Source organism: Streptomyces sp. NPDC047886 (assembly GCF_043204435.1).
GTDB lineage: Bacteria > Actinomycetota > Actinomycetes > Streptomycetales > Streptomycetaceae > Streptomyces.
The window spans coordinates 287860-345530 of sequence record NZ_JBIDCF010000002.1 but is presented as its reverse complement, the minus strand read 5'-3'; the positions used below and the strand labels follow the sequence as shown (position 1 = coordinate 345530).

The 57671-nt window shown below is 72.7% G+C and carries 42 protein-coding genes and 1 pseudogene (1 of these 43 running past the window's edge); 26 read left to right on the top strand and 17 right to left on the bottom strand.

Features of this window, described 5'->3' with window-relative positions; all coding sequences use genetic code 11:
- The 3 genes from ACGF5U_RS07245 to ACGF5U_RS07235 all read left to right on the top strand — a co-directional run.
- On the top strand, positions 1 to 1026 hold the 3' portion of the coding sequence (locus tag ACGF5U_RS07245; RefSeq protein WP_392711028.1) for a cation:dicarboxylate symporter family transporter. 336 nt of this gene lie to the left of the window's left edge; only the last 1026 of its 1362 coding nucleotides appear in the window; its start codon lies off the left edge, out of view; its stop codon occupies positions 1024 to 1026.
- A 174-nt stretch (positions 1027 to 1200) separates the two neighbouring features.
- A complete protein-coding gene (locus ACGF5U_RS07240) occupies positions 1201 to 2430 on the top strand; it encodes a YncE family protein (RefSeq protein ID WP_392711026.1) in 1230 nt (409 codons plus the stop codon).
- 210 nt (positions 2431 to 2640) lie between these two features.
- Positions 2641 to 4887 (top strand): HelD family protein, encoded by a 2247-nt coding sequence (locus tag ACGF5U_RS07235; RefSeq protein ID WP_392711024.1) that lies wholly within the window; start codon positions 2641 to 2643, stop codon positions 4885 to 4887.
- 14 nt (positions 4888 to 4901) lie between these two features.
- Here ACGF5U_RS07235 and glgB read toward each other — a convergent pair whose 3' ends face one another.
- The 5 genes from glgB to ACGF5U_RS07210 form a co-directional block, all read right to left on the bottom strand.
- Positions 4902 to 7181 carry a 1,4-alpha-glucan branching enzyme gene (gene glgB, locus ACGF5U_RS07230; protein WP_392711022.1) on the bottom strand — a complete coding sequence of 760 codons (2280 nt, stop codon included), beginning with the start codon at positions 7179 to 7181 and terminating at the stop codon, positions 4902 to 4904.
- Positions 7182 to 7218: 37 nt separating this feature from the next.
- Positions 7219 to 8607 carry a maltokinase gene (locus ACGF5U_RS07225; RefSeq protein ID WP_392711020.1) on the bottom strand — a complete coding sequence of 463 codons (1389 nt, stop codon included), beginning with the start codon at positions 8605 to 8607 and terminating at the stop codon, positions 7219 to 7221.
- 228 nt (positions 8608 to 8835) lie between these two features.
- Positions 8836 to 10650, bottom strand: a complete 1815-nt coding sequence (gene treS / locus ACGF5U_RS07220) for a maltose alpha-D-glucosyltransferase (RefSeq protein ID WP_392711019.1) — start codon at positions 10648 to 10650, stop codon at positions 8836 to 8838.
- Positions 10647 to 12644, bottom strand: a complete 1998-nt coding sequence (locus tag ACGF5U_RS07215; protein ID WP_392711300.1) for an alpha-1,4-glucan--maltose-1-phosphate maltosyltransferase — start codon at positions 12642 to 12644, stop codon at positions 10647 to 10649. Before ACGF5U_RS07215 ends, treS begins: the two co-directional genes overlap by 4 nt.
- A 262-nt stretch (positions 12645 to 12906) precedes the next feature.
- Entirely contained in the window at positions 12907 to 13848 is a 942-nt protein-coding gene (locus ACGF5U_RS07210; RefSeq protein ID WP_392711017.1) for an SDR family oxidoreductase, read from the bottom strand.
- A 116-nt stretch (positions 13849 to 13964) separates the two neighbouring features.
- On the opposite strand from ACGF5U_RS07210, the gene ACGF5U_RS07205 reads away from it, so the two are divergent.
- The 6 genes from ACGF5U_RS07205 to glgP all read left to right on the top strand — a co-directional run bounded on the left by ACGF5U_RS07205 (position 13965) and on the right by glgP (position 23853).
- Entirely contained in the window at positions 13965 to 14918 is a 954-nt protein-coding gene (locus ACGF5U_RS07205; RefSeq protein ID WP_392711015.1) for an AraC family transcriptional regulator, read from the top strand.
- 147 nt (positions 14919 to 15065) lie between these two features.
- The gene (locus ACGF5U_RS07200; RefSeq protein ID WP_392711013.1) at positions 15066 to 16538 is read left to right on the top strand and encodes a 4-hydroxyphenylacetate 3-hydroxylase family protein; all 1473 of its coding nucleotides are present in this window, start codon (positions 15066 to 15068) and stop codon (positions 16536 to 16538) included.
- Between the two features lie 130 nt (positions 16539 to 16668).
- Entirely contained in the window at positions 16669 to 18228 is a 1560-nt protein-coding gene (locus ACGF5U_RS07195) for an MFS transporter (RefSeq protein WP_392711011.1), read from the top strand.
- Between the two features lie 163 nt (positions 18229 to 18391).
- Positions 18392 to 19513, top strand: coding sequence for a monodechloroaminopyrrolnitrin synthase PrnB family protein (locus ACGF5U_RS07190; protein ID WP_392711009.1), 1122 nt, complete (start codon positions 18392 to 18394; stop codon positions 19511 to 19513).
- A gap of 14 nt (positions 19514 to 19527) precedes the next feature.
- Positions 19528 to 20820, top strand: a complete 1293-nt coding sequence (locus ACGF5U_RS07185) for a flavin-dependent oxidoreductase (RefSeq protein WP_392711007.1) — start codon at positions 19528 to 19530, stop codon at positions 20818 to 20820.
- Positions 20821 to 21207: 387 nt separating this feature from the next.
- On the top strand, positions 21208 to 23853 hold the full coding sequence (gene glgP / locus ACGF5U_RS07180; protein WP_392711005.1) for an alpha-glucan family phosphorylase: 2646 nt from the start codon (positions 21208 to 21210) through the stop codon (positions 23851 to 23853).
- Positions 23854 to 24244: 391 nt separating this feature from the next.
- On the opposite strand, the gene ACGF5U_RS07175 is transcribed toward glgP, so the two are convergent.
- Positions 24245 to 26281, bottom strand: a complete 2037-nt coding sequence (locus ACGF5U_RS07175; protein ID WP_392711003.1) for a M4 family metallopeptidase — start codon at positions 26279 to 26281, stop codon at positions 24245 to 24247.
- 300 nt (positions 26282 to 26581) lie between these two features.
- Here ACGF5U_RS07175 and bla point away from each other — a divergent pair, with 300 nt between their 5' ends.
- The 3 genes and pseudogenes from bla to ACGF5U_RS07160 all read left to right on the top strand — a co-directional run.
- A complete protein-coding gene (bla, locus tag ACGF5U_RS07170; RefSeq protein WP_392818342.1) occupies positions 26582 to 27589 on the top strand; it encodes a class A beta-lactamase in 1008 nt (335 codons plus the stop codon).
- A gap of 81 nt (positions 27590 to 27670) precedes the next feature.
- Positions 27671 to 28045 (top strand): hypothetical protein, encoded by a 375-nt coding sequence (locus ACGF5U_RS07165; protein ID WP_392711001.1) that lies wholly within the window; start codon positions 27671 to 27673, stop codon positions 28043 to 28045.
- 124 nt (positions 28046 to 28169) lie between these two features.
- A pseudogene (locus ACGF5U_RS07160) lies at positions 28170 to 28362 on the top strand (transposase); the annotation flags it as partial.
- A 49-nt stretch (positions 28363 to 28411) separates the two neighbouring features.
- Here ACGF5U_RS07160 and ACGF5U_RS07155 read toward each other — a convergent pair.
- The 3 genes from ACGF5U_RS07155 to ACGF5U_RS07145 form a co-directional block, all read right to left on the bottom strand.
- Positions 28412 to 28861, bottom strand: coding sequence for a hypothetical protein (locus ACGF5U_RS07155; protein WP_392711000.1), 450 nt, complete (start codon positions 28859 to 28861; stop codon positions 28412 to 28414).
- Positions 28862 to 29223: 362 nt separating this feature from the next.
- The gene (locus ACGF5U_RS07150; RefSeq protein ID WP_392711296.1) at positions 29224 to 29355 is read right to left on the bottom strand and encodes a DUF397 domain-containing protein; all 132 of its coding nucleotides are present in this window, start codon (positions 29353 to 29355) and stop codon (positions 29224 to 29226) included.
- Positions 29318 to 30238 (bottom strand): Scr1 family TA system antitoxin-like transcriptional regulator, encoded by a 921-nt coding sequence (locus ACGF5U_RS07145; protein WP_392710998.1) that lies wholly within the window; start codon positions 30236 to 30238, stop codon positions 29318 to 29320. The genes ACGF5U_RS07150 and ACGF5U_RS07145 overlap by 38 nt, the downstream gene beginning before the upstream one ends.
- A 137-nt stretch (positions 30239 to 30375) precedes the next feature.
- On the opposite strand from ACGF5U_RS07145, the gene ACGF5U_RS07140 reads away from it, so the two are divergent.
- Entirely contained in the window at positions 30376 to 30738 is a 363-nt protein-coding gene (locus ACGF5U_RS07140; RefSeq protein ID WP_392710997.1) for a hypothetical protein, read from the top strand.
- 12 nt (positions 30739 to 30750) lie between these two features.
- Here ACGF5U_RS07140 and ACGF5U_RS07135 read toward each other — a convergent pair whose 3' ends face one another.
- A complete protein-coding gene (locus tag ACGF5U_RS07135) occupies positions 30751 to 35145 on the bottom strand; it encodes a trypsin-like peptidase domain-containing protein (protein WP_392710995.1) in 4395 nt (1464 codons plus the stop codon).
- A gap of 255 nt (positions 35146 to 35400) precedes the next feature.
- Positions 35401 to 36819: an NAD(P)-binding domain-containing protein gene (locus tag ACGF5U_RS07130; RefSeq protein ID WP_392710994.1), complete on the bottom strand. Its 1419-nt coding sequence runs from the start codon at positions 36817 to 36819 to the stop codon at positions 35401 to 35403.
- A gap of 310 nt (positions 36820 to 37129) precedes the next feature.
- Between ACGF5U_RS07130 and ACGF5U_RS07125 the strand changes: the two genes are divergently transcribed.
- Positions 37130 to 37501, top strand: a complete 372-nt coding sequence (locus ACGF5U_RS07125; protein ID WP_392710992.1) for an ArsR/SmtB family transcription factor — start codon at positions 37130 to 37132, stop codon at positions 37499 to 37501.
- A gap of 136 nt (positions 37502 to 37637) precedes the next feature.
- Here the strand turns inward: ACGF5U_RS07125 and ACGF5U_RS07120 are convergent, their stop codons facing one another.
- The 4 genes from ACGF5U_RS07120 to ACGF5U_RS07105 all read right to left on the bottom strand — a co-directional run bounded on the left by ACGF5U_RS07120 (position 37638) and on the right by ACGF5U_RS07105 (position 42534).
- Positions 37638 to 38369 (bottom strand): cation transporter, encoded by a 732-nt coding sequence (locus ACGF5U_RS07120; protein WP_392710991.1) that lies wholly within the window; start codon positions 38367 to 38369, stop codon positions 37638 to 37640.
- Entirely contained in the window at positions 38366 to 38716 is a 351-nt protein-coding gene (locus ACGF5U_RS07115) for an ArsR/SmtB family transcription factor (RefSeq protein ID WP_392710989.1), read from the bottom strand. Before ACGF5U_RS07115 ends, ACGF5U_RS07120 begins: the two co-directional genes overlap by 4 nt.
- Before the next feature lie 69 nt (positions 38717 to 38785).
- Positions 38786 to 40636, bottom strand: coding sequence for an ABC transporter ATP-binding protein (locus ACGF5U_RS07110; protein WP_392711294.1), 1851 nt, complete (start codon positions 40634 to 40636; stop codon positions 38786 to 38788).
- Positions 40588 to 42534, bottom strand: a complete 1947-nt coding sequence (locus ACGF5U_RS07105; protein WP_392711292.1) for an ABC transporter ATP-binding protein — start codon at positions 42532 to 42534, stop codon at positions 40588 to 40590. The genes ACGF5U_RS07110 and ACGF5U_RS07105 overlap by 49 nt, the downstream gene beginning before the upstream one ends.
- A 162-nt stretch (positions 42535 to 42696) precedes the next feature.
- On the opposite strand from ACGF5U_RS07105, the gene ACGF5U_RS07100 reads away from it, so the two are divergent.
- The 4 genes from ACGF5U_RS07100 to ACGF5U_RS07085 all read left to right on the top strand — a co-directional run bounded on the left by ACGF5U_RS07100 (position 42697) and on the right by ACGF5U_RS07085 (position 46465).
- A complete protein-coding gene (locus tag ACGF5U_RS07100) occupies positions 42697 to 43692 on the top strand; it encodes an ABC transporter ATP-binding protein (RefSeq protein WP_392710987.1) in 996 nt (331 codons plus the stop codon).
- A complete protein-coding gene (locus ACGF5U_RS07095; RefSeq protein ID WP_392710986.1) occupies positions 43689 to 44438 on the top strand; it encodes an ABC transporter permease in 750 nt (249 codons plus the stop codon). The genes ACGF5U_RS07100 and ACGF5U_RS07095 overlap by 4 nt, the downstream gene beginning before the upstream one ends.
- 91 nt (positions 44439 to 44529) lie before the next feature.
- Complete coding sequence (locus ACGF5U_RS07090) at positions 44530 to 45780, top strand: sensor histidine kinase (protein WP_392710985.1); 1251 nt, start codon at positions 44530 to 44532, stop codon at positions 45778 to 45780.
- Positions 45781 to 45805: 25 nt separating this feature from the next.
- A complete protein-coding gene (locus tag ACGF5U_RS07085; RefSeq protein WP_392711290.1) occupies positions 45806 to 46465 on the top strand; it encodes a response regulator in 660 nt (219 codons plus the stop codon).
- Positions 46466 to 46486: 21 nt separating this feature from the next.
- Here the strand turns inward: ACGF5U_RS07085 and glgX are convergent, their stop codons facing one another.
- Positions 46487 to 48706, bottom strand: coding sequence for a glycogen debranching protein GlgX (glgX, locus tag ACGF5U_RS07080; RefSeq protein ID WP_392711288.1), 2220 nt, complete (start codon positions 48704 to 48706; stop codon positions 46487 to 46489).
- A 249-nt stretch (positions 48707 to 48955) separates the two neighbouring features.
- Between glgX and ACGF5U_RS07075 the strand changes: the two genes are divergently transcribed.
- From ACGF5U_RS07075 to ACGF5U_RS07050, 6 genes are all read left to right on the top strand, one after another.
- Positions 48956 to 50215: an Ig-like domain-containing protein gene (locus tag ACGF5U_RS07075; RefSeq protein WP_392710983.1), complete on the top strand. Its 1260-nt coding sequence runs from the start codon at positions 48956 to 48958 to the stop codon at positions 50213 to 50215.
- Positions 50216 to 50644: 429 nt separating this feature from the next.
- Positions 50645 to 51895 carry an Ig-like domain-containing protein gene (locus ACGF5U_RS07070; protein ID WP_392710981.1) on the top strand — a complete coding sequence of 417 codons (1251 nt, stop codon included), beginning with the start codon at positions 50645 to 50647 and terminating at the stop codon, positions 51893 to 51895.
- 95 nt (positions 51896 to 51990) lie between these two features.
- Positions 51991 to 52758, top strand: a complete 768-nt coding sequence (locus ACGF5U_RS07065) for an enoyl-CoA hydratase/isomerase family protein (protein ID WP_392710979.1) — start codon at positions 51991 to 51993, stop codon at positions 52756 to 52758.
- 289 nt (positions 52759 to 53047) lie between these two features.
- Positions 53048 to 53554, top strand: a complete 507-nt coding sequence (locus ACGF5U_RS07060) for an ATP-binding protein (RefSeq protein ID WP_392710978.1) — start codon at positions 53048 to 53050, stop codon at positions 53552 to 53554.
- A gap of 412 nt (positions 53555 to 53966) precedes the next feature.
- A complete protein-coding gene (locus ACGF5U_RS07055) occupies positions 53967 to 54743 on the top strand; it encodes a polysaccharide deacetylase family protein (protein ID WP_392710977.1) in 777 nt (258 codons plus the stop codon).
- Positions 54743 to 55924 (top strand): hypothetical protein, encoded by a 1182-nt coding sequence (locus ACGF5U_RS07050; protein ID WP_392710976.1) that lies wholly within the window; start codon positions 54743 to 54745, stop codon positions 55922 to 55924. The genes ACGF5U_RS07055 and ACGF5U_RS07050 overlap by 1 nt, the downstream gene beginning before the upstream one ends.
- A gap of 145 nt (positions 55925 to 56069) precedes the next feature.
- On the opposite strand, the gene ACGF5U_RS07045 is transcribed toward ACGF5U_RS07050, so the two are convergent.
- A complete protein-coding gene (locus ACGF5U_RS07045) occupies positions 56070 to 56708 on the bottom strand; it encodes a GNAT family N-acetyltransferase (RefSeq protein WP_392710974.1) in 639 nt (212 codons plus the stop codon).
- Between the two features lie 95 nt (positions 56709 to 56803).
- Here ACGF5U_RS07045 and ACGF5U_RS07040 point away from each other — a divergent pair, with 95 nt between their 5' ends.
- Together ACGF5U_RS07040 and ACGF5U_RS07035 are read left to right on the top strand one after the other, a co-directional pair.
- Positions 56804 to 57019, top strand: a complete 216-nt coding sequence (locus tag ACGF5U_RS07040) for an EF-hand domain-containing protein (protein ID WP_392710973.1) — start codon at positions 56804 to 56806, stop codon at positions 57017 to 57019.
- 213 nt (positions 57020 to 57232) lie between these two features.
- Positions 57233 to 57487, top strand: coding sequence for a DUF6332 family protein (locus tag ACGF5U_RS07035; protein WP_392710971.1), 255 nt, complete (start codon positions 57233 to 57235; stop codon positions 57485 to 57487).
- The last annotated feature ends 184 nt before the right edge of the window (positions 57488 to 57671 follow it).

Here is a 57671-nt window from a genome sequence, read left to right as displayed (position 1 = left end):
GCCCGGGAGGCCGGCGGCAAGCAGGCCGAGGGCGCCAGCGAGGGCACCGTCGACTTCCTGCTCGGCGTCATCCCCAAGACCCTGGTGTCCGCCTTCACCGAGGGCGAGGTCCTCCAGACGCTGCTGGTCGCGCTGCTCGCGGGCTTCGCGCTGCAGGCGATGGGCGCGGCGGGGGAGCCGGTGCTGCGCGGGATCGGGCACATCCAGCGGCTGGTCTTCCGCATCCTCGCGATGATCATGTGGGTGGCCCCGGTGGGCGCGTTCGGCGCGATCGCCGCCGTGGTGGGCTCGACCGGCATGGACGCGCTGAAGTCCCTCGCGGTCATCATGATCGGCTTCTACGCCACCTGCGTGGTCTTCGTCTTCGTCGTCCTCGGCGCGCTGCTGCGGCTGGTGGCCGGCATCAACATCCTGTCGCTGCTGCGGTACCTGGGCCGGGAGTTCCTGCTGATCCTCTCCACCTCCTCCTCGGAGTCCGCTCTGCCGCGGCTCATCGCGAAGATGGAGCACCTGGGTGTCAGCAAGCCGGTCGTCGGCATCACCGTGCCGACCGGCTACTCCTTCAACCTGGACGGCACCGCCATCTATCTGACGATGGCCTCGCTGTTCGTCGCCGAGGCGATGGGCGACCCGCTGTCGCTGAGCCAGCAGATCTCGCTGCTCGTCTTCATGATCATCGCGTCGAAGGGCGCGGCGGGCGTCACCGGAGCCGGTCTGGCCACGCTGGCGGGCGGTCTGCAGTCGCACCGGCCCGAGCTGGTGGACGGTGTCGGCCTGATCGTCGGCATCGACCGGTTCATGAGCGAGGCGCGCGCCCTGACGAACTTCGCGGGCAACGCGGTGGCGACCGTCCTCGTCGGCACCTGGACCAAGGAGATCGACAAGGAGCGGGCGGCGGAGGTCCTCGCCGGCCGGGTGCCGTTCGACGAGAAGAACCTGGTGGACGACCACGCTCCGGCCGCCGCGCCGGAGTCCGGCACCGCCGTCGAGGCGGCCGGGCAGGCGCCCCAGCCGGCCAGGGTCTGACGGCTGGACGGTGCGGGCCGCGTGGGAGCGTCAACTCCCGCGCGGCCCGCGCTTCTTGGCCGTACCGCCGGTAACATGAGCCGACATGGCATGTGCATGCCTCCCATGCCCCGTGCTCTCCCCGGTCCTCGTGGCACGGTCCCCGTGTCACGGCGCTTTCGAAGGGACGGTCCCATGTCACGTCGTCCGGCGGTCCTCGCCCTCGCCCTCGCCCTCGGATTCACCCTCGGCCCGGCACCCGGCTCCACCGCCCGGGAGGCCGCGCCCGCCGGGAGCGCCGCGCCCGCCGCGGCCACCGCGCTCCGCGACGTCGTGCTCGTCGGCAACAGCGCCGACGGCACGGTGAGCTTCCTCGACTCCCGTACGTACCAGAACCTCGGCACCCTGGACGTCGCCGCTGACCGGGCCGCGCTGATCGCCGCCATGGACCCCGTCCGCCGTGCCGCGTACGAGGTGGTCAGGCAGCAGGCGGGCGGGGACAAGTTCGTGGACGACGCCCATGTCTCACCGGACGGGCGCACCCTGTACGTCTCGCGCGGCAACCTCGGCGACGCCGCCGCGTACGACATCGCCAGCGGCCGGCAGCTCTGGCGTACGCACCTCGACGGACTCAAGGCCGACCACGCCGTGCTCTCCGCCGACGGGCGCACCTTCGTGGTGTCGGCGATCACGGCCGCCAAGGCGCAGACGCTCGACACGGCGACCGGGCGGATCACCGGGGAGTTCGCGACCGGCACGTACCCGCACGAGAACATGTATTCGGCGGACGGCTCCCGGATCTACAACATGTCCATCGGTGTCACCTCCCTGCCCAGGGCCCTTGACTTCCTCAAAGGCACCAAACAGGTGACGGTGGCCGACGCCGCGACCCTGAAGGTGATCCGGAAGTACACCTTCGGCAAGGGCGTCCGCCCGGCCGTGATCACCCCGGACGGAAAGACGATGTACGCCCAGCTCTCCTATCTCAACGGCTTCATCGAGTACGACCTGGAGGCCGGACGCACCGTCCGCACGGTGGAGATGCCGTTCAGCGCGGCGGCCGCGGCCATGAAGCCCGACGACTATCCGCAGAACTCGGCCCACCACGGCATGGCCATGAACGGGACCGAGGACAAGCTCTGCGTGGCGGGCACCATCGACGACTACACGGCCGTCGTCTCGCGCCCCGGCCTCACCACGGACGGCTTCGTCCACTACCCGCAGGGCTCCCTGCCGTACTGGTCGGTGACCGGGCCAGGCGGCACGCACTGCTTCGTCACGCTCTCCGAGCGCGACGAGGTGTCGGTGGTCGACTACCGCACCGCGAAGGAGGTCGCCCGGGTGAAGGTCGGCGACTACCCGCAGCGCGAACGCGCGGGCCGGGTGGCCGCGGAAGCCCTGGCGGGGCTGACGCCCCAGCGCTGACGGGACCGTTCCGGGCGCGGGCACCGTCCCGCGCCCGGAACCGCCACCCCGGCGGGACCCCGCGAGCGCTGCGGGATCCCGAGCGCACAAAAATCCCCGGCTTGTCGAATTGACGGCCGGGGTACTCTCACGCGTATATTTGATGTTTCCGTGTGCGCGCAGCACTGAAAGCACACGGGAGTTGAATAACTGCACCGTACCGCGTCGGGAGTGGAATTGTCAACCGGGGAATCCCAGGGATCCGAAGAATTCCGGAACGAACAGCAATTCATCAGCGACCTCTACGCCCGACTCGACGTTCTGCGCGCGCGGGCCGAGGCCGCCGTGCGGGACGCGCTGAAGGACACCGGCACCGGTTTTCAGGCGCGGCTGGAGCGGGACGTCCTCGTCGCCGAACAGTCCGGGCTGCTCGCCGCGTTCGACTCCGGCGAGAACGGGCTCTGCTTCGGCCGGCTGAGGTTCCGTGACGGGCGCGACCACCACATCGGCCGCATCGGCATCCGCGAGGACGACGCCGACCGCACCCCGCTCGTGGTCGACTGGCGGGCCGACGTCGCCCGCCCGTTCTACCTCGCCACCGGACACGCCCCCATGGGCCTGAGCCGCCGCCGCCACATCAGCACCCGGGGGCGCGAGGTCACCGCCCTGCACGACGAGATCCTGGACCTCGACGACACCACCCGCACCGGACACGAGAACCGGGACGCCGACGAGGTCCTGCTCGCCGCCCTCGACGCGGCCCGCACCGGGCGCATGACCGACATCGTGCAGACCATCCAGGCCGAGCAGGACCGCGTCATCCGGGCCCCGCACCAGGGCGTCCTCGTGGTCGAGGGCGGACCGGGCACCGGCAAGACCGCCGTCGCGCTGCACCGCGCCGCGTACCTGCTGTACGCGCACCGCGAGCAACTCGCCCGCCGCGCCGTCCTCATCGTCGGCCCGAACCCGGCGTTCCTCGGCTACATCGGCCAGGTCCTGCCCGCGCTCGGCGAGACCGGCGTCCTGCTCGCCACCCTCGCGGAGCTCTTCCCCGGCGTGCGCGCCACCGGCACCGACACTCCCGAGGCCGCCGAGATCAAGGGCCGCGCCGCCATGGCCGACGTCCTCGCCCGCGTCCTGCGCGACCGGCAGACGGTGCCGCCCGCCGACGCGCCGATCGAGATCGACCACGACGACTACGGCACCCTCCTCCTCGACCGGAACATGGCCGAGGACGCCCGCTGGGACGCCCGCTCCACCGGGCTGCCGCACAACCTCGCCAGGGCACGCTTCACCACCCGGATCGTCGACGCGCTCACCGAGCAGCTCACCGAACGCCTCGGCGCCGACCCGTTCGGCGGGCCGAACCTGCTCGACGCGTCCGACATCGCGCAGCTCGGCAAGGAGATCGCCACCAGCCCCGCCGTGCACGCCGCCGTCGGGGAGCTGTGGCCCGCGCTGACGCCGCAGCGGCTCGTGGCCGACTTCCTCGCCGAACCCGACGGGTACCTGCCCGACGGCGAGGCCGAGTTCGTGCGGCGCGCCACCGGCCCGTGGACCGAGTCCGACGTACCGCTCCTGGACGAGGCGGCCGAACTCCTCGGTGACGACGACTCCGCCGCCCGCGCCGCCGCCGCCCGCGAGCGGGCCGAGCGGATCGCCTACGCGCAGGGCGTGCTGGACGTGTCGTACGCCTCGCGGACGTACGAGTTCGAGGACGAGGAGTCGGAGGTGCTCGGCGCCCACGACGTCATCGACGCCGAACGGTTCGCCGAACGCCACGAGGAGGCCGACCACCGCGGCGCCGCCGAGCGTGCCGCCGCCGACCGCACCTGGGCGTTCGGCCATGTCATCGTGGACGAGGCGCAGGAGCTGTCCGCGATGGCGTGGCGGCTGCTCATGCGCCGGATCCCCAGCCGCTCGATGACCCTGGTCGGCGACCCGGCGCAGACCGGCGACGCGGCGGGCTGCGGCTCGTGGCAGGACATCCTCGACCCGTACGTCGGCGATCGCTTCGCCCACGTACGGCTCGGCGTCAACTACCGCACCCCCGCCGAGATCATGGACGTGGCCGCCCGGGTCCGGCGCGCCGACGACCCGTCCTTCACCCCGCCCCGCTCGGTCAGGTCAACCGGTGTGCCGCCCTGGGAGAGCGTCACCGACGACCTGCCGCGCGGGGTCGCCGACGCCGTCGCGAGCGCACTGCCCACCGAGGGGCGGCTCGCGGTCATCGCCCCCGCCGCGCACCTGCCGGCCCTCGTCGCCGCGCTCCCTGACGCCGCGCACGGCCCGGCCCCCGACCTCACCCGCCGGGTGGTCCTGCTGGAGCCCCGGCAGGCGAAGGGCCTGGAGTTCGACACGGTGATCGTCGCCGATCCCGAGGGGATCCGCACGGCCGGGCCGCACGGTGTCAACGACCTCTACGTGGCGCTGACCCGTGCGACCCAGCGGCTCGGCCTGATACACGCCGCCCGATAGGCCGGCGGGGCCGTCTAGACGGGCTTCAGCCAGACCGTCGCCAGCGGCGGCAGCGTCATCCGGACGCCGTCCGACTCCCGCTTCACGGGGTCGCTGTTCCGGACGCCGCTGCCGCCGTACTCGGGGGCGTCCGTGTTGAGGACCTCCGCCCAGGCGGAGACCCCGTCCGGCGCCCACAGCCGGTAGTCCTCGCGCACCACCGGCGAGAAGTTGGTCACCGCCAGCAGCGGCGTGCCGTGCGCGTCGAACCGCAGGAACGCGAAGACGTTGTCGTCCGCCGCGTCGCCCAGCACCCACTGGAAGCCCTCCGGGACGGTGTCCCGCTGCCACAGCTCGGGCGAGGCGGCGTACACGCCGTTCAGATCGCGGACCAGCTCCCTTACGCCCCGGTGGTCGCCCGCCGAGTGGTAGTCGTCCGCCAGCAGCCACCACTCCGGGCCCTCGACGTGCGACCACTCCGCGCCCTGGGCGAACTCCTGGCCCATGAACAGCAGTTGCTTGCCCGGGTGGGCCCACATGAAGCCCAGGTACGCCCGGTGGTTGGCGCGCCGCTGCCACCAGTCGCCCGGCATCTTCGACACGAGCGCCTGCTTGCCGTGCACCACCTCGTCGTGCGAGATCGGCAGGACGTAGTTCTCGCTGTACGCGTACACCATCGAGAACGTCATCTCGTTGTGATGGTACTTGCGGTGCACCGGCTCCTTGGAGACGTACACCAGCGAGTCGTGCATCCAGCCCATGTTCCACTTCAGGCCGAACCCGAGACCGCCCTGGTCGGTGGGGCGGGTGACGCCCTCCCAGGCCGTCGACTCCTCGGCGATCGTGACGACACCGGGGCAGCGGCGGTAGACGGTGGCGTTCATCTCCTGCAGGAAGGCGACGGCGTCGAAGTTCTCCCGGCCGCCGTGCTCGTTGGGCGCCCAGTCCCCGTACTCGCGGGAGTAGTCCAGGTACAGCATCGAGGCGACCGCGTCGACCCGCAGGCCGTCGATGTGGAACTCCTCGCACCAGTAGACGGCGTTGGCGACGAGGAAGTTGCGCACCTCCGTACGGCCGTAGTCGAACTCCAGCGTCCCCCAGTCGGGGTGCTCGGCCCGCCGGGGGTCGGGGTGCTCGTACAGCGGCGTCCCGTCGAACCGGGCCAGCGCCCAGTCGTCCTTGGGGAAGTGCGCGGGCACCCAGTCGACGATCACGCCGATACCCGCCCGGTGCAGCGCGTCGACCAGCGCCTTGAACTCGTCCGGGGTGCCGAGCCGGGCCGTGGGCGCGTAGTAGGAGGTGACCTGGTAGCCCCAGGAGGGGCTGTAGGGATGCTCGGCCACCGGCATCAGCTCGACATGCGTGAACCCGAGGCCCTTGACGTAGGCGGGCAGCTCGTCGGCCAGCTCGCGGTAGGTCAGACCGGGCCGCCACGACTGCAGGTGCACCTCGTAGACGGAGAACGGCGCCTCGTGGACGGGGCGGTCCCCCCGGTGCGCCATCCACTCCTGGTCGCCCCACTCGTGGTGGGACGCGGTCACCACCGACGCGGTCTCCGGCGGGCACTGGGTGCGCCGCGCCATCGGGTCGGCGCGCAGCGAGTGGCCGCCGTCGGGTCCGGTGATCTCGAACTTGTAGAGGGTGCCCTCGTCGATGCCGGGGACGAACAGCTCCCACACGCCGCTGCGGCCCAGCGACCGCATCGGCAGGCCCGTGCCGTCCCAGAACGTCCAGTCACCGGCGAGCCGCACCCCGCGCGCGTTCGGCGCCCACACGGTGAACCGTGTCCCGGTGACGCCCTGATGGGTCATCACCTGCGCGCCGAGCGCCGTCCACAGCTGCTCGTGGCGGCCTTCGCCGATCAGATGCAGGTCGAGTTCGCCGAGGGCGGGCAGGAACCGGTACGGGTCCAGGACCTCGATCTCCGTCTCGTCGTACGACACCAGCAGGCGGTAGTCGGACGGCGCGGCCGGCAGGGGGAGCACCCCGGAGAAGAGGCCGTCACCGTCGTCGTGCAGCGCGGTCCGCGCCCCGTCCACCAGGACGGAGACCGCGCGCGCGTTCGGGCGCAGCGCCCGGAACGCCACCCCGCCGGGGACCGGGTGCACGCCCAGCAGCCCGTGCGGGTCGTGGTGCTCACCGGCGAGCAGCCGCGCCCGGTCGTCTCCGTCCAGGGGGTGCGCCGGGGCACCGTCGCCCCCGGCGCGCGGCCGGGGCGGCTTGCCGGGCGGGGCCTCCAGTGCGGTGGTCGGGGGCGCGGCCTGCACGCTTCTCGTGGCGGTGGCCGGCTTGCGGGCCGGACGACGGGGGGTCACGGGGAATGGCCTCCTCAGGTTTCGGGGGTCGGGAGGGTCAGGGAGTGGCGGGGTGCCGTGCGGCGAGGCGCCGGATCGCCGCCATCGGGACGTGCAGCCAGTCGGGCCGGTGCCGGGCCTCGTAGACGACCTCGTACACGGCCTTGTCGGTCTCGTACGCGCTGAGCAGCGCCGCGTCCGCGCGAGGGTCGCTGCCGGAGGTCTCCGCGTACCCGGCGCAGTACGCGTCCCGGCAGCGCTCGGCCCACGCCGGATTCCAGGGCCGGCAGGAGTGGGCCGCGTAGTCGAAGGAGCGGAGTATCCCGGCGACGTCCCGCACGGGAGGCTGCGGCCGGCGCCGCTCGGCGAGCGGTTTCGCGGGCTCGCCCTCGAAGTCGATCACCGCCCATTCGCCGTCCGGTGTGCGCAGGGTCTGCCCCAGGTGGAGGTCCCCGTGGACGCGCTGGGCGCGCGGGACGCCGCCGCGGCCGACCCGTCCGGCGACCGCGTCGAACGCGGCGCGCAGCCCGGGGACGTACGGCATGAGCGCGGGCACCGCCTGGGTGGCGGCGTCCAGGCGGCGGCTCATCGCGATGGCGAGGTTCTCGGTCTGCGCCCGGCCGAGCCGGACCGTGGGCAGGGCTCCGGCGAGCGCGGTGTGCACCTCGGCGGTGGCCCGGCCCAGCGCCCGCGCCTCCGCGGTGAAGTCCCGTCCGGTGGCGAGCGCGTCGAGGGCGAGCTGCCAGCCGTCCTGCGAGCCGCGCAGATACGGCTGGAGGACACCGAGGGTGCTGGCGTCCGGGCGGCCCGCCCCCGCCTCGTACCAGGCGACGGGCGCGGGCACCCGGGCGCAGCCGGCCCGGGAGAGCGCGAGCGGCAGTTCCAGGTCGGGGTTGGCGCCCGGGTAGACGCGGCGGAACACCTTGAGGATGTACGCGTCGCCGTACACGAGGGAGGAGTTGGACTGCTCGGCGTCGAGGACGCGCGCGGCGAGCCCGTCCGGGATCGGCACGGTCCGCGAGAACCGCAGCGGTCCGATGGGCCCGGGGGTGCGCAGCCGTTCCAGGAGGAGCGCGGCCAGTCTCGGGTCGCGCAGCCCCTCGTACACGGTGCGCCCGGCGAGCGGGCCGTCCTCGACGTGGCCGATCAGTGCCGGTGCGAGCTGCGGCGGCAGGGTCTCCCGTACGCCGAGGAACACCTGGTAGCAGTCCCCGGCGGCGGGCGCGGCGGCGAGGCCGGGCTGCTGGACGCGGACGAGCAGATGCAGCAGGCCGGTTCCCGCCGTGTCGACGGGCAGCAGTTCCGTGGCGGAGACGAGCGAGAAGCCGGTGACGGGGCGGCCCTTCCCGGCGAACCAGCGCTGGTGGGGCAGCCACGCGTGGAGCAGCGGGACGAGTGACGGCAGCAGAGCGACCGGTGCCCGGGCGGTGGATGCGGTCTCCGACATGGCAGCGCGTCCTTTCCCCGGGTACTACAGAATGCACGGAATGTGCAGAGTGTCCCGGAATGCGGCGATGGCTGTCCGGCTGTGCGGGACGTGTCGGGCGGGGAAGATCCGGATAGACCCGAATCGACGTATGAGGGGGAGAGTTCCCAGGGCGGGGCGTGGGAAACGCCCCGCCCCGAGAACCCCCTCGGCGGGCGGCGCCCGGCGAGCGCCGCCTGACCGGATGTGCTACACGGAGTCGGCCGGGCGTCCCGGGCGCTCGGTACGGGCCGTGGGGCGCGCGGGTTCGCGGTTCTTCGCTGCCTTGCGGGTGTTCGAGGAGGTGGCGCCCGCCTTCGTGGGCAGCGCCCGGTCCTTGCGGAGCCGGAACCAGTAGAAGCCGTGCCCCGCGAGGGTGAGCAGGTACGGCCATTCACCGATGGCGGGGAATCGCACCCCGCCGATCAGCTCCACCGGATGCAGGGTGTTGAACTGGCGCAGGTCCAGCTCCGTCGGCTGCGGGAAGCGCGAGAAGTTGTGCACGCACATCACCAGGTCGTCGCCGTACTCCCGGAGGAACGCCAGCACCGCCGGGTTCGACGAGGGCAGTTCGGTGTAGGAGCCGAGTCCGAAGGCCGGGTTCTGCTTACGGATCTCGATCATCCGCCGGGTCCAGTGCAGCAGCGACGACGGGGACGACATCGACGCCTCGACGTTGGTGACCTGGTACCCGTACACCGGGTCCATGATGGTCGGCAGGTACAGCCGCCCCGGGTCGCAGGACGAGAAGCCCGCGTTGCGGTCGGGCGTCCACTGCATCGGCGTGCGCACCGCGTCCCGGTCGCCGAGCCAGATGTTGTCGCCCATCCCGATCTCGTCGCCGTAGTACAGGATCGGCGACCCCGGCAGCGACAGCAGCAGGGCGGTGAACAACTCGATCTGGTTGCGGTCGTTGTCCAGGAGCGGGGCGAGCCGGCGCCGGATGCCGATGTTGGCGCGCATACGCGGGTCCTTGGCGTACTCCGCGTACATGTAGTCACGTTCCTCGTCCGTGACCATCTCCAGCGTGAGTTCGTCGTGGTTGCGCAGGAAGATGCCCCACTGGCAGCCCGCCGGGATCGCCGGGGTCTTCGCCAGGATCTCCGATACCGGATAGCGGGACTCGCGGCGCACCGCCATGAAGATGCGGGGCATCACCGGGAAGTGGAACGCCATGTGGCACTCGTCGCCGCCGCCCGCGAAGTCGCCGAAGTAGTCCACGACGTCCTCGGGCCACTGGTTGGCCTCGGCGAGGAGGACCGTGTCCGGGTAGGCCGCGTCGATCTCCTTGCGGACCCGCTTCAGGAAGGCGTGCGTCGCGGGCAGGTTCTCGCAGTTCGTGCCCTCCTCCTGGTACAGGTACGGCACGGCGTCGAGCCGGAAGCCGTCGATGCCCAGGTCCAGCCAGAACCGCAGCGCCGACAGGATCTCCTGCTGCACGGCGGGGTTCTCGTAGTTCAGGTCCGGCTGGTGCGAGAAGAACCGGTGCCAGTAGTACTGCTTGCGGACCGGGTCGAAGGTCCAGTTGGACGTCTCGGTGTCCACGAAGATGATCCGCGCGTCCTGGTACTGCTTGTCGTCGTCGGCCCAGACGTAGTAGTCGCCGTACGGTCCGTCGGGGTTCGCCCTGGACTCCTGGAACCACGGGTGCTGGTCGCTGGTGTGGTTCATCACGAAGTCGATGATCACCCGCATGCCGCGCTGGTGTGCGGCGTCCACGAACTCCACGAAGTCGGCGAGGTCACCGAACTCCGGGAGCACCGAGGTGTAGTCCGAGACGTCGTAACCGCCGTCCCGCAGCGGGGACTTGAAGAACGGCGGCAGCCAGAGGCAGTCCACGCCGAGCCACTGCAGATAGTCCAGTTTGGCTGTGATGCCCTTGAGGTCGCCGACGCCGTCGCCATTGCTGTCCTGGAAGGACCTGACCAGCACCTCGTAGAACACGGCGCGCTTGAACCAGTCGGGATCCCGGTCCTTCGCGGGCGTGTCCTCGAACGTGTCGTGGACGGGCTCGTTGACGATCATGATGTGGGTGACCCTCCGATCGGGGGAGACGGTCGCAGGGCGCTGTGGAGTACGAGGATGTGCGCGGGCGTGACGCCCGGCTCTAGGCGCACATAGTTGGCCCTGCCCCAGTGATAGGTGTCACCGGTGAGCTCATCGCGCACCGGTACGGTCTCGTGCCAGTCGAGGCCGAGCTCCGGCATGTCCAACGAGACCGTTGCCTCCTGGGTGTGGTGGGGGTCGAGGTTCGCGACCACCAGAACAACGTTCGAACCCGACCGCTTGCTGTACGCGATGACCGCGTCGTTGTCGGTGTGGTGGAAGTGCAGTGAGCGCAGCCGGCGCAGCGCGGGATGGCGGCGCCTGACCCGGTTCAGCGTGGTGATCAGCGGTGTGATCGTCCGCCCCTGCTGCTCCGCCGCCTCCCAGTCCCGGGGGCGCAGCTGGTATTTCTCCGAGTCGAGGTACTCCTCGCTGCCCGCGCGCAGCGGGGTGTTCTCGCACAGCTCGTACCCGGCGTACACGCCCCAGGTCGGGGAGAGCGTCGCGGCGAGCACGGCCCGTACCTCGAAGGCGGGCCTGCCGCCGTGCTGGAGGTAGGCGTGCAGGATGTCCGGGGTGTTCACGAAGAAGTTCGGCCGCATGTAGGCGGCGGCGTCCCCGGACAGCTCGGTGAGGTACTCCGTGAGCTCCGCCTTGGTGTTGCGCCAGGTGAAGTACGTGTACGACTGCTGGAAGCCGACCGAGGCGAGCGTCCGCATCATCGCCGGCCGGGTGAACGCCTCCGCCAGGAAGATCACGTCCGGGTCGGTCCTGTTGATGTTCGCGATGACCTTCTCCCAGAACACCACCGGCTTCGTGTGCGGGTTGTCCACCCGGAAGATCCGCACCCCGTGGGCCATCCAGTGCCGCAGCACGCGCACCGTCTCGCGGACGATGCCCCGCATGTCCGTGTCGAACGCGATCGGGTAGATGTCCTGGTACTTCTTCGGCGGGTTCTCCGCGTACGCGATGGTGCCGTCCGCCCGGTGGTGGAACCAGGCGGGCCGCTTGTTCACCCACGGGTGGTCAGGCGAGCACTGGAGCGCGAAGTCCAGCGCGACCTCCAGGCGCAGCTCCCGGGCCCGCGCCACGAACGCGTCGAAGTCCTCCAGGCTCCCCAGGTCCGGGTGGACCGCGTCGTGGCCGCCCTCGTGGGAGCCGATCGCCCACGGCACGCCGACGTCGTCCGGACCGGCCGTCAGCGCGTTGTTCGGGCCCTTGCGGTGCGTGACGCCGATCGGGTGGATCGGGGGCAGGTACACCACGTCGAAGCCCATGGCGGCGATCGCGGGCAGCCGCTCGGCCGCCGTGCGGAACGTACCGGAGACCAGCCGGTCGCCCTCGTACCGCGCCCCCTCGGAGCGCGGGAACATCTCGTACCACGACCCGAACAGCGCCCGCTCCCGCTCGACCAGCAGCGGCAACGGCTTGGAGGAGGAGACCAGTTCGCGCAGCGGGTGCCGCGAGAGGGCCTCGTCCACGTCGGCCGCCAGCGCGGCCGCGAGCCGCTCCGTCGGGGCGCGCCGCTCGTCCCGCAGCGCGTCCACCGCCGCGAGCACCGCCTCGCGGCCCTCGCTCTTGGGGACCCCGTCGGCGGCCCGCTCGTACAGCGCCGCCCCCTCCGCGAGGACCAGCTCCGTGTCCAGGCCGGCCGGCACCTTGATCCGGGCGTGGTGCCGCCAGGTGGCGACCGGGTCGCTCCACGCCTCGACCCGGTACGTCCAGCGGCCCTCGGCCGCCGGGGTCACCTCGGCCCCCCAGCGGTCCGTGCCGGGGGCCAGTTCCCTCATCGGGGTGAACGGGCCGGACCGGCCCGACGGATCCGTCAGTACCACGTTCGCGGCGACCGCGTCGTGACCCTCGCGGAAGACCGTGGCGGTGACCTGGAAGGTCTCACCGGCCACCGCCTTGGCGGGCCTTCTGCCGCAGTCGACCAGCGGACGTACGTCCAGTACGGGAATACGACCAATCAGCGAGTTCACAGCATCACCTGAGGGTTGCTTACGGGGTATCGCTCTTTGTAGCTGCTCCGTTGACACATGAGCGTGCGCAGGCATCACCGCTCCTCTCCGGGTTCACTCGGGTGGGCGGGTACCGGAGGAGCCTTCCCACACCCCTCGGGTGGGCAATCCGGGGCCTCGTTAACTACCGGGCCGTAGCCGAACAGCGGAAACCGGCCCCGTTCGGTGTAATTACGGGACCGGTTGCCGTGCCGGGTGTGTCAGGGGCGCGTTCTCACATCGTGGACCGCGCGTCGCGCTCCTCCGGGTCGCTCGTCCAGACCTGCCACGGCTGGCGCGTCACCCACTCCTCGACGGGTGCCGGCTTCACCGACAGGGCCCGCGCCGACGCGCCGCCGTCACCCGCCATCAGCCGCGGATCCGCCCCGGACGCCATGTAGTGGTAGATGCCCGCGACCCCGGCCGCCGCCTCCGCGCCGAGCACCTGTGCGAGACCCTGTTCGAACACGCCGGGGTCCAGCGGCACGTACCGCACGTCCCGCCCCAGGCCCCGCGCGAACGAGGCCGCCAGCTCCTCGCCCGTCAGCGTGCGGTCACCGCCGATGTCCAGGACCCGCCCGTCCACACCGTCCACGGTCAGCGCCGCGTACACCGCCTCCGCCAGGTCCCGGTGCGAGATCCACGCCGTCGGCACCCCGGCCGGCAGCGGATAGGCGAGCACGCCCTCGTTCACCAGCGCCGGGCCGTTCCACGGGCTGAACAGGTTGTCCAGGTACACCGGCGGGCGCAGCACCACCAGCGGCACACCGCTGTCGCGCAGCACCTCCTCCGTGACGCGGCGCGTCTCGAACGCCGCCACCGCCGTCGTGCCCGCCGGGATCCGCGTGTTGGCGTTGTACACCAGCCGGCGCACCCCCGCGTCCCGGGCGGCGGCCGCGATGTTGCGGGCGTAGGCGCGTACCCGGTCCGGGTCGTAGACCAGCGGCATCACGACGGCGGCATGGGTCGCCCCGTCGAACAGTCCCCGTACGGCATGGGCGTCCGCCAGGTCGCCGGAGGCACAGCTCACGCCCGGCAGCGGCGGACGGTCGCCCTCGGGACGACGGGTGAGCGTACGCACCCGGTGCTTCCGCTCGGCCAGGAGACGGGCGACCGCACCGCCCTGGAAACCGGTCGCTCCCACGACAGCGACGCGCATCGGAATGTGATCGGACATATGCCTGAAGGGCCCTTCGATAGGGTGTGACTGCTGCCTCACGGCACCTTTCAGGCTGACGGCGGCGGCTTTGGCCGATCAATTAACAAACCGGGGCGGGGGTTGAAGGATCGTCCATGGACACCGTGGCGCACGAGAAAGACGACCTCCTCAGCGAGCTGCTGAAGCCGCTCCGCCTCACGGGGGTGTTCGACAGCCGCTGGCGCGTCAACGCGCCCTGGGCCATCGAGGGCGACGCCGAGCAGAGCTGCGCGATCCTGCACTACGTCATCGACGGCGGGTGCTGGATCACCGCGGACGGCCAGACGGACCGGCGGCTGCACAGCGGCGACCTCGCCGTCTTCCCCACCGGCACCGCGCACCGGATCTCCGACGAGCCCGAACGGCAGGGCGTACCGCTCAAGGCGGTCCTGCCCGAACGGCACCCCGGAACCTCCCGCGAGATCCGCATCGAGGGCGACGGCCCCGAGAGCAGCCTGCTGTGCGCCGGCCTCCACTACGACTCCTCCGCCGCCACCGGCCTGTACAAGGCCCTGCCGTGGGTGCTCGTCCTCGACCGCTCCCAGGTCGAGCGGGAACCGCTGCTGCGCGACACCCTGCGGCTGCTCGCCGCGCCCGACCGGCCGACAGGACCCGGCGACCGGCTGATCACCCTGCGGGCCTTCGAGATGGCCCTCGTGCTCGCCCTGCGCCCGCTGCTGCGCGAGTTCACCGAGAACCCGTCCTCGCTGCCGGTGCTGCGCCACCCGGGCATCAGCCGCGCCATGGTGATGATCGCGACCCGGTTCGCCGAACCGTGGACCATCGAGTCCCTCGCCCGGGAGGTCGGCATGTCCCGGTCGGCGTTCACCGCCGCGTTCCGCGAACTCGTCGGCGAGGCACCGGCCCGCCATCTCACCGGGCGGCGCATGCAGGAGGCCGCGCGGCTGCTCGGCGAGACCTCCGTACCGCAGTCCGCGGTACCGCAGCGGGTCGGCTACCAGAGCGCCGTCGGGTTCCATCTGGCGTTCCGGAAGTGGTTCGGCAAGACGCCGGGCGAATACCGCACCCATGCCGCGAGTCCCGCCTGACCCGGCACGGGTCACGCCCGACCGGGCGGAATCGGCCGGAATCGGCTGGCCGGTTCTTAAGGACCACAGGACGGACGTTCATTGCCGCAGGTGGGTGGGGCCGGACAGGCTCTGCTCCGGCAATGCCGTTCCGCAAGAGGAGAAAAGGTGACGAGGTCCGGTCAGGATTATCTGGAATCGCTGCGCGACGGCCGCGAGATATGGCTCGACGGCCGGCGGGTCGAGGACGTCACCCGGCACCCGGCCTTCCGGAACACCGCCGCGTCCTTCGCCGGTCTGTACGACCTGGCGCACGACTCGGAGCACACCCCGCTCCTCACCCGGGACGGTGTCCACCGCGCGTTCCACATCCCGCGCGGCTACGAGGACCTGGTCGCCCGGCGTAAGGCGTACAAGGTGTGGGCGGAGGCGAGCTTCGGCTTCCTCGGCCGCACCCCCGACTACATGGCGGGCGGCGCCGCCGGATTCGCCGCGCTGCCGGAGGTGTTCACCGGCGGCACGTACGACGGCGCCGCGAACGCCGTCGCGTACCACCGGCGGCTCGCCGACGGCGACCTGTACCCCGCCTTCACCATCACCAACCCGCAGATCGACCGCACCCGGTCCGCCGCCGAGCAGGAGGAGGACGACCTCGTCGTCCGGGTCGTCGCCGAGAAGGACGGCGGGATCGTCGTGCGCGGCGCCAAGATGATCGGCACGGCGGCCGTCTTCGGCAACGAGGTCGTCGTCGGCACCATCGAACCGCTTGCCCCGCAGGACGTCGAGCACGCCGTCTGCTTCTCCGTCCCGGTGAACACGCCCGGCCTGAAGTTCGTCTCGCGCACCTCCTACGAGGCGCAGGCCCGCAGCGTCTACGACAACCCGCTCTCGGCCCGCTTCGACGAGAACGACGCCCTCCTGGTCTGCGACGACGTCTTCGTCCCGTGGGAGAACGTCCTCACGTACCGCGACGTCGACGCCTCGTTCCGGATGTGGTGGCACACCCCCGCCTACCTCAACTTCACGCACCAGGCCGCCACCCGCTTCTGGACGAAGCTCGAATTCCTCACCGGTGTCGCCATCCTCCTCACCAAGGCCAACAACACCTACCAGCTGCCCCAGGTGACCCAGGTGATCGGCCGACTGCTCGGCAGGGTCGCCCAGGCCAAGGCGTTCGTGCTCGCCGCCGAGGCGTCGTACGAACAGGTCGACGGCGGCCGCGGCGGCGTCGCGCCGGGCAAGGACATCTCCTTCGCGCAGCGCATCATGGCCGGTGAGCTCTACCCGCAGACCCTCCAGGACGTCAAACTCCTCGCCGGAGGCGGTGTCATCCAGCTTCCCGCCTCCGGCGAGGACCTGCTCCACCCGGAGCTCGGCCCGCTCGTCAAGAAGTACATCCGCTCGCCCGGCACCCCCGCCGAACAGCGGATCAAGCTCCTGAAGCTGGCCTGGGACGCCCTCGGCTCCGAGTTCGCCGGACGCCACGAGCAGTACGAGCGCTTCTACCACGGCGCCCCCCACGTCTATCTGACGCAGCAGGCGTGGGAGGGCGACAGCGCGAGCTGCGAGAACCTCGCCCGTGCCTGCCTGGACGGCTACGGCCTGGCGGACACCGCCCGGACCACCGGGGCGTCCAGGTGAGGGGCGCGGCGGTGCGGCGCGGGGCCGAGCGGTGGGGGGCCGAGCGGTCCAGTGCCGCGCTGCGGGGGCCGGCGCGGTCTCGGCGGCCCAGGGCCGTGCGGTCCGGACCCGTTGGACACAGGCCCGTTCGGTGCGGGACCGTGTGGCGCGGGCCGGTGCGGCGAAGGGCGGCGCGGTGAACGGCGCCGCTCCGAAGGCGCGCGCCGCGCTCGCGCTGCTCGCCTCCACACAGCTGCTGCTGATCATGGACACCGCGATCGTCAACGTCGCGCTGCCGTCGATCGGCGACGACCTCGGCTCCGGCTCCGCCGGGCTGTCCTGGGTGGCCAACGCCTTCCTCATCACCTTCGGCGGGCTGCTCCTCATCGGCGGCCGCACCGCCGACCACTTCGGCCACCGCAAGGTGTTCCTCACCGGCCTCGCCCTGCTCGCCGCGGCGTCCGCGGCGGGCGGCCTGGCCGGCTCGGCCGCCGCGCTCGTCGCCGCCCGCGCCGTCCAGGGCGTGGGCGCCGCGCTGGCCGCGGCCGCCGCGTTCGCGCTGCTGCTGGTGCTGTTCCCGGACGGGCCGGGACGGCACAAGGCGCTCGGCGCGTTCGCCGCGATGGGCGGCCTCGGCGGGGTACTCGGCACGGTGCTCGGCGGTGTCCTCACCGACCTGCTGGGCTGGCGCTCCACGTTCTGGCTGAACGTCGCCGTCGCCGCGCTCATCGGACTGCTCGCCCCGCGCCTCATCGGCCCGGGGACACGCGGCGCGGAGCGGCGCTTCGACCTGCTGGGCGCCCTGACCGCCACCGGCGGCCTCGGCCTCGTCGCCTACGCCCTGGTCGGAGCGGGCGAGACCGGCTGGCTCGCCGCCCGGACCCTGGTCGCGGGCGGCGCGGGACTCGCGCTGCTCGCCGCCTTCGCCGTACTGGAGACCCGGGTCCGTCTGCCGCTGGTGCCGCCCGAAGTGCTGAAGCGGCCCGCGCTGCGCCTCGCCAACGGACTGAGCGCCCTCGGCCAGATGGCCATGTTCCCGATGTTCTTCCTGGTCAGCCTCTACCTGCAGAGCGTGCTGCGGTACTCCCCGCTGATCGGCGGGCTCGGGCTGCTGCCGCTCTCGCTGGTCGTCGTCGCCACCGCCCCGCAGACCGGCCGGATCATCGCCGGGTTCGGACTGCCCAGGACCATGACCCTCGGCTTCGGGCTGCTCGTGGCCGGCCTGCTGTGGCTCGCGCTCGCCCTGCGCGCCGACGGGACCTTCGTCACCACCGTCCTCGCGCCGAGCCTCGTCATCGGCGTCGCCCTGCCGCTGGTCATGGTCACCACCAACGTGGCCGCCACCGCCGAGGCCGCGCCCGAGGAGACCGGCCTCGCGTCCGGGCTGATCAACACCAGCCAGCAGTTCGGCTCCGTCCTCGGCCTGGCCGTCCTGGTGGCCGTCGCCACCACCCGCGCGGACACGGCGACACCGGCCGCGCAGACCGCCGGGTTCCAGGCCGCGCTGCTCGTCGGCGCCGCCTTCGCGGCGGCGGCCGCCCTGCTCTCCGTACGGCTGCGCCTCCCCGCGCCCGTCCCCGCGGCGCCCGCGCCCCTGTCCGGGGCCGCGCCCCTGTCCGGGGCCGCGCCCCTGTCCAAGGACTCCACGCCCGTACCCGCTCCCGCTCCCGGCCCGACGACGCGCCAGGACCAGACCGGGGACGCGCGGTGACCGACCGCGTGCCGGGCTGACCGAGGGCGGCGTGCCCCACGGCCGCCGCCGCGCCCGCCGCCCACGGCCGGGACGCCGGGCCGGAACGTTCCGCCCGGCGCCCGGCCGCCCCACTGCGAGCGGACGGCGCACCTTTCCATCCACACGCCCCAGGGGGGATCCCTTGACCCTGTACGACCTCGTCGCGCCAGGTCTCGACACCTGCGCCGAACCGCGCTACCGCATAGCCGAGATACGCGCCGCCGACCCGCTCGGCGCCGACGCCCTGCTGGCCGCCGTCCCCGCGATGAACCGCGACGCCGACGTGCCCGCGCTCACCGTCGCCCTGCGCGCCCTCGTCCCCGACCTCGACCGGGTCGCCGAGTGGAGCGTCGTGGAGGCGCTCGCCGGGATGCGGGACCTCGGGCTGCTGCTCGGCTCCCTGAAACGGCACGGCACCGAACCCGTCGCCGCCGTCCCCGAGGTCCTGCCGGTCCTCCAGGAACTCGGCCGCCGCACCGACATGGTGCCCCGCGACACCGTGCACCACTACACCACCTGGAACCCGCTCGGCCGCCGCCAGCGCATGTACACCGGCGAACCGATGGAGGCCCACCTCCAGGACGCCGTCCGCATGGTGTTCCCCAGCCTCGTCGCGGCGCTGGACACCTGCGGCGAACTGGCCCGCCTCGAACCGTACGAACCCGGGTTCGCGCTCGCCCTCGACCGCACCGCCCACCACGTCCAGGCGATGGTCGACTCCATCGACTTCACCGTCGCCAACGTCACGCCCGAGTTCTTCGCCAGGACCCTGCGCTCCTACTTCGAGGAGATCGACGTCGCGGGCCGCGACTACCTCGGCCCCGCGGCCGCCCAGGTCCCGCTGTGGCTGGTCGACCTGACGCTCTGGCAGTGCGACCGCTCCGACCCGCGCTACGACAGCTTCCTCGACGAGTCCGTCGAGTACAGCCTGCCGTCCTGGCGCGCCTTCTACACCACGCACAAGACGGGCGTCTCCGCCGTCAGCAAACTCGCCGGCGCCCTCAGCTGGGAGACCGTGCACCGGCTGCCGCCGCAGCTCATCGCTTCCGCCGTCTCGCTGTCCCGAGTCCTGCGCATCCTCAAGACGTTCCGGGCCCGCCACATCGGCATCGCCCGCAAGGCGTACAGCGACGACCTGAAGCTGTACGACGCGGGCAGCGGCGGCGCGCCCGTCGCCCTGCTGCGCGCCGTACTCGATCTGACCCGGGACAACGAGACGCTGGTGCGCCAGGCCACCGAACGGCCCCGCACACCGGCCGCGTGAGAGGACGGCCGGACATGACCCCGCACATCCTCATCGCCGGCGGCGGAATCGCCGGGCTCACCGCCGCGCTCGCCCTGCACCACAACGGATTCGAACGGATCACCGTCGTGGAGGCGGCCCGCGAGATCCGATCCGTGGGCGCCGGGCTGAACATCATGCCCAACGCCGTGCGCGAACTCGACGCGCTCGGCCTCGTCGAACGGCTGGAGACCCGCGCCGTACGCACCAGGGAACTGCGCTACTACCACGTGAGCGGCGCACTCGTCGCCCGCGAGGAACGCGGACTGCGCGCCGGCTACCGCTGGCCCCAGCTGTCCGTCCACCGCGCCCACCTCCAGCACGTCCTGGCCGAGGCCGTCCGTGAACGGCTCGGCTCCTGCGCCCTGGTCCCCGGTGCCCGCGTCACCGGCCTGGAGCGGCTCGCCGACGGCCGCGCCCGGGTCCGGCTCGACCACCACGACGGCACCGTCCGCAGCCGGGCCTCACTCGAGCCCGACGTGCTGATCGGCGCCGACGGCATCCGCTCCACCGTGCGCGCCGCCCTCCATCCCGACGAGGGCGAACCGCCCTGGAACGGCATGCTGGTGTGGCGCGGCGTCTCCCGGATGCCTGCACGCGACACCGCCCCGTTCATGGTCATCGCGGGCGACGACCGGCGCAAAGCCGTCGTCTACCCGATGACCGAGGCGACACTCAACGAGCCGGACGTCCAGGTCAACTGGGCCCTCGCCATGCCCGCCGACGCCGTGGACGAGGCCACGCGCGGCGACTGGAACCGGCCCGTACCGCTCACCAGGTTCCTCCACCACTACGAGGGCTGGGAGTTCGACGGCATCAACGTCCCCGAGGTCCTGCGCGCAGCCGACGCCGCGTACGAGTACCCGATGGTGGACCGCGAGCCGCTGTCCCGCTGGAGCCACGGCCGCGTCACCCTGATCGGGGACGCCGCCCACGCCATGTACCCGATCGGGTCCAACGGCGCCACCCAGTCCATCGTGGACGGCCGCGCGCTCGCCCACGCCATGGCCCTGCACCGCGACCCGGTGGAGGCCCTCGCCGCGTACGACGCCGCGCGCCGGCCCGCGATGACCGAACTCCAGCGGGCCAACCGGAGGCTGGGGCCGGAGGTCGTCATCAACCTGGCCCATGAACGGGCGCCCGGCGGCTTCACGGACATCGACACCGTGATCCCGCCCGCCGAACGCCGCGAGATCGCCGCCCGGTACGCCGCGACCGGCGCGTTCGACCCGGCGACGGTCAACCTCGGGTCGCCCTACGAACTCCGGAGGGAGCCCGCCCGGTCCTGACGACACCGGCCTGACGCACCGGTCCTGACGGTCGCCCACCGAGCCCCGAGCCGCCACTCGGGAGCTCGCCCGGAACCCCGCCGGACCGCCGGGGAGGTGCCGCCGGAACCCCGCCGGGACCCCCGGGAGCGCCGCCGGAACCCCGCCGGAACCCCGCCGGGACCCCCGAAGCGCCGCCCGAACTCCGCCGGGAACCCCGCAGGTCGCGCCTGGCCGTGCGCCGGGGCCCTCGCCGTCTTCGCGCTCCCCCGAGTGCGCCCCGCGTGTCGTGCGCGCCGTGCGCCGTGGCCGTGCGTGGCACGGGAGCATTACCTTCGTCGCAAGGAACGCGGACGCGTACCGTGGCGCGTCCGCCACTGTACGTATCTCCCTGCGAAGGTGGAACACGTGAAGGCAATCCGTCGATTCACCGTGCGCCCCGTTCTCCCCGAACCCCTTCGACCACTCAGCGACCTCGCGCGCAACCTGCGCTGGTCCTGGCACACCGAGACCCGTGAACTGTTCCAGGCCGTCGACCCCGACGGCTGGCGGACCTGCGGAGGCGACCCGGTGCGGCTGCTCGGCTCCGTGTCCGCCGTGCGCCTCGCCGAACTCGCCAAGGACCGCCGCTTCCTGCGCCGTGTCGCCGCGGTCGCCGACGACCTGGACGACTACCTGCGCGGCCGCAGGTGGTACCAGAACCAGAACGCCCAGGGCGGCGAGCTGCCCGCCGCCGTCGCGTACTTCTCGCCCGAGTTCGGTGTGACGGCCGCGCTGCCCCAGTACTCCGGCGGCCTCGGCATCCTCGCCGGCGACCACCTCAAGGCCGCCAGCGACCTCGGCGTCCCCCTCGTCGGCGTCGGCCTGCTCTACCGGCACGGCTACTTCCGCCAGTCCCTCTCCCGGGACGGCTGGCAGCAGGAGCACTATCCCCTCCTGGACCCGAACGAACTGCCGCTGACCCTGCTGCGGCGCCCCGACGGCACCCCGAGCAGGGTCACGGTCGCCCTCCCGGCCGGCCGCTGCCTCTACGCGCACATCTGGGTGGCCCAGGTCGGCCGCGTACCGCTGCTCATGCTCGACTCGGACGTCGAGGAGAACGGCCCCGGCGAACGCAACGTCACCGACCGGCTCTACGGAGGCGGCAGCGAGCACCGGCTCCTCCAGGAGATGCTGCTGGGAATAGGAGGGGTCCGCGCGGTCCGGGAGTACTGCGAGCTCACCGGCCATCCGGCGCCCGAGGTGTTCCACACCAACGAGGGCCACGCCGGGTTCCTCGGCCTCGAACGCATCCGCGAGCTGATGGACGCCGGTGAGCGGGACGGCCAGAGCGTCGCCTTCGACGCCGCGCTGGAGGCCGTACGGGCCGGAACCGTGTTCACCACCCACACCCCGGTCCCGGCCGGTATCGACCGCTTCGAGCGCGACCTCGTCGCCCGCCACTTCGGCGAGGGCGCCGAACTGCCGGGCGTCGACGTCGGCCGGATCCTCCAGCTCGGCCGCGAGACCTACCCCGGCGGCGAACCGAACCTGTTCAACATGGCCGTCATGGGCCTGCGCCTCGCCCAGCGCGCCAACGGCGTGTCCCGTCTCCACGGCTCCGTCAGCCGCGGCATGTTCGCCGGCCTGTGGCCGGGCTTCGACGCGGAGGAGGTGCCCATCACCTCCATCACCAACGGTGTCCACGCCCCCACCTGGGTCGCGCCCGAGGTCTTCCGGCTCGGCGCCCGGCAGATCGGCGCCCAGCGCGCCGAGGACGCCCTCAGCGTCGGCGGCTCCCAGCGCTGGGACTCCGTCGCCGACATCGACGACACCGCCATCTGGGAGCTCCGCCGCGAACTGCGCGAGCAGCTCGTGACCGAGGTCAGGACCCGGCTGCGCGCCTCGTGGCGCGAGCGGGGCGCCGGGGCGGCCGAACTCGGCTGGATCGACGGGGTGCTCGACCCGGACATCCTCACCATCGGCTTCGCCCGGCGCGTCCCCTCGTACAAGCGGCTCACCCTGATGCTGCGCGACCGCGCGCGGCTCCGCGAACTGCTGCTGCACCCCACCCGCCCGGTGCAGATCGTCGTCGCGGGCAAGGCGCACCCGGCGGACGACGGCGGCAAGCGCCTGGTCCAGGAGCTGGTGCGGTTCGCCGACGACCCGCGGGTCCGCCACCGGATCGTGTTCCTGCCGGACTACGGCATGGCGATGGCGAAGAAGCTCTATCCGGGCTGCGACGTCTGGCTCAACAACCCGCTGCGCCCCCTGGAGGCATGTGGGACCAGCGGGATGAAGGCCGCGCTCAACGGCTGCCTCAACCTGTCCGTACGGGACGGCTGGTGGGACGAGTGGTACGAGCCGGACTTCGGCTGGGCCATCCCGACCGCCGACGGCCCGACGACGGACGACGAGCGCCGCGACGACCTGGAGGCGAACGCCCTCTACGAGCTGATCGAGGAGCGGGTGGCGCCCCGCTTCTACGACCGGGGCGCGGGCGGGCTGCCCGACCGGTGGATCGAGATGGTCCGCCGCACCCTCGCCGCCCTCGGCCCCAAGGTGCTCGCGGGACGCATGGTGCGCGAGTACGTGGAGAAGCTGTACGCCCCCGCCGCCCTCGCCCACCGGTCGCTGGACCTCACGGCGGCCCGCGAACTCGCCGCCTGGAAGGCCCGGGTGCGCGCCGCCTGGCCCGGCGTCGCCGTCGACCACGTCGAGGTGGACGAGGCCAGCGGCGTCGCCGAGCTGGGCTCCACCCTGAGCCTGCGCGTCAGGGCGACGCTGGGCGACCTCCAGCCCGAGGACATCGAGGTCCAGGCGGTCGCCGGGCGGGTGGACAGCCACGACACGCTGACCGACGCGCGCACGTTCCCGCTCAAGCCCGCGGGCGGGCCCGACCAGCAGGGCCGCTGGGTGTACGAGGGCCCGCTCACCCTGGACCGCACCGGCCCGTTCGGCTACACCGTGCGGATACTGCCGGCGCACCGGCTGCTCGCGGTGGGCGCCGACATGGGCCTGGTCGCGGCGCCCACGGAGGCCACCGTGGAGGCCGCGGGGGTGCTGCTGCGCTGACCGGCCCGCCGGGTGACACGGCACGTGCCGCCCGTTCCCGTCCCGTCCGGCTCGTCGCCCCCTCCCCACGTGGGGGGCGACGAGCCGGTCCCAGCCTGCCGCCCGGCGCCCGGCGGGACATCCGCCCCGGGGCCGTACCCTCCTCGGCCGTCCGGCGGACCCCGGAGCCGTCCTCGGGGAGGAGGCGGGGGCACCGGAGCGCCCCCCTCGGGCGAGCCTCCCCGCGGGCGTGCTCCGAACCTCTGGACGCGCGTGCGGCCGCCCGGGGGACGAGCCCCGAGCGGCCGCACACGATGGCACCCATGTGACGACGTCCGTGTCGCGACGCCTATGTGACGACGTCTATGTCGCGACGTCCATGTGACGACGTGTCCGTGAGGACGCGTCGCCGTTACGGGAAGGTCAGCTTGACGCTGTTGATGTAGCCGGTGTCGTAGCGGGCCACGTCCTGGACCCGCAGCTGCCAGGTGCCGTTGGCGACCTCGCTGGAGGCGTTCACCGTGTAGGTCTCCTGGACGTTGTCGGCCGAGTCGGACGAGCTGGAGTTCTTCAGCCGGTAGGCCGAGCCGTCCGGGGCGACGAGGTCGATGACCAGGTCGCCGCGCCAGGTGTGCACGATGTCCACGCCGACCTTCAGGGCGGAGGGGGCGTTGCCGGCGACGCCGGTGACGGAGACGGGCGAGGACGCGGTGCCCAGGTCGGGGATGTTGACGTCGGCGGTGTTCTCGAAGACCTTGCCGGGGCCGGGGTCGCCGCCACCGGGGCGGGATCCGACGTTGACGCCGGCCCAGGCGTGCTCGACGGCCTTCACCTCGGCGCTGCCGGCGCCGTACAGCTCGGTGGCGACCGCGACGGTGCCGGTGCGGGCGGCCGCGTAGTTGGTGGTGCTGGTGAACTTGGTGGTGAGCGCCTTGAACCAGATCAGCGACGCCTTGTCGCGGCCGATGCCGGTGACGGGCAGGCCGTCGGAGGTGGGCGAGTCGTAGTTGACGCCGTTGATGGTCTTGGCGCCGCTGCCCTCGGAGAGCAGGTAGTACCAGTGGTTCGCCGGGCCGGAGGAGTAGTGGACGTCGATGCTGCCGATGCCCGAGTACCAGGCGTCCTTGGAGTTGCCGTCCTTGCTCGGCTTGTCCATGTACCGCAGCGGCGTTCCGTTGCCCCGGATGTCGATCTTCTCGCCGACCAGGTAGTCGCCCTTGTCCGTGGCGTTGTTGGCGTGGAACTCGACGGCGGCGGCGAAGATGTCGGACGTCGCCTCGTTCAGGCCGCCGGACTCGCCGCTGTAGACGAGCTTGGCGGTGTTGGAGGTGAGGCCGTGGGTCATCTCGTGCGCGGCGACGTCGATGGAGGTGAGCGGCTTGGCGTTGCCCGAGCCGTCGCCGTACGTCATGCAGAAGCAGCCGTCCTGCCAGAACGCGTTGACGTAGTTGTTGCCGTAGTGGACGCGCGAGTAGGGCGCGACGCCGTCGCCGCGCACGCCGTTGCGGCCGTGCACGTTCTTGTAGTAGTCCCAGGTGAGCGCGGCGCCGTAGTGGGCGTCCGCGCCCGCCGTCTCCAGGTTCGACGGGGTGCCGTCGCCCCACACGTCGTCGGAGCCGGAGAACAGCGTCCCGGTGCCGGACGTGCCCCGGTTGAGGTTGTACGTGCGGTGGTTGCCGCGCGCGGCGTCGGTCAGCGTGAAGGAGCTGCCGGACTGCGCGGTGCCGAGCGTCACCTGGCCGCTGTACTGGGTGTTGCCCGTGCCGGTCTCGACCGCCTGCCACTCGTACAGCTTCGCGCCGGTGGTGGCGTCGGTGACGACGTGCAGCTCGTTGGGGGTGCCGTCGTGCTGGATGCCGCCGACGACCGTCTCGTACGCGAGGACCGGCTTGCCCTGGGCCAGCCAGACCACCTTGCGCGGCGCCTGGTCCGCCTTCGTCGCCTTGGAGCCCTCCGCCTTGGCGGCGGCCAGCGCCTGCGCCTCGGCCTTCGCGGGGGCGACGTCGGCGCTGGTGTCGACGTTCTTCAGCTCAGCGCGGGACGCCTTGGTGACGCTCTCGGTCCTGCCCGCCTTCGTCTCGGCGACCACGAGGTCGCCACCGAGGACCGGGAGTCCGGCGTAGGTGCGCTCGTAGCGCGTGTGGGTGGTCCCGTCGCGGTCCTGGACGACATCGCGGACGACCAGCTTCTCCTGGGCGCCGAGGCCCAGTTCCCTGGCGGTGGCCGCCTTGCCGGCGTCGGCCGCGCGTATCAGCGCGGTGCGCTGGGCGGGGGAGAGATCGGCGGGCAGGGAGCCGGGGTCGGCCTGGCCCGCCGACTGGGACCGGGGGGCTGCCGTCGAGCGGTCGTCGGCGGTGGCCGCACCGGTCTGGACGCTCACGGTGAGCATGGCGGCGGCGGCTATCAGAGCGCCGGTCGCGGTGGCGCGACGGCTGGGCGTGGATCTCACGCAGACTCCTTTTGCGAGGGGGGTCCCGGGGGCTGGGTATGCCCCTCGGGTGGTGCAAACAGAGCGGCGGAGCAAGTGGTGCGGAGAACGGGGGAAGAGTGACAGCTACGCGCCGCACCTGTCAGGACCGCGTCAACACATTGGCCGGAACTCGTCCGTTGCCTGAAAAGTCATGTTCGTTAACCGGACGTTTCCGTCGATGGCACCCACGCCCCGGCCGCCGCGCCACGCCGGCGGAGCCGGCCCCGCTGCGGCGTGTGGCCCCTGCAACCGGTGGGGCGGATGGGAACGTCGTGACCTATGCCCGCCATCCGTACGAGAAAGGCATCGAGCGTGCGCCCTGAAATCCCCGGCCCGACGACCCCCACACCCCCCACCGCTCCCCTCGACGCCGCCGCCCCCGTCGCCTCCGCCCGCCCGAGCCGCCGGGGGATCCTGGCGGCCGGCGTGGGAGCGGCCGCCGCCCTGGCCGCCTTAGCGCCCGCCGGTACGGCACACGCCGCGCCGCGCGGCTTGGCGCGCCGGCTCCGCGCCCTGGAGGAGGAGCACGGCGCCCGCCTCGGCGTCTACGCCCACGACACCGGCACGGGCCGCACCGTCGCGTACCGCGCGAACGAACGCTTCCCGATGTGCTCGACGTTCAAGACGCTCGGCGCGGCGGCCGTGCTGCGGGACCTGGACCGCGACGGCGAGTTCCTGGCCCGCCGCGTCCACTACACGGAGCAGTTCGCGAAGGACGCGGGCTGGGCTCCGGTGACCGGCCGCGAGGAGAACGTCGCGGCCGGGATGACGGTCGCCGAGCTGTGCGCGTGCTCGATCACCCACAGCGACAACGCGGCGGCGAACCTCCTTCTCCGGGAACTGGGCGGCCCCACGGCCGTCACCCGGTTCGCGCGCTCGGTGGGCGACCCGGTCACCCGACTCGACCGGTGGGAGCCGGAGTTGAACTCGGCCGAGCCGTGGCGGGTCACCGACACCACCACGCCCCGCGCCATCGGCCGTACGTACGGCCGTCTCGTTCTCGGCGACGCCCTGGCGCCGGCCGACCGGGACCGGCTCACCGGCTGGCTGCTCGCCAACACGACCAGTGTCGCCCGCTTCCGCGCCGGGCTCCCCGCCGACTGGGCCCTCGCCGACAAGACCGGTGGCGGCTCGTACGGCACCAACAACGACGTGGGCGTCACCTGGCCCCCGGGCCGTCAGCCGCTCGTCCTGGCGGTCCTCACCACCAAGCCCGACGCGGCCGCCGCTGCGGACAACCCGCTGGTCGCGAAGGCGGCCGCGCTCCTGGCGGACGCCCTGGCCTGACGGGCGGAAACCCGCTCGTCCGCCCGCCCGCCCACCGGATACGGTGCGACCCCCACCCCCGTACGAGCGAAGGACAGGACCATGACCAGCCCCGCCATCCGGCCGACGACCACCCTGTGGCGCCCGACCGGCCCCGTGGAGCTGGACCTGGTACGCGACCTGGACTGGCGAGCCTGGCCGCCCCGCCTGCCGGAGCAGCCGATCTTCTACCCGGTCCTGAACGAGGACTACGCGATCCGCATCGCCCGCGACTGGAACGTGCGGTTCGACGGCGCGGGTTACGTCACCCGTTTCGAGATCGACACGGCCTTCGTCTCCCGCTACCCGGTGCAGCGGGCGGGTGGCGAGACGATCCTCGAACTGTGGGTCCCGGCGGACGAGTTGGACGAGTTCAACGCCCATATCGTCGGCCGGATCGAGGTCGTCCACGAGTTCGGACCCGCCCGGCGGGCGTGAGGGTCACCCTCCGGACGACGCCCAGGTGAGCGACCCGGTTCGAGATGCCGTTCGGCGTCGCCGAGAGCGATGCATCCGGCTGACCGGCCGTGTGGAGTCCTCACGAGGACTGGCGCCGCGCGGAGAGGGCCCCTACGAGATGCGGGAGACCGTCCACGCATCCTCTACCAGGGCCGGACCGGCTGCCAGTGGCCTACCTCCCGCACGACCTGCCGCAGAAGAGCGCGACGTACTACTACTTCGCCGCCTGGCGGGACGACGGCACCGGCCAGGTCACCCACGAACTCCTGCGCTGCCAGGTCCGTGAACGAGCCCGCTGATCGGGCCCGGTACCCGCCCTACGGGGCGGCCCCCCGCTGCCCGTCATCAAGCGACCAGATTGTCCAGAACGGTGCAACCTCGGTCCGCGACACAGATCTGAACCCGGACCTTGGCGCCTTCGGCGTAAGAGGAGTTGATGGACTCGGACTTGCCGGCAGCGACGGAGACCTTGGGCTGGATGCTGCCGTTGACGTAGCGGAAAACGCGCACGAGCTGTGCCGTGTTGTTGGTGATGTGCCACCACTCGCCATTGGCGCGGAATTCAGCGCGGGCGTAGGTGGTACCCCCCAGCCTGCGCTCGGCGTAGCCGGACACCCCTCCCTCATCGCCGTCCGCAATGTCCTCCCTGCACACGGAGAACCAGCCCTTCACCGTGCCGTCCCACCCACTGCAGGTGGTGGCGGCGGCTGCGGGCGTGGCGCCGATGAGAGTCAAGGACCCGACGACGGCGGATATGGCGGCACCAACGGCCGTGGTGCGCAGAGCGGATCGCATCGCGTTCCTTCCGGTTGATTGGCATGGACCCAACACCGAAGGCTAAGGCGGTGGACCGCAATGCCCAGGCGGATCCGGAAGGACGGCGCGCGGAGTCAAGGATGTGGCATTGCCAGTCACGGCGGCGCCGCCAGAACCCGGTTCCGCTCCGCAGGAACGGGAGCTGCCCGCCGTACCCGCCGATGAGGGTCTTCCGGGGTATCGCGAGGGATCTGAGCGCCGAGGGTGTCGAGCAGGGGCTGGAGGTTCGTGCGGCCACCGGCTGCGGTCCGCGCCAGGTGGGGGTGTTCGCGCCGGTGAGCCGTCGGGTTATGGCATGAGTCATCGCCCAGTGAACGCGGGAGGCGGACGAGGCAGGAGTTCTAAGCGTCGAACCGGTCGCGCCGGACGCCCGACACGAAGGACGACCAGGCCGACCGGTCGAAGACCAGCACCGGGCCGCCGGGGGCCTTGCTGTCACGGACGGGGACGACGCCGGGGGTAGCGGGGGCTATTTCGATGCAGTCGCCGCCGTCGCGGTCGCTGTAGCTGCTCTTGATCCACTCCATGGCGCTCGTACCCTTCCATCACGTCGCTGATCAGAGCGGCCGATTCCCCGGCTGACAGGGCATCCGCCCTGAGCACATCATAGGCACGGCTGTGGCGGGCGTAGACGGCCGGATCGTCTTGGAAATGGCCCCTGTTGAGCGACTCCGAGTACACCCAGTCGTGCCCGTCCGGCATCGAGATCAGCGACATCGACGTCTTGGGCCGGATGAGCTTGGGGTGGTGGGCGGGGGCCACCTGGATGCGGATGTTGGGGCGTTGCCCCATGGTCAGGAGATGGGCGCATTGATCACGCATGACGGTCGGGCTTCCCACCACGTTCCGTAGGCAACTCTCGTCCAGTACCACGATGTACAGCGGCCCGGCCGGGTCGAGGAAGCGCTGCTGCCGACTCAGCCTCGCCCGGACGCGTTCCTCGGCCTCCGCGTCGTCGGCGACATCGGAGAACAGTGCTTGCGCATAGGGCTCAGATTGCAGCAACCCCGGCATGACCTGGGTCTGATACGCGCGTACGGCCACGGCCTCCGCGTCCATCTCCGCCCGCCGCTTGAACCAGTCCGGATGCTCGACGTTCGGGTACCAGTCGATCTTGCTCCACAGGCGCAGCAGCACCCCGCCCGTGCCGAGGAGTTCGTCGCACTTCTGGGCGAAGACGTCCTGCGGCACCCGGGTGCCCGCCTCGACGCGGGCGATCTGTGACCGGTCGCAGGGGATCCGCGCGGCCAGCGCGTCCTGGGTGAGGGGTGCCGCCTCGCGGTAGTGCTTCAGGACCTCGCCGAACACGGCGGCGGTCGTCGCCGCCGCCCCTCCCGTGGCGTTGCGTCGGCTCACCGCGTCCCCCTCCGTGACAGTCGATCAATGGCACGCGCCGGGCGTTGAGACGCGCCGACGCGCTGAGCAACTCTGGATCCACTCACGGTAATCGGGCGCCCGCGTCGGGTGGGGCGTGATCCACGTACGGAGCATGCATGGAACAGCAGATCGAATCGGGAACGCTTGTCTACGACCAGGAGGCGGCGCGGGTGGGGGAGTACCGGGCCGCCGTCGGCCCGTATGCGATGCTCCGGCCCGTCGGCGGCGGCCGGGAGTGGGAGGCGGACCCCGCGCGGATCCGGCCCGCGACCCCGGCCGAGCGGATGAGCGCCGGGGTGCGGGCGGCCAACGGGCGGCGGTACGACCCGGATCGTCCGCCCGCGCCCGTGGTGGGGTGCGCCGACTGCCTGGACCTGGCCGCGTGGCGCGCCGACGCCCGGATCCGGTCGGACCACAGCGCGGCCACCGACGCGAACGTGCTGCTGCGCCGCCACCTCCTTGAGCACCACGGCGGGTGAGCGGCGGGCCCGTCAGTTCGGGCAGATCCGGTCCGGGCGCCCCGGGAGGAGACTGGCGCGCGTGTCGGCCGCGGCGTCCGGGCCGAGCACGGAGCACAGGTGGGTCTTCCAGCGGGCGGGGTCGAGGCGGAACAGGTCGACCTCCCCTCTGCTCTCGACCCGGAGCAGCGTCTTGCCGTCCCTGGCCGCCGACAAGTAGGTGTGGCGGTCCGCGAACTCGTAGGACTCGTTACGGCTCAGGTCCCCGGGGTGGAGGAAGCGTACGTAGTCCTCGTTGGCGAGGAAGAACACCGAGGTCCCCGGCAGGAACCCGCCCTTGTACCCGTCGTACTTCTTCAGGGGGCCCAGCGGGCCGAAGATCCTCTCCGGCGACGTGCCGGACCGCAGCGACCACAGTTCCATCATGTCGCCCTTGGTCCTCGCCGCCGCGTACCGGCCGGTCTGGTCGAGTACGGCGTTGACGACATCGGGGCTGAGCCGGACGCGGAGCCTCTCGGTCTCGGTGGCTGTCCGCAGGTCGACGGCGTAGAGGGTGGGGTCGTCTTCGAGCATGATCTGCACGTGTCCGGGCTCGGGGTGCGGGTCCAGAAGGAACTTCGGCTTCTTCTTCCCGGCCCCGGCACCGGCCCCGGCCCCTGCCCCGGTGCCGGTCGCGGCGGCCGTCTTGGCCGGGAGCCGGAGGTCGGCGACGTCGAACGGCTTCGACAGAGGCCGGCCAGTGCGGGCGTTCCAGTGCTCGATCCGGCTGCCCGAGACGGTGACCAGCTCGTCGTCGGTGACGAACAGCGACTCCACCGGCTCCGGTTCGCCGTTGGTGCCCTTGGGCGGCACGGCGGTGGTGATCTCGGCGGCCTGGCGCAGGGAGGGAACCTCCCTGACCGTGATCCTGTTCCGGCCGGTCAGGTCGGCGACCAGCGTCTCGGCGCGGTTGACGTTCAGCTTCTGCGAGGGGTCCGGCGCGGTCGACATGTCCCGGTCCACCTCGGTGAGGATCTTCAGACGACCGTCCGCCGCTGACAGGTCGTCGGCCGTGTCGATCAGGGCCAGCTTCTCGCCGCGCTTGCCCAGGTGGACCAGGAGGGTGGTGCCGCCGGTGAGCAGCACCGGCGGGCTGTCGACGTTGCTCTCCTCGGTGGCGAGCCGCTCACCGGTCACCATGGTCTCGTCCCAGGACACGATGACGGGTGCGTCGGGGGTGCCGAGGAGGGGGAAGGCCGAGAGCTTGTTGCGGCCGATGTGGCTGGGCCCACCGGATTGCACGGTTCCGTCGCCCCGGGTGTCGACCAGTTCCCAGCCGCCGCCGTTCCGCACGCCGAAGCGTGATCCTGTCGCGTCGATTGCGATGGGGCCACAGGACAGGCCGAACTCGGGTTTGTGGCGCCGCAGTTCACGGCCGTCGGACACGCGTACGGCCCGGTAGCCGGCATCGGACGCGCGGGCACCACTCTCGCACACGGCCAGCACGCCGCCGTCGGCCGACAGGCCGATCTGGGCGACGCCCGACTCCGCACGGGACTTGGCGAGCTCACGTGTCTTACCGGTGGGGATGTCGAGGGCGAGTATCGGCGCCTGCTGGGTCCACCGCCCGCGCCGCTGGACGACGAGGGTGTTCTCGTCGGGACCGAACCACACCGACTGGAGGCCGGGCGTGCGCTTCGGCAGTTCACGGGAGCGTCCGGTGGCGAGGTCCCACAGCCACGGGCGGCCGTCCTTCGCCACCGCCGCCACCCGGCGTCCGTCGGGGGAGAAGGCCGCGACGCCGACGGGCTCTGCGAACGCCGAAGGCTCCGGGGCCTCGAAGCCCCCGGGCGGCACCGGTCGGGCCGGGCCCACCAGGTCGTCCGCGCTCTTCGCTGAGAGGTCCACGTCATGCCACGTCAGTCCGCCGCTCCCCGCCGCCAGGTAGCCGATCCGCCGCCCGTCCCCGCTCACCAGCGGGGCGAGGACCGTGACCGGGAGACGGAGCTGCTTGCGCAGAATCCTGCCCCCGGTACGTACGAACAGCGTCGCGCGGCCCGTGGTGGACCGGATGAGGGTCACCCTGCCGTCCGCGCTCATCGCGAGCACCGAGATCTTCCCCTCGGTGCCGGTCAGCGCCCACTCCGCGTCCTTGAACCGGTCGTAACCGCGCATGAGCGCGCTCCTGGCCTCCTGCGTCGGCGCGATGTCGTACGCCGCGACGGCGGCCAGTGCGGCCTGGCCCGGGTCCGTCGCCACCAGCTCCTCAGCGAGCCCGGCGAACGCGCGGGACCGCCCCTCCGCCTCCCGCTGCTCGCTGATGTCCGCCTGTTGCACGAGGAACGTGCCGAGCCCCGCGATCAGGGCCAGCGCCACCGCGACCGCCGTCCACGCCGCCCGGATCCGGGCCTGCCGCACCCCGCGGCGGCGCCGCGCGAGCGCCAGGAACTCGCGTTCCTCCGGCGACAGTTCCGGCTCCCGGTCGCCCAGCCAGCGCCGCACGGCCTGCAGCTGCGGCGACCGGGGCAGCAGATCGGGGGAGCGCCCCTCCCGTTCCCACCGGTCCCGGTCGTGCGCCAGTTCCGCACGGCCCGCCAGGAACGCGCCGTCGGCCCGCACCTGCGCCCACAGTGCGGGCCAGGCCGTGATCAGCGCCTCGTGCGCCAGCTCGGCGGTCTCCGGCTCCCCTTCGTCCCCGCGCAGGACCAGCAGACGCCGTTCGGCGAGTGAACGCGCGATCCGCCACCGCTCCTCGCCCGCCTCCTCCCGGGTGAGCCTGCGGCGCAGCGGGGTGTCACTGCCGGGCGGCACCCGCACCAGACCGGTCAGCAGCCGCAGCGCCTCCGGCCGCTCCCGCTCGCCCACGCACTCCCGCCACGCCTGCTCCGCGTGTCGCTCCAGCGCTCCGGAGACGCCCCGCATCCGGTCGTACGCGGCCGACCGCAGCCGTCCGCCGCGCCGCCGTTCCCACAGCTGCTCCAGGACGAATCCGAGCAGCGGCAGGACTCCCGGTTCGCCGCCCGCGTCGTCGAGGATGCGGCGGTCGAGGCCCGGGTCGTACTCCACGGCCGGGAGCCGCTCGATCGGCTTGGTGATGACCTTCTCCAGCTGGTCCCGGGTCATCGGGGTGAGCGGGAGCGTCGTGCCGCCGCGCAGTGCGGGGCCGAGGCGCGGGTGGGTGAGCATCTCGTCCATGAAGTCGGCCCGGAGCGTGACCAGCACGCGCAGGGCCCCACCCGTACGGCTGCTCGTGCCTCCCGTACGCCCCGTGCCCCCCGTACGCCCCGGCCTGTCCGGGAACAACAGCTCGACGGCCTCGGCGACTTCGGTGTCGGTGCGGTCCAGGAGCGCTTCGGCCTGGTCGAGGACGACGACGAGCCTCCCGGACGCCGTGCCCCGGACGCGGTGGAGCGTGTCCGCGAGCCCCTTGTCCGCGAGCCAGCCCTCCACCTGGTCCACGCTGTCCGCGCGCGGGGTTCCGTACCGCCCGGAGCGGACGGCCTCGTACAGCTCGGTGGCGAGCGCGGCGCGCGGGGAGGAGATCTGCCCGGCGTTCACCGCCAGGACGTCGTACCCGGCCTGCCGCATCCTCGGCACCACGCCGGCCAGCGCCAGCGAGGACTTGCCGGAGCCCGACGGCCCGTACAGGGTGACGGTGGAGTGGTCGCCGCGCAGTGCGGTGACCACGTCCTCGATGTCGTCGTCCCGCCCGAAGAAGACGTCGGCGTCGTCCTCCCCGAACGCGGACAGTCCCCGGAAGGGGGTGGGCGGGAGGATGACCGGGGCGAGTTCGGGGATCTCCGCCAGCAGGGTTCTCGTACGGAGGGCGAACGCCTGCTGGGCGTCGCGTTCCGGCTGGGCCGCCACGACGAGGCCCACCGCCGCGTCCAGTTCGTTGTCCCAGACGGGGCCGCCGCTGAAGCCCCGCTTGACGTGCGCGGCCTGCCCGTCGGCCCGCGAGAGCTGCAGCCAGCCCTCGCTCGTCGCGCCGCTGAACGTCCCCCGTAACCAGGTCTCGGCCGGCTCGCCGTCGGTGAACCCGACGGCGCGCGCCCCGTGTTCCCAGACGCTCTCGGGGTCGGCCATGGGCAGCGGGTGGGTACCGGGGACCGTGTCCCGCAGCCGCAGGACGGCGATGTCGCCCGTACGGTCGGGCCGGATCGGTATCCAGTGCTGGACCTCGGCCTCGACGCCTGCTGTGCCGGCACCGGCACCGGCCGCGCGGGTCCTGCCGCCGGCCAGCGGGAAGTCGACGGTGAGTGCGGCGCCGTCCGCCGGGGTCTCGTCCCGGGGCCGCTCCAGCGCGTCCGACACCACGTGCGCGCAGGTCAGCACGGTCCTGGGGGCGACGAGGAAGCCCGCGCCCCCCAGGGTGCCGTGCCGTCCCATGACCCGGACGACCGCCGAGGCCAGCGCCTCGTCCGCACTCCGCGACTCCGTCTCCGGCACCCCGACCTCCGCGTCCCGGGCCCCGCGGCCCCGCCCCGCGGTCCCCGTTCCGCGTCCCGCGGCCCCGTCCGGCGACGCGCGATCGACGACCGGTGACCCGGTGACCCCTCGTGCCGTCCCGTCCGGGTCGACATCTTCGAGGATTATCGCCAGCCGGGTCACGCGCGTCACTTGTTTCCCCGGCCCCGTGTGTCACGGAGCCGCCGCCCGGGGGGAGTTGGCGGTCGCGGCCTCTGCCGGCCCGGGGCGGCCCGGTCAGGAACCGCAGCAGCCGTCGGCCGACGCCTTGTCCTCCTGCCGCTCGGCCGCCGGGGCACCGACGCCGACCTGGACGAGGGCGGGGGCCGGAGCGCAGCAACCGCCCGCGTCGGCACCGGCGTCGGTGTCGGCGCCGGGAGTGTCGAAGAGGCCCGCGCCGCCGCACACGCCCGTCTCCGGGAGGGTGAGTTCGACGCGGTCGGCGGATTCGGTGTCCCCGGCGATCGCGGCGACGACGGAGCGGACCTGCTCGTAGCCGGTCAGGGCGAGGAACGTCGGGGCGCGGCCGTAGGACTTCATGCCGACCAGGTACACGCCCTGCTCGGGGTGGGACAGTTCGCGGTGGCCGTGCGGGTAGACGGTGCCGCAGGAGTGCTGGTTGGGGTCGATCAGCGGCGCCAGCTCCACCGGCGCCTGGAGGCGCTCGTCGAGGCCGAGGCGGAGCTCGGAGAGGAACGACAGGTCCGGGCGGAAGCCGGTCAGGACGATCACCTCGTCCACCGGCTCCAGGCGGCGGCCGTCCTCGGCGACCAGGACCAGGCGCCCGTCGGCGTCCCGCTCGATCGCGTCGGTGCGGAAGCCGGTGACCGCGTCGGCGTGGCCCTCGTCCACGGCGGCCTTCGCGGCGAGGCCCAGCGCACCTCGGGCGGGCAGCTGGTCGGCCGCTCCGCCGCCGAAGGTGGAGCCGGAGATGCCGCGGCGCAGGATCCACACGGCCCGCGTGCCGCCGCCGTCGTCGGCCTTCGCCAGGTCGGCGAGGGACGCCAGGGCGGTGAACGCGGAGGCGCCGGAGCCGATGACCGCGGTGCGCCTGCCCGCGTAACGGGCCCGTACGGCCGGGTCCTTGAGGTTCGGGACGCGGTAGGTGATCCGGTCGGCGGCGGCCTTCTCGCCGAGCGCCGGCAGGCCGCTGCCGCCGGCCGGACTCGGAACGGCCCACGTGCCGGACGCGTCGATCACCGCACGGGCGAACAGCCGCTCCTCGGAGCCGTCGGCGTACTGGACGTGGACGACGAACGGCTGGGCCTCGCGGTCCGCGTCCACGATCCGGTCGCGGCCGGAGCGGGAGACGCCGGTGACCCGGGCGCCGGTGCGGATCCGCTCCCCGAGGGCGTCGGCGAGCGGCTGGAGGTAGAACTCGGCCCAGTCGCCACCGGACGGGTACGTCGCCGGGTCCGGCCTGACCCAGCCGGTCGGCGCGAGCAGCTTCTCGGCGGCGGGGTCGATGACCTCGCCCCACCGGGAGAACAGGCGCACGTGCGACCATTCGCGCACGGCGGCTCCGGCCGCCGGGCCCGCTTCGAGCACGAGGGGCTCGATGCCCCGGTCGGTCAGATGCGCGGCCGCGGCCAGACCGGCGGGGCCTGCCCCGATCACGACGACGGGCAGCTCGGTGGTGCGGACGGGCGCGTTCACGGCGACTCCTAGCGTGTTTCGACGTGTGTCGATGACTTGTGCGGCCAGCATGGCACCTGATTCGATGGGCGTCAACATAGACATCTGTCGATTTACGGAATCGGTCAACTGTCGGCTCCGGGGTGCGGGTGCAGGGTCGGCGGGTTGACGGGGTCGACGGGTCGTGGGTCGACGGGTCGGCGGGTCGGCGGGTCGGTGGGTCGACGGGGTCGACGGGGTCGACGGGGTCGACGGGGTCGGCGGGGTCGGCGGGTCGCGAGTGCCGGGCCACCCCCTCGCCCAGTGGTTCGACGTGTGTCAACATAGATGTATGTCGAATGCGAAGGTGCTGCCCCTGCTGGAACCCGTCGACCAGGGCGTGGTGCCGTGCTGCCCGCCGCTGACCGAGCGTCCCATGAGCGCCGACGAGGCCGAGATCGCCGCCCGTATGTTCAAGGCGCTCGGCGACCCCGTACGGCTGAGGTTGTTCTCCGCGGTGGCCTCGCACGAGGGCGGGGAGGCGTGCGTCTGCGACATCTCCGACGTCGGCGTGTCCCAGCCGACCGTCTCCCACCATCTGAAGAAGCTCAAGGAGGCCGGGCTGCTCAGCTCGGAGCGGCGCGGCACCTGGGTCTACTACCGCGTCGAGCCGTCCGTGCTCGCCGCGATGGGCACGCTGCTGACCATGCCGGCCTCGGGCTGACCCCGTCGTGACCCCGACGGCGTCGCGCTGACCGTCGGCCTCGGGCTGGCCTGTCGGCGCCGGGCCGACCCCGCTGGCCCGGTCGGCATCCAGCCGACCGGACCGGTGTCCCCGCGCCGGTCCGCCGGGGGCGGCGTCAGTCGCCGCAGCCGGACTCCGTACGGCAGGCGCACGCGTCCGCCGGGGCGGCCGCCACGACCGCCCTCGTCGGCGCGGCGGGCGGCGCCGCCGCCGGGGTGGCGCAGCAGCCCTTGCCCCGCCAGGCGTCGCGGCCCTCCCTGACCGCGATCGCGGCGATGGCGAGAGCGGCGACCGGATCCGCCCAGGACCAGCCGAGAGCGGCGTTGAGGACCAGGCCGACGAGCAGGACGGCCGACAGGTAGGTGCACAGCAGCGTCTGCTGGGAATCGGCCACCGCTGAGGCGGAGCCCAGCTCCCGCCCGGCGCGCCGCTGGGCGCGGGACAGGAACGGCATCACGGCCAGCGAGAGCGCGGCGATGGCGATGCCGGGCACCGAACGCTCCGCCTCCGCGGTGCCGGTCAGCGCGCGGGCGGCGTCGACGGTCACATAGGCGGCCAGCGCGAAGAACGAGACCGCGATGATCCGCAGCGTGGTCCGCTCCCTCGCCTCGCGCACCGCGTGGTCGCGGGCGGAGAACTGCCAGGCGACCGCGGCCGCCGACGAGACCTCGATCAGCGAGTCCAGCCCGAAGCCGATCAGCGCCGTCGACGAGGCCATCGTCCCGGCGGTGAGGGCGACGGCCGCCTCGACGAGGTTGTACGCGATCGTGGCGGCGACCAGCAGGCGTATACGGCGGGCGAGCACGTCCCGCCGGGCCGGGGAGGGCCCGAGGGGTATGGCGGTCATCGGCAGCAGCCCTTCCCCTCGGCGTCCGGGCAGGCCGCGTCCGGGCGGGCGTCCGCGTCGACCGCGACCACGGCGGCGCGCAGGTCGTCCAGCGCGTGACCCAGACGTTCGTCGGCGAGTTCGTAGCGGGTGCGCCGGCCCACGGGAACGGCGACCACCAGGCCGCAGTCCCGTAGGCACGCCAGATGGTTCGACAGCCGGCTGCGCGAGACGCCCAGGGCCTCCGCCAGGTCGGCGGGGTGCGCCGGGGCCTCGCGCAGCGCGAGCAGCAGACGGCAGCGGATCGGGTCGGCGAGCGCGCGGCCGAAACGGGCCAGCACCTCGATGTCGGGGGCGATGGTCAGCACACCCTGAAAGTACAGGACTTCCTGAATTCAGGGAAACCTGAACCGAATGCTGGTATCGCCCGCCGGAGCTCAGCCCACCACGCTGTCCCGCCACGCCCGGTGCAGGCCCGCGAAGTGGCCGTCGTCGTCGGCGATCAGGGCGGACGGCGGTCCGTCCTCCACGACCCGGCCGCGCTCCATGACCAGCACCCGGTCCGCGATCTCGACCGTGGACAGCCGGTGCGCGATCACCACCGCCGTACGGCCGTGCAGGACCGTGTCCATGGCCCGCTGCACCGCCCGTTCGCCCGGGATGTCCAGCGAACTGGTCGCCTCGTCCAGGATCAGCACCGCCGGGTCGGCGAGCAGCGCGCGGGCGAACGCGACCAGCTGGCGCTGGCCCGCCGAGATGCGGCCGCCGCGCTTGCGGACGTCGGTGTCGTAGCCGTCCGGGAGGCTCGCGATGAAGTCGTGCGCGCCGATCGCCTTCGCGGCGCGCTCGATCTCGTCCCGCGTGGCGTCCGGGCGGCCGATCGCGATGTTGTCCGCGACCGTCCCCGAGAACAGGAACGCCTCCTGCGTCACCATCACCACGCCGCGCCGCAGTTCGGGCACGGCCAGGTCCCGCAGGTCGACGCCGTCGATGAGGACCCGGCCCCCGGTCGGGTCGTAGAAGCGGGCCAGCAGCTTCGCGAGTGTCGACTTGCCCGCGCCCGTCGATCCGACGACCGCGACCGTCTGGCCCGCCGGGATCGTCAGACGGAAGCGCGGCAGCACCTCGCCACCCGTCCGGTAGGAGAAGGCGACGTCCTCGAAGACGATCTCGCGGCCCGGCCTGTCGGACGGGCGGGACGGCAGCTCGCGGGGTGCCACCGGCTCCGGCACGCTCGGCCGCTGGGCGAGCAGTCCGGCGATCTTCTCCAGGGACGCGGCCGCCGACTGGTACGCGTTCAGGAACATCGCCAGCCGGTCGATCGGGTCGTACAGCCGCCGCATGTACAGGACGGCCGCCGCCAGCACACCCAGCGCCAGGGTGCCGTCCGCGACCCGCCAGGCGCCCCACAGGACCATCCCGGCGACCGCCGTGTTGGCGACCAGACGGGAACCGACGACATAGCGGGCCATCTCCAGGATCGCGTCGCCGTTGCGCCGCTCGTGGTGGTGGTTCAGCTCCCGGAACGCCTCGTCGTTGGCCCGCTCCCGGCGGAACGCCCGCACCGGCCGGATCCCGTTCATCGTCTCCGCGAACTTCACGATGACCGACGCGATCGCCGTCGACCGCGCCCCGAACGCCACCGCCGCCCGCCGCTGGTACATCCGTACGAGCAGATACAGCGGTACGAAGGAGGCCACCGCGACCGCGCCGATGCCCCAGTCCAGCCACAGCAGCAGCGCCGCGATGCTGACGAACGACAGGATGACGCCCACCAGTTCCTGGAGGCCCTCGCTGAGCAGCTCCCGCAGCGACTCCACATCGGTCGTCGACCGGGAGATCAGCCTGCCGGACGTGTACCGCTCGTGGAAGTCCACGCTCAGCGCCTGCGCGTGCCGGAAGATCCGCCCGCGCAGGTCGATGAGCACGTCCTGGTTGACCCGGGCCGACGCCCGGATGAAGGCGTACTGGAACAGCGCGGCGCCCACCGCGCACAGCGCGTACCCGACGGCGACCGCGACCAGCGGTCCGTGGTCGCCGCCCCGCAGCGCCGGCACCGCCCGGTCGATCGCGTACGCCACCAGCAGCGGCCCCGCCTGCACGGCGGCCTGTTGGAGCAGCAGCAGGAACGCGGACAGCGCCACGCCCGCGCGGCGCGGCGCCAGCAGCGAACGCAGCAGCGCGCCGGTCGCGCCCTTCGGGGCGGGCAGCGCGTCCCGCTCGAACGAATCCCCCGTCGTCATCGCCCGTCTCCTCCGCGCTCGTCCGTCGCGCCCGACATCAGCCAGGCGTACTCCGCGCTGCTCCGCAGCAGCTCCTGATGGGTGCCCACCGCCGCGATCCGGCCCTCCGACAGCAGCGCCACCCGGTCGGCGAGCTGCACGGTCGACGGCCGGTGCGCCACCACGAGCGCGGTCGTGTCCCGCAGGACCTCGCGCAGGGCCGCCTCCACCAGCGCCTCCGTGTGCACGTCGAGCGCGGACAGCGGGTCGTCGAGGACCAGGAACCGGGGCTGTCCGACGACCGCGCGCGCCAGGGCGAGCCGCTGCCGCTGCCCACCCGACAGGCTGAGCCCCTGCTCGCCGACCTGGGTGCCGGTGCCGTCGGGCAACTCGTCCACGAACCCGGCCTGCGCGACGGTCAGCGCGCGCCGCAACTCGGGGTCGCCGGACGCCCCGGCCGCCGCGCCCATCAGCACGTTCTCCCCGACGCTCGCCGAGAACAGGGTGGGCTCCTCGAACGCCACCGACACCAGCGCGCGCAGCCGTTCGCGGGACATCGCCGTGATGTCCTCGCCGTCCAGCAGGATCCGCCCGCCGGTCACCTCGTGCAGCCGGGGCACCAGCGCGGTGAGCGTGGTCTTGCCCGAGCCGGTCGCGCCGACCAGCGCCATGGTCTCGCCCGGCCGGATGTGCAGGTCGACACCTGCCAGCACGGGCGGCGCGTCGTCCGCCGCGTCCGGGTAGCGGAACTCGACGCCCTCGAACCGTACGCCGCCGACCGCGCCCCCGGGCCCCTTCCCGCCCCCGAGCCCGGTCCCGCCGCCGTACCCCTCCCCGCTGACGGCCTTACCGCCGCCGCCGACCGCGCCCCCGAGGCCGTTGCCGTGCCCGAGCCCGTTGCCGCCCCCGAGCCCCTCCCCGCTGGCGGCCTTCCCGGCGTCCTCCTCCTCCGCCTGGTCCATCACCTCGAAGTACCGCTCCGCGGCCGTCGCCGACTCCTGGCTCATCGCCAGCAGGAAGCCGATCGACTCGACCGGCCACCGCAGCGCCAGCGCCGTCGACAGGAACGCCACGAGCGTGCCCGCCGACAGCGTCCCGTCCGCCACCTGCACCGTGCCGAGCACCAGCGCGGCTCCGACGGCCAGCTCCGGGATGACCGTGATGACCGCCCAGATCCCCGCCAGCAGCCGGGCCTTGCCCAGCTCGGTGCCGCGCAGCCGCTCCGCCAGCGCCCGGAACGCCTGGCCCTGGCTGCGGTGCCGCCCGAACCCCTTGATCACCCGGATGCCGAGGACGCTCTCCTCCACGACCGTCGTCAGATCGCCCACCTGGTCCTGCGCCCGGCGCGCCACGATCGAGTACCGCGTCTCGAACATCGAGCACACCACGATCAGCGGCGCCACCGGCAGCAGCAGCACCAGCCCCAGTGTCCACTCCTGCACCAGCAGCACCACGAAACCGGCCAGCACCGTCACCGCGTTGACGAACAGGAACGTCAGCGGGAAGGCCAGGAACATCCGCAGCAGCGACAGGTCGGTGGTCGCCCGGGACAGCAACTGCCCCGACGCCCACCGGTCGTGGAACGCCACCGGCAGCCGCTGCAGCCGGCGGAACAGATCCGCCCGCAGCGCCGCCTCGACCCCGGCCAGCGGCCGGGCCACCAGCCACCGCCGCAGCCCGAACAGCAGCGCCTCCGCCACACCGAGCGCCAGCACCGCGAGCGCGCCCAGCCAGACGCCGCGCGTGTCGCCGACGGCGACCGGTCCGTCCACCATCCACTTCAGGACGAGCGGGATGACCAGGCTCAGACACGACGCGACGACGGCCACGACCGCGGCGACCGCCCAGCGCGTCCGCACGGGCCGCACGTACGGCCACAGCCGCAGCAACGAGCGCACGGCGGAGCGCTTCTGGGGCGGATGGGCGGTGGCCTCGGGGGCGGCGGTCTCGGGGTCTTCGGTCATCGGCAGCATCAGGACCGAGCCTAAGGTTCACCACTGACATCCCTCACGCGGTTTTCCCGTGGCCCGCTCGCGGTCGTACGCCGGGATCAACCGATCGGCCGATGCCGGTCCGAGCGCGATGGCCGATGTCCGTCACGGCCGCTCACCGGCAGGCTCGTACGCATGACGACAAGGGCGGCAACGGCGGCAACGGCGGCAACGGCGGCACCCGCGACAACGGCGGCACCGGCGTCCACGACGGCACGCTCCAGGAGCGCACCGGTCATCGACGTGCGCGGGCTGCGCAAGGTCTACGGCGACAAGGTCGCCGTCGCCGACGTGTCCTTCACCGTCGCCGAGGGGGAGGTCTTCGGCATCCTCGGCCCCAACGGGGCGGGCAAGACCACCACGGTGGAGTGCGTCGAGGGGTTGCGCGCCCCGGACGCCGGGACCGTCCGCGTCTTCGGCCTCGACCCGGTCGCCGACCACGACCGCGTGACGCACCTGCTCGGCGCGCAGCTCCAGCAGAGCGAACTGCAGTCGAAGCTGACCGTCCGCGAGGCGCTCACCCTGTACGCCTCCTTCTACCCCCGCCCCGCCGACTGGCGGGTACTCGCCGAGCGCCTCGGCCTCACCGCCCACCTCACCACCCGGTACGCGGCGCTGTCCGGCGGCCTCAAGCAGCGGCTGTCCATCGCCCTCGCCCTGGTCGGCGACCCCAGGGCGGTCGTCCTGGACGAGCTGACCACCGGCCTCGACCCGCGGGCCCGCCGTGACACCTGGGCGCTCATCGAGGACGTACGCGACAGCGGTGTCACCATCCTGCTCGTCACCCACTTCATGGAGGAGGCGCGGCGGCTCTGCGACCGGATCGCCGTCATCGACCAGGGGCGGGTAGCCGCCCTGGACACACCGGCGGGGCTGATCCGGCGCGCGACCGTCTCCACGGTCATCTCCTTCACCCCGTCCGCCCCACTGGACGAGGAGGAGCTCGCGGCGCTGCCGTACGCCGCGTCCGTGACGACCGAACGGGGCCGGGTGGTCATCGAGGGCACCGACGCGACCGTCGACGCGGTCGTCTCCCTGCTGGCCCGCCTGCGGGTCACGGCCCATCAACTCCGCGTCACCGATGCCACCCTCGACGACGCGTTCCTGGAGATCACCGGAGGAGACGCATGACCGGCGTACGGTTCGACACCACCGTCCTGCGGACCGAGGCCCGGCTCTTCCGGCGCGAGCCCGGCTCCCTGTTCTGGGTGGTCGGCGCACCCACCGTCCTGCTGGTGATCCTCGGCTCGATCCCCTCCTTCCGCGAGCCGTCCGACGACCTCGGCGGACTGCGCGTCATCGACATGTACGTGCCCGCCTCCGTGCTGTTCGCCCTGACCATGGCCGGTCTCCAGGCCCTGCCGCCGGTCCTCACCGGCTATCGCGAACGCGGCATCCTGCGGCGGATGTCCGTCACGCCCGCTCGGCCGTCCGCCCTGCTGACCGCCCAGCTCGTGGTGCACGCCGTCGTGGCGCTGGCGTCGGCCCTGCTGGTCGTCGTCCTGGGCCGGCTCGCCTTCGGCGTACGCCTCCCGGAACAGCCCGCCGGATATCTGCTGGCCCTGCTGTGCGCGACCGCCGCCGCGCTCTCCCTCGGCGTGGCCGTGTGCGCGGTCTCCCGCACCCAGAAGATCGCCACCGCGCTCGGTTCGGCGGTCTTCTTCCCCTCGATGTTCACGGCCGGGGTCTGGCTCCCGGTCCAGGCGATGCCGGACACGCTGCAGCGGATCGTCCACCTCACCCCCTTCGGCGCCGCGTCCGAGGCGCTGGCGGGCGCCGCGTCCGGCGCCTGGCCCGGCTGGACGCACCTCGGGGTCCTCGTCCTGTGGACGGCCCTGCTGACCGGCGCCGCCGCCCGCTGGTTCCGCTGGGAGTGACGCGAAGCCCGCGGTCACCGGCGCGAAGCCCGCGGTCACCGGCGCGAAGCCCGCGGTCACCGGCGCGACGCGACACAGGAGACTGGACGCCATGACGACGACGGTCGAGGAACGCTGGGACCGGTTCTACCGCTGGGGGCCGTACGTTCTGCTGGGGCTCGGCACCGCCATCGGCGGCGCCGCCGCCCACCTGGTCATGACCCGGGCCGAGAGGTACGTGGCCGCCGTCCTGATCGTGGCGGCGCTCGCCCTCCAGCTGTGGTGGGGCGGCCCGCGCGGGCGCCGGGCGCCGCGCGACACGGTGTACTTCGCGCTGCGCACGGCCCTCGCCTTCACCCTGACCCTGCTCAACCCGTGGTTCGCCGTGTACGCGCTCCCCGGCTACTTCGACGCCGAGCGGCTGCTGCCCCGCAGGGCCGTACGCCCAGGACTGCTCGTCACCGCCGTCACGATGGCCGGCTCCCAGTCCGGCGGGCTGCCGCCGCGCGGCCTGCTCCAGGCCGGGGCCTTCGCCGGGCTGCTCGCCCTCAACGTCTGCCTCGCCCTGGTCTTCTCGCACCTGGGCGGCAAGGAGGCCGAGCGGGCCGCCGAACGCGCCGCCACCATCGCCGAGCTGGAACGCGCCAACGCCCGCCTGGAGCAGGCGCTCGCCGAGAACGCGGCCCTGCACGCCCAACTCCTCGTCCAGGCCAGGGAGGCGGGCGTCGCCGACGAGCGCCGCCGCCTCGCGGCCGAGATCCACGACACCATCGCCCAGGGCCTGACCGGGGTCATCGCCCAGCTCCAGGTCGTCACCGGCACCCGGGACGACGACCCGGAACGCGCCCGCGTCCATCTGCGGCGGGCCGTGGAACTGGCCAGGCACAGCCTGGGCGAGGCCCGCCGCTCCGTACAGAACCTGGCCCCGGTGGCGCTGGAGCACGACACACTGCCCGACGCGCTGCGGAAGACCGTCACCGCGTGGTCCGAACGCACCGGCGTCACCGCCCGTCTCACCGTCACCGGCACCGAGGAGCCGCTGCACGACGAGGTCGCCGCGACGCTGCTGCGCATCGCGCAGGAGGCCCTGGCCAACACCGGCCGCCACGCCGACGCGGGCCGCGTCGGCGTCACGCTCTCGTACATGGGCGACGAGGTGACCCTGGACGTCAGGGACGACGGCCGGGGGTTCGACCCGGACGCCCGGCCGCGCCGCTCCGGCGACGTACTGGCGGGCGGCTTCGGCCTGGACGGCATGCGGGCCCGCGCGGCCCGGATCGCGGGCGCCGTCACGGTCGAATCCGAGCCGGGCGGGGGCACGGCCGTCTCCGCCCACGTACCGTTGGTGCGCCATGACCAGTGACCCGACCAGTGACATGACCGGAGACATGACCGGAGACCCGGCCGGCGCGCCCGTCACCCTGCTGATCGTCGACGACCACCCCGTCGTACGCGACGGGCTGCGCGGCATGTTCACCGCCGAACCGGGCTTCGAGGTGCTGGGGGAGGCGTCCGGCGGCACCGAGGGCGTGGCGCTGGCCCTGCGGCTCGACCCGGACGTGGTCCTGATGGACCTGCGCATGCCGGGCGGCGGCGGGGTCGACGCGATCGCCGAGCTCACCCGGCGCGGCGCCCGCGCCAAGGTCCTCGTCCTCACCACGTACGACACGGACTCCGACACCCTCCCGGCGATCGAGGCGGGCGCGACCGGCTACCTCCTCAAGGACGCCCCGCGCGAAGAGCTGTTCACGGCCGTACGGGCCGCCGCCGACGGCCGTACGGTCCTGTCGCCCGCGGTCGCCTCCCGGCTGGTCTCCGCCGTACGCTCGCCGGGTGCCGCAGGCGGCGAGACGCTCTCCGCCCGGGAGCGCGAGGTCCTCGAACTCGTCGCCAGGGGCACCTCCAACCGGGCGATCGCCGCCGAGCTGTTCATCAGCGAGGCGACCGTGAAGACCCATCTGACGCACATCTACGCCAAGCTGGGCGCGAAGGACCGGGCCGCGGCCGTCGCCGCCGCCTACGACCGGGGCATCCTCGGCCGGGCCTGAGCCGCGCCGGGCCCGCCGCGCTCACTCCCGCACCCGCCACAGCAGCACCGACCGCGCCGGTACCGCCACCCCCTCACCGCCCGCGTGCACCGTGCCCGGCGCCTCCGACTGCTCCTCCCGCGCGGTGTCCAGCAGCAGCTCGTACGACCGGGCCCACGGAGGCCCCGGCAGCACGCACTCCACATCGGCGGCGCCCGCGTGCAGCACCGCCAGGAAACTGTCGTCGGTGATCTTCTCGCCGCGCGCGTCCCGCCCCGGGATGTCCCGCCCGGACAGGTACAGGCACACCGTCGCCGACGGCGCGTACCAGTCGGCCTCCGTCATCTCCGTACCCGCCGTCGTGAACCACGCCAGGTCCCGCAGCCCGTCCGCGGCCTGGGGGCGGCCGGAGAAGAAGGCGCGGCGGCGCAGCACGGGGTGCGTGTGGCGCAGCCCCAGCAGCCGCCGGGTCAGCGCCAGCAGCTCGGCCGCCCAGGGCTCGTCGCGCAGGGACCAGTCCAGCCAGCCGATCTCGTTGTCCTGGCAGTAGGCGTTGTTGTTGCCGCCCTGCGTACGGCCCATCTCGTCCCCGGCGACCAGCATGGGCACACCCGTGGACAGCAGCAGCGTGGTGAGCAGGTTGCGGATCTGGCGGCGGCGCAGCGCGGTGACGCCGGGGTCGTCGGTCTCGCCCTCGGCGCCGCAGTTCCACGCCCGGTTGTCGTCCGTGCCGTCGCGGTTGCCCTCGCCGTTGGCCTCGTTGTGCTTGCGCTCGTACGACACCAGGTCCCGCAGCGTGAACCCGTCGTGCGCGGTGACGAAGTTGACCGAGGCGTACGGGCGGCGGCCGCCCCACGCGTACAGGTCGCTCGACCCGGACAGCCGGTACCCCAGATCCCGTACGTCCGGCAGCGCGCCGCGCCAGAAGTCCCGCACGGCGTCCCGGTAGCGGTCGTTCCACTCGGTCCACAGCGGCGGGAACGCGCCCACCTGGTAGCCGCCGTTGCCCACGTCCCACGGCTCGGCGATCAGCTTGACGCGCCGCAGCACCGGGTCCTGGGCGATCACCGCGAGGAACGGCGACAGCATGTCCACGTCGTGCATCGACCGGGCGAGGGCCGCCGCCAGATCGAAGCGGAAGCCGTCGACGCCCATCTCGGTGACCCAGTACCGCAGCGAGTCCGTGATGAGCCGCAGCACCTGCGGCTGCACCACGTGCAGCGTGTTGCCGCAGCCGGTGTAGTCCGCGTACCGCCTGGCGTCCCCCTGGAGCCGGTAGTAGCCCCGGTTGTCGATGCCGCGCAGCGACAGCATCGGGCCGAGCTCCCCGGCCTCCGCCGTGTGGTTGTAGACGACGTCGAGGATCACCTCGATCCCGGCGGCGTGCAGCGCCCGCACCATCCGCTTGAACTCGCCGACCTGCTGCCCGGCCGTTCCCGACGCGCTGTACGCGGCGTGCGGCGCGAAGTAGCCGATCGAGTTGTAGCCCCAGTAGTTGCGCAGGCCCCGCCGCAGCAGATGGTCCTCGTGCGCGAACTGGTGCACGGGGAGGAGCTCCACCGCCGTCACGCCGAGCCGTACGAGATGGTCGATCGCCGCCGGATGGGCGAGCCCCGCGTACGTGCCGCGCAGCTCCTCGGGGATGTCCGGGTGGCGGCGCGTGAACCCCCGCACGTGCAGCTCGTAGATGACCGAGTCGGCCCAGGGCGTCTTGGGCCTGCGGTCGTCCGCCCACTCGTCACCGGGCGCTTCGTCGTGGACCACGACCCCCTTCGGCACGTACGGGGCGGAGTCCCGGGTGTCGCGGACGGTGTCGGCGACATGCTGCTCCGGCCAGTCCCGGACGTGCCCGTACACCTCGGCGGGCAGCGTGAAGTCACCGTCGACCGCACGCGCGTACGGGTCGAGCAGCAGCTTGGCCGGATTCCAGCGGGCGCCCGTCCACGGGTCCCAGCGGCCGTGCACCCGGTAGCCGTACCGCTGCCCGGGGCGGACGCCCGGCACGAAGCCGTGCCAGATCTCATGGGTCAGCTCGGTCAGCGGCACCCGCGTCTCGGCGCCGTCCACGCCGAACAGGCACAGCTCCACGGCCTCGGCCCCGCCCGCCCACAGCGCGAAGTTCGTCCCCGCCACCCCGTCCGGCCCCACCCGGTACCGCGCGCCGAGCGGCGTGGGCGCCCCCGGCCACACCGGCGGTCCCGGCGCCGGGACCGCGTCCCGGCGGCGACCGCCACGCCCACGGCGCCGCGGCGCGGCGGCCACATCGGGCACCGCGCCGGCACCCTGAACTGCCCTCTGCTCGGCTGCGCTCGACACCTGCCGGCCTCCCGCGGCTCGTCCGGCTCGTGCTGCGCGGGGCGGGCAGGCGGCGTCCCGGCCCGCCGCACTCCCCACGCGTGGCCTCACGTGGTCTTCACGTGGGGTCCTCCACCTGTTCTGCCCGGCCTGTCCCGGTCCCAACATGACCCGCACAGACGTTTCCCCCGGAGGGGGCCACTCGTTGGGCGGATCGTGAGACACGTACTGAAGCGGACTGGGCTCGGCGTGGCGGCGGCCCTGACCTGGGCGGGACTGATGGCGGGGCTGGCCGGCTGCACCGGCGGCGACGGCGGCGCGGGCCTCGGCGGAGCCGGGGGGATCGGTGGCATCGGGAGCAAGGGCCGTTCGCCGCAGGACACCATCCGGGTGATCCCGGCGGACGGCGCGGACGGCGTCGCACCGGACGGCCGCGTCGAGGTGAGGGTGCCGAGCGGCCGGCTGGAGCGGGTCACGGTCACGAAGGTGGAGGACGACCGGCCGGCCGAGGTGCCCGGCACCATCTCGCAGGACGGGCTGCGCTGGCGGCCGGCGCCCGGGACCCGGCTGGCGCTGGCGGCCAAGTACAGCGTGGACGCGGTCGCCCTGGACGGGCACGGCCGCCGCGCGGCCCGGCACACCACGTTCACCACCGTCGTCCCCGAGCACCGCTTCATCGGCTACTTCAAGCCGGAGAACCGCTCCACCGTCGGCACGGGCATGATCGTCTCGTTCCGGTTCAACCGGGCGATCGAGAACCGCGCGGCGGTCGAGCGGGCCATCCGGGTCACCTCGGACCCGGCGGTCGAGGTCGCGGGCCACTGGTTCGGCGGGGAGCGGCTGGACTTCCGCCCCGAGACCTACTGGGCGCCCGGCACCCGGGTGACCGTGCGGCTGGGGCTGCGCGATGTCGAGGCGGCGCCCGGCGTGTACGGCATCCAGGACAAGACCGTCGGGTTCACGGTCGGCCGCTCGCAGGTCTCCCTGGTCGACGCGGAGAAGCACACCATGGAGGTGCGCCGCGACGGTGAGCTGCTGGCCACGCTGCCGATCACGGCCGGGGCGCCGAAGACCACCACGTACAACGGGAAGATGGTCGTCACCGAGCTCTTCGACGTGACGCGGATGAACGGCGCCACGGTGGGCTTCACGAAGAAGGACGGCAAGGGCGAGTACGACATCAAGGACGTGCCGCACGCGATGCGGCTGACCAGCTCGGGCACGTTCCTGCACGGCAACTACTGGGCGGCCCCCTCCACGTTCGGCTCCGCCAACGTCAGCCACGGCTGCGTGGGGCTGCGCGATGTGAAGGGCGGCAGCGCGGACAGCCCGGCGGGCTGGTTCTTCGACCGCACCCTGATCGGCGACGTGGTCGAGGTGGTCAACTCGCGTGACCGGCAGGTCGCTCCCGACAACGGTCTCGGCGGCTGGAACATGGGCTGGAGCGCCTGGAAGGCCGGCTCCGCGCTGCGCTGACCCATCGCCGCGGTCCGCGCCGCTCCCGTACCCCCTGCGCGCTCCCGGGCCGCTCGCGTACCCCCGCGCCGCTCCCGTACCCCCTGCGCGCTCCCGGGCCGCTCGCGTACCCCCGCGCCGCTCCCGTACCCCCTGCGCGCTCCCGCGCCCCTCGCGTATCCCCGGCCCCGCGCACCCCCGGGCCGCTCGCGCACCGGGCCCCGGCCCCGGACCTCAGGACCCTCGTACCGCCGGGCCTCACACCGCCCCCACCTGCTACGCCTTCCGGCCTCTCCCACCTGGCCGGTTGAACAAGTTGGGACTGAACGGTGACATTCCGGGGCGCTCAGCACAGCGTGCGGTGTGATTATCTAGCGCCGTGCGCGCGAATGCAGCGCGCGGGGGTGCGGGCCTCGGCGATGCCGGGCCGTGCGAGGGGAGAAGTACATCGTGAACGGGCAGCCGATATCGGGGGCATCGGCCAGAGCCGGCCGCGGGCGCGGGCGGGCCGGCGTGCAGGCCGCGCTGGCGGGGGCGTTGCTGGTGCTGGTGACGGCGTGCGGCGGCGGGGGCGCGGCCTCCGGCAGCGGCAAGGGCGGCGACAGCAAGTCCGACGCCGGGAAGGTCGAGAACGCCGCGTCGCAGGCGGTCGTCACCGTCACGCCCAACGACGGCGCCGAGTCGGTCGCCACCAGCGGCGCCCTGAAGGTGACCGCCGAGAAGGGCAAGCTGACGACGGTCACCGTCGCCGACTCCAAGGGCACGCCGGTCGAGGGCAAGCTCGCGTCCGACGGCACGAGCTGGGAGCCGGTGCGGCACCTCGCGGCCGGCACCATGTACAAGGTGCACGCCATCGCCAAGGACGCCGACGGCCGTGAGTCCGCGAAGGACACGACGTTCACCACGCTCGTCCCGAAGAACACCTTCATCGGTCACTACACGCCGGAGGACGGCTCCACCGTCGGTGTCGGCATGCCGGTCTCCATCAACTTCACCCGCGGCATCACCAACCCGGAGGCCGTCGAGGCCGCCATCAAGGTGACCGCCGAGCCGTCCGTGCCGATCGAGGGCCACTGGTTCGGCAACGACCGGCTCGACTTCCGTCCGGAGAAGTACTGGGCCGCGGGCACCAAGGTGACCGTGGAGCTCAACCTCGACGGCGTCGAAGGCCGCCCCGGCGTCTACGGCAAGCAGGCCAAGACGGTGAAGTTCACCATCGGCCGCAGCCAGGTCTCCACGGTCGACGCGAGCGCCAAGACCATGAAGGTCGTCCGTGACGGCCAGGAGATCAAGAACATCCCGATCACCGCGGGCGCGCCGTCCACGACGACGTACAACGGCCAGATGGTCATCAGCGAGAAGTACAAGGTGACCCGGATGAACGGCGCCACCGTGGGCTTCGGCGGCGAGTACGACATCAAGGACGTGCCGCACGCGATGCGCCTGTCCACCTCGGGCACCTTCGTCCACGGCAACTACTGGGCATCGCCCGGCACCTTCGGGTCCGCCAACGTCAGCCACGGCTGCGTGGGTCTGCGCGATGTGCGCGGCGCCTACGACGGCAGCACGCCGGCGGCCTGGTTCTACAACAACTCGATCATCGGTGACGTCGTCATCGTGAAGAACTCCAAGGACAAGCAGATCAAGCCGGACAACGGCCTGAACGGCTGGAACATGTCCTGGTCGGAGTGGACCAGCTAGGACGGAGCGGAACCCGGGGACTCCCGGCGGCGGGCCCGGTGCTGTGACCAACGGCACCGGGCCCCCGCGCGTTAACGGAGGCTAACCTGCCCCGTATGACAGTCACTCTCGAAGTCTCCGCGGGCGTCGGCACCATCAGGCTGGACCGTCCGCCGATGAACGCCCTGGACATCGCCACCCAGGACCGGCTGAAGGAGCTCGCCGACGAGGCCGCGGGCCGCGACGACGTGCGCGCCGTGGTGCTCTACGGCGGCGAGAAGGTGTTCGCCGCCGGAGCGGACATCAAGGAGATGCAGGCCATGGACCACGCGGCCATGGTGCTGCGCTCCAAGGCCCTGCAGGACTCCTTCACCGCCGTCGCCCGGATCCCCAAGCCCGTGGTCGCCGCCGTCACCGGCTACGCGCTCGGCGGCGGCTGCGAGCTCGCCCTCTGCGCCGACTTCCGGATCGCCGCGGACAACGCCAAGCTCGGCCAGCCGGAGATCCTGCTGGGGCTCATCCCGGGAGCCGGGGGCACCCAGCGGCTCGCGCGTCTCGTCGGCCCGTCGAAGGCCAAGGACCTCATCTTCACCGGCCGGATGGTGAAGGCAGACGAGGCACGGGAGCTCGGCCTGGTCGACCGGGTCGTGCCGGCGGCCGAGGTGTACGAGCAGGCGCACGCGTGGGCCGCGAAGCTCGCCCAGGGCCCGGCGCTGGCGCTCCGTGCCGCCAAGGAGTCCATCGACGGCGGTCTGGAGACGGACATCGACACGGGCCTGACCATCGAACGCAACTGGTTCGCCGGTCTGTTCGCCACGGAGGACCGCGAGCGGGGCATGCGCAGCTTCGTGGAGGAGGGCCCGGGCAAGGCGAAGTTCGTCTGAGTCCACGCGGGCACGGCGAGCGCGTCCCGGTGCGACGGAGCACACGCGTGGCCGGAAAGGTCAACCGCGCGGGTGGTGTGACCACGCTTCAGGGGTATGTGGAGTGACGGACGGCCCGCCTGACTCGTGATCACGCGGACGCGGAGCGTCATCGCAGGTCAATGGTGCTATGGCGGGCTTTTTGTGCCTCCGTCATATGCCTTTGGAAGCCCCCGGGATCCTCGGTCCCGGGGGATCGATTCCCGAGGAACCGCCCCGCGCCGCCCGCCGGACGGCCATGATGGTGGGCATGGCGGGGCTGGAAGGCGTGGAGCAACCGTGGCAGCGCAGTAGCGCTACCGCCGCGCGATGGGTACCGAGCGTGGACGACGAACAGGCGCTCAAGGCACTGGAATCCTTCGGGGATCCGTCGGTCGACGAGGTGCGGCTGCCGTCCCGTCCGGAATCGGCGGCGACCGCCCGGCGGCTGGCGCAGGTGGTCGTCCTGCGTCAGTGGGGCCTCGGTCCGCAGGTCGCCGAACAGGCCATCCTGCTCGTCTCCGAGCTCGTCGGGAACGCCGTCCGGCACACCGGGGCACGGGTGTTCGGGCTGCGGATGCGGCGCCCGCGCCCCGGCTGGATCAGGATCGAGGTCCGCGACCCGTCGCGGGGGCTGCCCTGTCTGATGCCGGTGCACGAGATGGACACCAGTGGGCGCGGCCTGTTCCTGGTGGACAAGATCTCCGACCGCTGGGGCGTGGACCTCCTCCCGCGCGGCAAGACCACCTGGTTCGAGATGCGCGTCTCCGACCGCTGACCGCTGACCGCTGACCGGCGCGAAGCCCGCCCCCGTCAGCACGGAAGCCCCCTTCGCGCCGGGATGGGGCGCCGCGGGGGCTTCGAGTGCGCACCGCGGAAGATTGGGGTGTATCCACGGCGCTGTGGACGACCAGGCCCGGGTCGAAGGGGGTCGTGTCCCCCGACTATGGCAGACGGGGGGCCTTGCCGCCAAAATGCCTTATCGGTGTGAACTCCCCTAAAACCGCCATATCGGTAATGAATCTTAGGTGAACTGGGCCACTAGCCTCGAAAACCATGAATAAATATGGGGACTCACGGGTGAATCCTTGACCCCATAGGGCCCTGTTCCTGGCCGGAGACGCGACCGGGAAATGCGATAAAACGGGTCAATCATCACCTTTTACGGTCGAAACCCCTTAAATGGTCGCGTGACCCCGACCGACCGCCGCGCCGCACTGCGCGCGGGAGCGGGCGCCGCCGTCGCGGGAGCCCTCGCCACCGGCTGCGCGGACCACCGCCCGGCCGCCGCCTCCGCCACGGCGGAACACCGCCCGGCCGTACCGCGCGCCGCCCCCGCGCCGCGCCGGTTCCCCGGCAGCCCCGCGCAGATCGAGCACGGCCCCCGCCACCGCCCCCGCGTCGCCCTCACCTTCCACGGCGGCGGTGACCCCGCCGGTGCCCGCAGCCTGCTCGGCGAGGCGGAACGGGCGGGCGCCCGGCTCACGGTCCTGGCGGTCGGCGGCTGGCTCGACACCCACCCCGCGCTCGCCCGCCGGATCCTCGACGGCGGCCATGAACTCGGCAACCACACGCAGGGACACCGTGACATCTGCGCGCTGGCCGAGATCGACGAGGCCGCGGCCTACGCCGAGATCACCGACTGCGCCCGGCGGCTGCGCCGGCTCACCGGCTCCATCGGCTCCTGGTTCCGGCCCTCCCGCGCGCGGTACGCCACGCCGCGCGTCGAACGGCTGGCCCGGCGGGCCGGCTACCCGCACGTCCTCTCGTACGACGTCGACTCGCTCGACTTCACCTCACCCGGCGCCCCGGCCGTCGTCCAGCGGGTCACCGGGCAGATCCGCAACGGATCGGTGGTGAGCCTGCACTTCGGCTACGCGGACACGGTCGCCGCGCTGCCCGCCCTCCTCGACGAACTCGACCGCCGCGGCCTGCGCGCGGTGACCACATCGGAGCTGCTGATCTGATGCTGCACCTGACGAAGCGAACCACGACCCTCATCGCGGCGGCCCTCCTTGCCGCCCTCGCCGGCTGCGGCACCGCCGACGACCGCGACACCAAGGCGGCCGCACCGCCCGCCGCCCCGAAGAAGAAGGCGGCCGCCCCCGCCGGACCGCCCGGACTGCCCGGCATGCCACCCGTCCTCGACCCGAAGGACATCTACGCGGCCGACCGCCCGAACCGGCTCTCCCCGGTGGTCAAGGGCTTCCCCTCGCGCGTGTACGTGCCCAACACGCTCTCCAACACCGTCTCGGTCATCGACCCGGCGACCTACAAGGTCATCGAGACGATCCCGGTCGGCAAGCACCCCCAGCACGTCGTACCGTCCTGGGACCTCAAGACCCTCTGGGTGAACAACAACCAGGGGAACACCCTCACCCCGATCGACCCCGCGACCGGGGCGCGCGGAAAGGACGTCGAGGTCCACGACCCGTACAACCTGTACTTCACGCCCAACGGCAAGTACGCCGTCGTCATGGCGTCACTCGACCGCGAGCTGGTCTTCCGCGACCCGCACACCATGGAGCGGGTCCACACCGAGCCGGTCTCCTGCTACGGCGTCAACCACGCCGACTTCTCGGCGGACGGCCGGTACTTCATCGTCTCCTGCGAGTTCTCCGGCGAACTGCTTAAGGTCGACACGGAGAAGATGAAGGTCGTCGGACAGCAGAAGCTGCCCTTCAGCGGCGCCATGCCGCAGGACGTGAAGCTGTCGCCCGACGGCAAGACCTTCTACATCGCCGACATGATGGCGCACGGCATGTGGGTGCTGGACGGCGACAAGTTCACCGAGCCCACCCTGCTGCCCACGGGCAAGGGCTGCCACGGCCTGTACGTGTCGCGCGACTCCAAGGAGATGTACGTACCCAACCGGGGCGAAGGCTCCATCTCCGTCTTCGACTTCACCCGGAACAAGCTGACGAAGAAGTGGTGGCTGCCGGACGGCGGCTCGCCGGACATGGGCGGCGTCTCGGCCGACGGCAAGGTGCTGTGGTTGTCCGGACGCTACGACTCCGAGGTCTACGCGATCGACACCACCACCGGCAAGCAGCTCGCCCGCATCCCCGTCGGCGGCGGCCCCCACGGCCTCGCCGTCTACCCCCAGCCGGGCCGCTACTCCCTCGGCCACACCGGCGTCTTCCGCTGACCCGCCCGGCCCGCACGCCGGGGCCTCCCACGCCCGGCGCCCGCACGAAAGGGCCCCGTAAGCCGGGGCCCGTGAGCCGGTCCCCGTAAGACCGGGTCCGTACGACCGGGTCTGTACGACCGGGCGGCCCTGCGGTGGCCGTCGCTCAGCCGGCCACCAACAGGGCTTCCGAGCAGACCGGACGGTAGCCCGCCGCCTGGAACGTGCGCACACTGCGGGCGTTCCCGGGCGGCTGCTGAGCCCAGACCGCGGTGTCCGGCACCAGATGACGCGCCGCCACCGCCAGGCGCGGGCCGAGGCCGCGCCCCCGGGCGTCCTCGTCCACCTCGACGGCCGCCTCCCAGCGGCCCGCGACCGCCCGCCCGAGGATCACCACGCCGCCGTCGGCCCGCCATACCCGCACGTCGTCGCGGTACTTGCGGGCCCGCACCACCCGGGGGTGGTCCGGGTCCTCGATCTCGCGCAGCGGGACCGGCGGCTCGCCCGGCAGCGCACCGGCGACCGTCAGCATGTCGATGGTGTCCATCCGCCGGCCCGTACGGGCCATCAGCGCCACCAGGAACCCGGGGTTCATCGCGGCGGCCAGGGCGTCGCTCGCCGTCGCCGCCAACTCGGCGCGCACCCACTCCGGATCCTCGTCCGTGAAGACGACCGAGTGCGCGGTGAAGGCCAGGACCCCCGCGTCCCGGGGACCGGGCTGGGGAACGATGGTGGTGGAGCCGTCGGGCGGCGGGAACTCGCCGCGCGCCGCCGCCGACAGGATGCGTGCCACTGCGTCGCTCATGGGTCCATCGTCGCCCACGGGCCCCGCAACTGTCCGGCCACCTCTGGCCGATAATCTGACCGCCGTACAGTCAGGGATCAAGAAGGGGTGGACCGATGGCGGACATCGAGTCGGCGCGCAAGGCTTTCGAGCGGTTCGACGTGAACGGGGACGGACGGATCACGGCCGCCGAGTACAAGAGCGTCATGGCCGAGCTGGGTGACTTCAACGTCACCGAGACCGTGGCGCAGGCCGTCATCAACGCCCAGGACGGCAACGGCGACGGCGAGCTGACCTGGGACGAGTTCTGGACCCACCTGAACAGGGCCTGAGCGACCACGCCCGAGGGGGCGTCCACCGACCCGCCGGTGGACGCCCCCTCGGCGCTCTGACGCCGACTGCCGCCGTGAGTCGGCGACGATCGACCGGACTGAGCAGCCGCAGTGGGGCAGAGCCGCTCTCCATCGGTGCGCGCGCCGTCGAGCGTGCGCGTCAGGCTGTCCGACCCAGGCGCCATGGCGTGGCCGTGATGTGAGACTTACGGCATGGACATGGGGCGTGAGTCGCGGTGGGAGAAGGACGCAATGACGGTGGAGATCGTTTTCGCCCTGGTGACCGCTGTCGCGCTGGCTGCGGCGGTCTTCGCCGTCGCTCTGGCTCTCGCGCTGGCCTTCGACATCTCCGGTTCAGCGAAGAAGGGCGTGTTGGTGGGGGGTGCACTGCTCGGTGCGGCGGCCGGAGTGTGGCGTCTGGTACGGGTGCTGGTTCGGTTCGACGAGCAACGCCGAATGGGCCGCTGACCGCCGGGCTTCTCCCTGGGGTCGCAGCCTGCCTGACCGGGACGTGCTGGCGGCAATCGTGTTCGTGGTGCCCTCGGGCTGTGCGTGGCGGCAACCGCACGATGGCCAGGGGCCCGGAATCCGGTGCCGGGCCGCGGCGCCACTCCCCAGGGCGGGAGCTGCCTGCTACCGGCCTGATGTGCCA

Coding starts and splice junctions, on each gene's coding strand:
- ACGF5U_RS07165 (WP_392711001.1), top strand. CDS start 27,671: ATGACCAGCCCCGCCATCCGGCCGACGACCACCCTGTGGCGCCCGACC.
- ACGF5U_RS07240 (WP_392711026.1), top strand. CDS start 1,201: ATGTCACGTCGTCCGGCGGTCCTCGCCCTCGCCCTCGCCCTCGGATTC.
- ACGF5U_RS07050 (WP_392710976.1), top strand. CDS start 54,743: ATGCTGCACCTGACGAAGCGAACCACGACCCTCATCGCGGCGGCCCTC.
- bla (WP_392818342.1), top strand. CDS start 26,582: ATGCCCGCCATCCGTACGAGAAAGGCATCGAGCGTGCGCCCTGAAATC.
- ACGF5U_RS07225 (WP_392711020.1), bottom strand. CDS start 8,607: ATGTCGGAGACCGCATCCACCGCCCGGGCACCGGTCGCTCTGCTGCCG.
- ACGF5U_RS07060 (WP_392710978.1), top strand. CDS start 53,048: ATGGCGGGGCTGGAAGGCGTGGAGCAACCGTGGCAGCGCAGTAGCGCT.
- ACGF5U_RS07120 (WP_392710991.1), bottom strand. CDS start 38,369: ATGACCGCCATACCCCTCGGGCCCTCCCCGGCCCGGCGGGACGTGCTC.
- ACGF5U_RS07210 (WP_392711017.1), bottom strand. CDS start 13,848: ATGTCCGATCACATTCCGATGCGCGTCGCTGTCGTGGGAGCGACCGGT.
- ACGF5U_RS07100 (WP_392710987.1), top strand. CDS start 42,697: ATGACGACAAGGGCGGCAACGGCGGCAACGGCGGCAACGGCGGCACCC.
- ACGF5U_RS07125 (WP_392710992.1), top strand. CDS start 37,130: ATGTCGAATGCGAAGGTGCTGCCCCTGCTGGAACCCGTCGACCAGGGC.
- ACGF5U_RS07040 (WP_392710973.1), top strand. CDS start 56,804: ATGGCGGACATCGAGTCGGCGCGCAAGGCTTTCGAGCGGTTCGACGTG.
- ACGF5U_RS07105 (WP_392711292.1), bottom strand. CDS start 42,534: ATGACCGAAGACCCCGAGACCGCCGCCCCCGAGGCCACCGCCCATCCG.
- treS (WP_392711019.1), bottom strand. CDS start 10,650: ATGATCGTCAACGAGCCCGTCCACGACACGTTCGAGGACACGCCCGCG.
- ACGF5U_RS07140 (WP_392710997.1), top strand. CDS start 30,376: ATGGAACAGCAGATCGAATCGGGAACGCTTGTCTACGACCAGGAGGCG.
- ACGF5U_RS07065 (WP_392710979.1), top strand. CDS start 51,991: ATGACAGTCACTCTCGAAGTCTCCGCGGGCGTCGGCACCATCAGGCTG.
- ACGF5U_RS07045 (WP_392710974.1), bottom strand. CDS start 56,708: ATGAGCGACGCAGTGGCACGCATCCTGTCGGCGGCGGCGCGCGGCGAG.
- ACGF5U_RS07185 (WP_392711007.1), top strand. CDS start 19,528: ATGACCCCGCACATCCTCATCGCCGGCGGCGGAATCGCCGGGCTCACC.
- ACGF5U_RS07205 (WP_392711015.1), top strand. CDS start 13,965: ATGGACACCGTGGCGCACGAGAAAGACGACCTCCTCAGCGAGCTGCTG.
- ACGF5U_RS07035 (WP_392710971.1), top strand. CDS start 57,233: ATGGACATGGGGCGTGAGTCGCGGTGGGAGAAGGACGCAATGACGGTG.
- ACGF5U_RS07155 (WP_392711000.1), bottom strand. CDS start 28,861: ATGCGATCCGCTCTGCGCACCACGGCCGTTGGTGCCGCCATATCCGCC.
- ACGF5U_RS07085 (WP_392711290.1), top strand. CDS start 45,806: ATGACCGGAGACCCGGCCGGCGCGCCCGTCACCCTGCTGATCGTCGAC.
- ACGF5U_RS07095 (WP_392710986.1), top strand. CDS start 43,689: ATGACCGGCGTACGGTTCGACACCACCGTCCTGCGGACCGAGGCCCGG.
- ACGF5U_RS07090 (WP_392710985.1), top strand. CDS start 44,530: ATGACGACGACGGTCGAGGAACGCTGGGACCGGTTCTACCGCTGGGGG.